The sequence below is a fragment of the Streptomyces sp. ISL-100 genome, from assembly GCF_018614615.1.
Taxonomy (GTDB): Bacteria; Actinomycetota; Actinomycetes; order Streptomycetales; family Streptomycetaceae; genus Streptomyces.
Genome location: NZ_JAGGOK010000046.1, coordinates 1 through 57,671, shown reverse-complemented (window position 1 = coordinate 57,671; position 57,671 = coordinate 1). Strand labels below are relative to the sequence as shown.

Sequence of the window (57,671 nt, the reverse complement as noted above, 5' to 3'; positions counted from 1 at the left end):
GTCGTCGCGGAGCTCGCCGCCAACGCCGTCCTCCACGGCCGCCTGCCCGGCCGCGGCTTCCGGCTCACGCTCGCCTTCAACCCGTCGGCCGACCGTCTGCGCGTCGAGGTCACCGACGCTCGCGGGGACCTCTACCCGCAGATCGCGACGGGCGCCACCGGACCCGACTCACTCCGCCCCGGCGGGCGCGGCCTGGCGCTCGTCGCCGCCCTCGCCGACCGCTGGGACACCGTCCCCTACCCACCCAGCGGCAAAACCGTCCGGGCCGAGCTCATCGACACCACGACCAGCGCGTGATCACGCCGACGGGAGAGAGGATGCCGCACCGCGCGAGGTGCATGCCTGTCCCGTCAGGCCCGCATCCCCAGCTTGAGGGCGGCTTCGCGAGCCTTCTCGTCGGCCATGGCGATGAGCTGCTTCCGCCCGCCATGGGTCTGGAAGTCCGCCTGCGACTTGGCCAGGAGGGATTCCGCCCGCTCCGTCAGCTTGTGCGCCGCTTTCAGCGCCTTGATGAGGTCCTTGGTGTACCGGTTGGACGGCAGCGCGTGGACCTCACTCGTGTGCGCACGGACACGAGTGATCAGGCGGCGCACGGTCTGCCGCTGGGCTTCCAGCTCTGCGGAACGCTGGCTCGCGCGTGAGTTCGGCGCCTGGCCGCGCCCCGAAGCCGCCTGGCTCCAGCCGGGCGTCGTCCGGCTCCATCCGGTGGTCGGGGCCGGGCGGGCGGACAGGCGATCCGCTGCATCGTTCAGTGGAGTGATGTGACCGGGTTCCAGGAGGGAGAAGAGCCCGACCCTTCTCTCGTCGGCGAACTGCCGGGCAGTGGCCGTGTAGCCGCCGAACGCGTAGAACAGCAGGTGATGGTGCGAGTCCGCCACTCCCCGCAGCTCTCGGATGGGGCCGACGCCGATCGGCTGACTGTGGTACTTCACCTGCGCTACGGCGTCGCGGGCGATCACGTCGATGCCCCCGTCCGCGCCGTCACCCGTCACCCGCGCGTCAGTGAAGCCGAGACTGCGCATGTGGTCGACGGCGGCGAGCTCGGCGTCCTGCCATGTGCGGATGGCTCTCGCGCGGAACACCTTCTCCTGTGAGCCGGCGCTGCTTTCCGCATGCGGAGGTGTGGATGCCTGGCCGGCCACCGTCCGGTGTGCTGCGGGCGTCTCCGCGGCATCGCGGTCGTCCTGCGCGGTGTGCGGAGCAGTAGCCGGGGCGTTGCCATCGCCCTGCCGGCCGGCGCCGACCAAAGCGCGTGCCACGGCTGCGGAAAGGGGCTTGAGCTCTATCGCGCCTTCGGGGCCGTCGAGTACGACTGCCTCGACGAACCGGGACTGACTCCTACTGCTCAGGACGGTGAGGGGGCGGCGCAGTTCCACCTGTTCCACCTTGAAGGTGCCCCGCCACAAGAGGAGTCGTCGACGGGTCAGTGCGCCCTGGAACCGGAGAGTGGTGAACAGCAGCTCGACCCGTTCATGTGGCGCCAGATGCGTCAATAACTGTTCAGCCTGCGGTGAGTTGCCCAACCAGCCGCTGCCGCGAACAGCAGCGGAGGTGCGAGGGTCGCTGCGGAGACTTGACACCATGCCATCTTGCATCAACTCCCGGCGCGGGGCGTAGGGCCCGACGCGGGTCACTCAATTGCCCGTTGCTGAGATCCGCTAGCGCTCCCCGACGGCTGGGGTCCTGTGCCCACACCTTGCTCCAGCGGATGCCGAACCCGACGTACTCCGCCCCGGTGGGGCGGCCTGGCGCTCGTCGCCGCCCTCGCCGACCGCTGGGACTGCGCCCCCTACCCGCCCGGCGTTAAGACCGTCCGGGACGAACTCACCACTTCGACCGACGCACGGGCCGAAGCGGGCGGGACGAAGGCGAGATGAGACACGCCTCGGAGAGATGTCACGCAAGGACCCAGCCACCCACCCGGTAGCGTGTTGACGTCGCCAACACGCCTATCTACGGTGGCTATTCTTGCGTGAGGGCTCAGGGGGGCAACAGAGCGTGCAGGTGGACGACACCGGTGATCCCGGCCGAACCGTCACGGTGGGACACCTGCTGGACGCTGCCGAAGATGCCTTTCTACAGGCCGAGTTCGACGTCGTGCGGCCGCTTCTGCAGCGTTTCCAGCGCACGTTCGGCACACCCGACGCCGACGACGCGGTACGGTACGCCGTGCTCCGCGCGGCACTGGCCGCGCGGGTCGGGAACTGGCCGGAGGCGGTCCGGCGGTGTCCCGACAGTAACCTGGATCTGGCGGCGACGGGGGTCGTGCACGCCCTTGCGGTGAGTGCCCTGCGCAGGCTGGGAGAAGAGGGCGGGCGACACACCGATTCCGGTACCGCGGCGCTCGCGATCGTGCTGTGGGCTCATCTCCTGGACGAGGATGACCCTGGCGACTTCCGTGCGTTGCTCACCGGCCGGCGCGGCGCTCCCGTGCCCGACGAGCTGTGGCAGGAGGCCCGCGGCCATCTGCTCGGGCGCATCACCGACCTGCTGCATGCCCTGGACGTCAAAAGTGGGCGGGACGTGCTCGCCGCCTGGGAGACGGCTTGGGAAGCCGAGCGTACCGACCATGTGCTTGTCCCCCAGGACGCCGGACCCGACGGCCTGATCCCGCTCGAGGATGCCGCCTGGCATCTCATGGACCACGGCCGCCGCCTCCCCCTCCTCGACGCCTACACCGCACGCCACCCCGACCCCGGCACCTGGACCGCGGACTCGCCCGACCACCACGCTTGCGCCGACGCTCTCGCCCAAGCCCTCGCGGAACGGGGCCAGGACCGGGTGCGGGCCCAGGAATGGAGCGAGGCGCTCGCGGACTTCGGCACGGCGGCGCGGCTCGGGAACACGCTCAGCGCCGCGGAGCGGGAAGCCGTACTCCGCGCGGGGAACAACGTCGGGCGGAGCCGCAACGGGTACGGCTACTCCCCCGTCACACGTATCCACGGCCTGGAGCTGGCCCACACGCTGCTGCCCGAGGACGGCTCGCTGGCCGCCGAGCTCACCGCCGAGCTGGTGCGGCAGGGCTCGAAGGTCTTCGACAGCGACCCCCGGCAGAGCAGGGACCGTTTCGCCCGGGCCCTGGCCGTGTCGCCCCAGGACCGGGACGCCAGACGCGGCCTCGACGACCATCTGAGAGCGGACCTGCGCCGAGCGCTCGACGGTTTGCAGCCTCGGTAGAGGCTGCACGCGGACGCGGTGCGGGACCTGCTGCGACGCGATCCGGACTGGGCACCAGCCCGGGAATGGCTTAGAGACCATTACGCCGGGCAGGCCGTGGCCGCCGCGTCCGACGGGCGTGCGTCAGCAGCGCGGTCCGCCGTACGCAGCATGCTCCGGTACGGCGGCGGCGAGGGCCCGTGCGGGGAGGAACGCGTCGACGGCATGCTCGTCGACCTCCTGCTCGACGCGGCCCGTCCCCGCGGAACCGAAAGCACGCGGGCCGCGATGGAACGCCGCGTCGACCTGTTGAGCGCGACCGTCGGTGTCGCAGGCCCGGACCGTGGCCACGTCAAGGAGCAACGCGACGCGGCGGTACGCGAACTCGCCGAGCACCTGCAGGCTACCGCGTCCCCGTCGGACGTCATCGAGCTGTTCCTGCGGGACCTGATGCGGACCGGCGTGAGCGCGCGCTACGACCAGACCGTGCAAGCCGCCTATCTGCACCGCGCCGCGGCACGCGAGGAGGCGGGCGACATCGGCGGGGCGCAGCGCGACCGCGTGTGCGCGGAACGGATCGGTGCCGGACTGCCGGACCAGGGCCTGCTGTTCGGCCCCGCCCGCGGCCGTCGCCGCCACCACGACTCCGGACAGGGAGCCCTCTTTTGACCGTCGACGAGCCCGATCCGGGCGCCGGGGACGCCGTAGCGCCCCCGGTTCCTTGGTTCGGCCCCACGCTCCACGAACTCGTCCCCGGCGCAGCGCCCGGCACCCGGGCCCCGGTCCTCCGTAAGCAGACGGCGCAGGCCATTGCCGCAGCCCGGCGGGATCCGGTCAGGCAGGAGCGCATCCGCCGGGCCGACCAGGCCTCCCGCGGTGCCGTCGCCGCCCTCGTGGCTGAAATGCTCACCCCGCCCCTGCACCGCCACGACACCGAGGAACTCCCGTGAACGGTCCCGTCCCGGCCGCCCCCGCCGGCCCGCCGTCCGAAGTCGACAAACTGCGGCGCCGGGTCGAGGCGCTGTGCCGCAAACGCGACGAGGTCGAGGCCCGGCTGCGCGCCCTGTTGTCCTCCCTGCTGCCGCTGGACGACCTGCTCGCCGACACGCGCCGCCGGGCCGGCGCCCTGCACGAGGCGCGATCCGCCCGCGAGGCGACCTCGGCCGCCGTCGCGCTGAGCGAGCAGATCGAGGCGGCGCATCTGATGCTGCGCGGCGAGCTCGCCCGGCACGACGTCAGACCGATGGAAGCGGTGGGCAGGGCCGTCGACGCGGCGGAGATGCGGGTCGTCGGGACGGAAAGTCATCCCTCCGCCCCGGACGGCACGGTGCTGCGGGAGAGGCTCACCGGCTTCCGCCTGGGCGCGTCCATCTTGCGCCCCGCACAGGTGGTCGTCGCCGTGCCGGGCCCCGCACCGGAGCCGGAGCCGGAGCCGATTGTGCCGGCCGAGGACGGCCCGGATCCGGCGGCGTCCGGGGCGGCACCGTCCGACGGCGGGCGGGCGCAGCCACGGCGTACCACCCGCTCCCAGCGGCGCCTGCCGCGCAAGCCCTCGGCCGGGCGGGGGCGTCGCTCCCGCCGCTCCCGTCGCGCCTGACCCGGCGAGCGCGCTCAGGCGGCGCGCCCGCCACCGTCCGCAGCACACCGGACGGGTCACGGGCACCCGACGGCCCCCGCCCGGCACCGCACGCTCGTACCGCGCCCGCACCGCACCTCCCACGTCCCACGCCTCACGACGATCAGGAAGCAACCTTCCATGCACCGCACTCTCGGCATCGACCTCGGCACGACCAACTCCGTCACGGCCTGGCTGCACGACGGCGCCCCCGCCGTGCTGCCCAACCGGCACGGCGACCAGTCCACCCCCTCGGCCCTCGGGATCGACTCCCACGGCTTCCTGCTGGTCGGACACGAGGCTCTCAACTGGCTTGCCGCGGCGCCCGGTTCCGTGATCACGGAGGTGAAGCGGCTGATCGGGCGGCGCTGGAACGACGAGCTCGTGCAACAGGCGCTCAAGGCGCGGCCCCACGATGCGCCGCCCGTCCGGGCGAGCGCCGACGGCTCGGTGGAGATCCGGCTCGGCGAGCACTACCTCTCCCCGGTGCAGGTCTCCGCCATCCTGCTGCGCCGGCTCAGGGAGGACGCCGAGAGCGCCGCGGGGGTGCAGTTCCGGCGTGCGGTGATCACGGTGCCGGCGTACTTCGCCGAGCCGCAGTACGACGCGGTGCGTGAGGCGGGGCGACTGGCCGGTCTCCACGTGGCGCGGATCGTGCCGGAACCGACCGCCGCCGCGCACGCCTTCGGCGTCAGACCAGGCGAGAACGGGACCAAGGAGTACGCCACCGTGCTCGTCTTCGACCTGGGCGGCGGCACCTTCGACGTGTCGCTGCTGACGATCGGTCCGGGTTACTTCGCGGTGGACAGGCTGGGCGGGGACAACCTCCTCGGCGGCGCCGACTTCGACGCGCTGCTCGACGGGCATCTGCGCGACCAGCTCGGCGGGCGCGACCACGACGGCGAGGCAGACGCCTTCCGGATCCGGGCCGCCGCCGAGCGTGCGAAGGTCGAACTGTCCTCACGGGACGTCTCCGAGGTGGTCCTCGCTCCGCTCGGCCGCCAGGGCGGATCCTGGTCCGGGTCGGTGCGGCGCACGGTCTTCGAAGGGCTCCTCGCCGAGCACCTGCGGCGGATGCGGGAGACGGTCGAGTCGGTGCTGAAGGAGGGCGAGGCTTTGCCCGAAGACGTCCAGCACGTCCTCCTGGTGGGGGGCTCCACCCGCATCCCGGCCGTCCGGCGCGACCTCGAAGGCCTCTTCGGCGAGGACACGGTGTCGCACACGGTGGATCCCATGATGGCCGTCGCCCACGGCGCCGCCGTGGAGGCCGGTCTCCTCGGCACCCTCGACTGCCCCGCCGAGACCTGCACCGTCGAGGGCATTCCCGTCACCGCCGACGTCTGCCCGGGCTGTGCCGCGCCGCTGCTCGGCACAGCCACCGTCGACTGCCCGGTCTGCCACGTCCCCGCCCCCGAGCGCACCGCCGCCTGCCCCGTGTGCGCCACGGAACTTGCGGGAGTGTGCGCGGCCGCTCCGGCAACCACCGTGAGCGAGTGCCCGGAGTGCGGCCGGGCCGACAACCCCGCCTCGGCAATCGCGTGCCTCGACTGTGACGCGCCGCTGGACGCCGGCGGCCTGAAGTGCCCCGGCTGCGGAATGGTCAACGCCGCCGGTCTCAGCACCTGCTCGTTCTGCGGCGGCGACTTCGGCACCGCCGTCGCCGAACAGGTCACGGCGCAGCACATCGGACTCGAACTCACGGACGGCACCGTGGAGGTCCTCTTCCCCGGCGGCACGCACTACCCGACCGAATGGCACCGGGTGGACACCCTCGCGGTGCGGGACTACAGCGGCGGATCAGTGCGGTTCAACGTCTGGGAAGGGCCACACCTGCGCTCGGCTCAGCGCAATGAGTTCTGCGGCGGTTTCGTCCACGAGCGGACCGGCGGACACCGCGGAGACGTACCGCTTACCCTTCAGGTACGGCTCGACGCCGACCGGACCATCGACCTGAAGTACCGCGTCGGCTCCGGCGAGTGGCACGGTGCCCGGCTGCGGCGCAGCATGGTCTCCGCCGCCGTCGGCCGGAAGGCGGCCGAACTCCACGCCCGCTACGCCGACTTCCTGGACACCTGGGGTCCGGAGGTCACCCGCGCCGAACGCGACGCCCTCACCGAGGCCATGGCGGATTTGGCCGCCCTCGGCAAGGGGGAGACCGTGGGCCGTTCCCTGGACGGGCTGCTGGACTCGGCCCGCGACACCCTGGAGCTGTGCACACGGGCCCGAAATGCTTCCGCCCGGGCGACGGTCGCCGCCCGGGGCGGACGCGGACTGCTGCCGCCACCGCTGCTGGAGGAACTGAGGGACGCCTCGGAGGCGGTCATGGACGCGCGCAGCGCCATGGACGCGGACGCGATGCGGGCCGCCACGGAGCGGGCCGAGGACCTCTGGACCGGGCTCGACCCGGCGGTCCGCACCTCGATCCTCACCATCCGCCTCGCCGAACAGGACTCCTACCCGGTGACCCTCCGCAAGGAGGTCCTGGCCGCCCGCGACGCCCTGCGCAGCACGGTCGACCGCGGTGACCAGGCCGCCCAGGACACCCAGTTCGTACGCCTTGGACGCCTTGCCGAACAAGGCCGCGGCCAGTTCGCGGAGGTGAGCATGCCCTCCGCCGGGAGCGTACTGCCGTCCAGGCGGTGACAGGCTTCGGTATCCGGTGCGGTGCGGGCCTGGTCGGTCCTGCACCACGCATCCCAAGGGGCCTCGGGTCACCCTGCCTCACCCGTGCAGCCCTTCCAGCCGACCACTGGAACACCGTCCCGTAGCCGCCCGGCGGCAAGACCGTCCGGGCCGAGCTCCTCGACACCATGACCAGCGCGTGATCACGCCGACCGGAGAGGGGTACGGCCTCGTCAGGCGTTCTCGTCGTGGATCCGCGCCCCCAGGTCCTCCGCCCACCCCAGCGCCCACGTCTTGAGCTCTTCGATCTGGCCGGGGGGGTGAGCCCGTACGCGGCATAGTCCTCGTCCTCGTACCAGTCCGCACCTGTGAGCCGGTCACGGAGGTCCTCAAGGCTGAACTCGTCTTGGGCACGGCGACGGCCCAGTGATTCGAGGTCGGCGGTGGAGCGGTGGCGGGAGGCGGCCTGGACGTCGATGAGGTCGCGGACGGTGCCGCGGTCGGCGAGGGCGCGGACCTTGGTGCCGATCACGTCGTCGAGGGAGAGGACGGGGCCGTAGGGGGTCTGGGCAGGCGGGGCCCAGAACGCCTCCTTGAGGACGTCGACCTCGCACTCCTCGCCGGTGTCCGGGTCGGTGACGAGGAACCGGCCGCTGAGCGGGTCGGTCTGGACATGGGTGGTCCGCCAGCCGCGCGCGGTGAGGCCGGCTGTGAGGGAGGCGACGATCTCGTCCATCGGGGCGGGGTTCTCGGTGGCGACGTCGAGGTCGCGGCTGAATCGTTCGACCAGGCCGTGGGCCTGTACGGCGTATCCGCCGGTGAGGACCAGAGGAAAGGGGGAGCCGAGGTCGAGGATGTCGGCGAGGAGACGCTCGTGGAGCGGGGTGAGCTTCACGCGGCGGTCGCGTCGGCCGGAGCAGTACGGGGCAACTCGGGGAAGGCGTCCTCCCAGACCTCGCGGATGTAGGGACTGACCAAGCGACGCAGAACGGGCCACTGCTCGGCCAGCAGCCGGTGGTGGAGGAAGGCCGCCAGGTCCTCGCGCGGCCCCTCGGCGAGGACGGTCCGGTAGAGCGTCATGCGGGACTTCGGGCGGTCCAGGCTGTAGCTCGTCCGCCCGGACCAGACGATGTGGAGCGGCAGGTCAACGGTGCCCTCGACGGGGCCGGCCAGCTCCTGCAGGCGCTCGGGCAGCCGGCTGCGGTAGCGGTCCCGCAGCACCTCGGCGCGGCGGGCGGTGGTCGTCGCATCCATGCATCCAGTATCGCTCCTAGGGGCGGCGGCATGGGCGCATCTCCTGAACGAGGACGCCCGGGCGACTTCCGCGCGCTCCTCACCGAGCGGCGCGGCGCTCCCGTGCCCGACGAGCTCTGGGAGGAGGCCCGACGCCATCTGCTCGGGCGCATCACCGACCTGCTGCACGCCCTGGACGTCCGGGCCGGCCGGGACGCCCCCGCCCCGTTGCGGACGGCGGTCCAACGGCCTGCTCACCGCCGGTAACACCAGATCGAAAACCGACGTTACGGAGTCGAATCACCCGAGCCAGGAACGAAGGGCACCTCGTGCCCACGATCATCGCCGGCCCAGCTCGACGGGGGCTGTCCGAGGAACGCACGTGCGGACTTGATCGTCGGCCACCCGAGGGCGAGGTGGCCGGTGATGCCGAGCGCGGCACCGACACCAAGGGGCACCAGTTCGCTCAGCACCAGGACCCCTCGCTTGGTCCCGTACTTGGTAACGAACTGCGGACGCAGCACCTTGTTGGCCCGGTTGATCGCGCTGCTGGGGGTCGCATATACGATGCGCCGTGCCCAAGAGGGGCCGGCATGCTCGATGACTTTGTCCAAGCCACGCACCGCTTCGCGGCCGAGGAGGACGGTCGAGACCAGGAGCTCGCGTCGCTCGAAGTCCTCAGGATGCAGGCCATGAACCTCGGCCAGCGACAGCAGGTAAAGCACTGACGCTTCGGTGAAGCCCATGACATCAGCCAGAGCCGTCGGGATCTTGGCGCCTGGCACTATCGCTGTCACGCCGGATACTCCTCCGGACTTGGCAATGCAGCGACGGTAGGAACGATCCAACCGACGGATCAGCTCCTGTGGTGTATCGCTGGGGTTTACTCGCCGCAGGCGCTCGACGTTCTGCCTCGCCGACGCCTGCTGAGCGACCAACCCCTTGTCGAGAGCCTGCTGGACCGGGCTCTTTGCGTCATCGGCCTTGCTCATTGGGATTCTGGTCCTCTCGGATCGCGAGCGCCTCGCGGGCGTCTTCGCACGGTCAAGCCTGAAGCGATTGCTGATGGTGCGGGTGGGAACGTCGATTCTGGAATGCGAGGCCATCAAGGCGATTGGGGGCGGACAGCCGCAGTCGCGCCATCACCGCATCTGCACCCACCCGTCCAGCCCCTCCAGATGCCTCGGCAACCGGCTCCCCTGCCAGCCCAGCACCAGCCGCTGCCGGGCGCGGGTGATCATGACGTAGTAAGCCATGCGCAGGGTCGCCGCCGTGGGGTCGGTGGCGGAGTCGGACTCCGCGTCGGCGATGACGGCGGTGTCGAAGTCGAGGCCCTTGGCGCTTGCGCGGTGGACGACTACGACGCCGGGGCGGGCGAGGTCGAGGTCGCGGTAGCGGCCGGAGGAGGCCGCCGAGCTGGGGCTCGTGGGCGAGGCTGGCCCGTTCCAGGCGCCGCATCAGATCGGCGGCGGTGCCCAGGGAGTTGACGATAACGCCGATGCGGTCCCCCGGGTGCCGAGCCGCCATGGTGGTGATGTCGTCGGCGAGGTCCTTGGTGCCGGAGTAGTGGCGGACCACAGGCAGGATCCCGCTGCGGAAGGGGATGTCGGGACGAGTGCCGCCGGTTCGGAAGTGTTCGGCGAGGGAGGCGATCTCGCGGGTGTTGCGGTGGTTGCCGGCGATCTCGACGCGTCCGGTGGAGCGGCCGAGGGCGTCGGTGATCTCGGTGAGGGTGGAGTTGGTCTCGGTGAGGCGCTGGCACTCGTCGGCGAACACCGTGACGGAGGCGGCGGCGAGGCGGGCCATCTTGTAGAAGCCCGGGGACATGTCCTGGCCCTCGTCGACGACGAGGTGGGGGGTGGCCGCCTCGTTCTCGCCGAGGGTGGCGGCGGCCTGGTGGGTGAGCGCCGTCCAGTCGAACCAGCCGTCCTGGGTGCGCGCTGCGCCGTATCCGAAGTGGCGCAGGACCCAGCCGTGGACGGTGGCTGCCTCGACGGGTGCGCCGGGGGCCGTGAGGCCCTGGAGGGTGTCGCGCAGGAGCTGACGCAGGAGGTTGGAGCGGGACAGCAGCAGGGTGGGGCGGCCGGTGAGGGCGAGGTGGACGGCGCGGTGCACGGCGAGCATGCTCTTGCCGCTGCCGGGCGGGCCGCTGACGACATGGTTGCCCGTCAGCGGCAGGGCGTCCAGGCAGTCGCGCTGGGCGGGGGTGAGATCGGGGTGGAGGACGGGGGCGTTCGCAGCGGTCACAGGTGTCATCCCAGGGCGGTGGCGGCCGCGTACTCGCGGCTCGCGGTGAGGACGTCGGTGAAGTAGCCGGGGACGCGGGCGGAGCCGACGACCAGGGCGCGGTCGAGGAGGGTGTTGCCGGTCTGGCAGCTCGTCTCGGGCAGCAGGGTGCATGCGTGGCAGGCCGCCCGGTTGAGGTTTCCGAAGCCCTGGCCGGTGTGCTCGGCGCACAGCGGGTCGGCGGAGCACCAGGCGGCAGCCTCCAGCATCCGGATCAGCGTCTCGGTGAAGTGCGGTGCCTCGCCCTGCCGGACCAGGCCGCCGAGAGTTCCTTCCGCGTCACCGGCGGCCGTGTAGATCAGCAGCCCGCGTTGGCCGTACTCGGGGCGGCCGTACACGCGCTCGCGCAGGCTTGCGGTGGTGTAGCCGGAGTCGAAGGAGAGCTGACGGATGAGCAGGTGGGCGAGCGTGTGCAGGAGAAGGAAACGGGGGGAGAGTTCGCTGCCGGTCGTCTCTGCGAGTTGTTCGTCGCGGAACGACGCGTCGAGGTCCGTACGGACACCGTGGACGTGGGCCCGCACGCGGGGGTCGTTCTCCCAGGTGGTCAGGCGCTGTTCGTCGAGGGTGAGGACGATGCCCTCGCCGTAGACCTCGGTCGCGGGGAGCCAGCGCAGGCGGCCGCTGGTGTCGGCGGGTACGAGGGTGCCGCCCGGCGAGTGGCGGCGGAAGCCGGTCAGCGCCCGCACCTCGCGCAGGCGGTCGACGAGGACGACGCCGTCGATGTGCGCGTCGAGGGTGGCCCAGGGCTCCTCCTTCTCGCCGTCGAGGCCGAGTCCGCCGCGGCGAATCGCGAACTCCTTGATGCATTCCGGGAGTTGGGTGGCGTCGAAGGCATACCACTCGTCGCGGCTCAGGTCGATCTTTCCGGACTTTCCGGGCTCCGGCCGGTCGGGGGGCGGCGGCGCGGGGGCGCCTGTAGCCTCCGCGACGAGCTGGTCGATGAGGCTGTCGGAGGCGTCGGTGTCCTCCTTGATCATGCCGCGGAAGGTGTCGGCCCTGGACGTGCCGAGTGCGTCGAGCAGGAGCGGCCAGTAGCCGTGGCCCAGGACCGCCTCCGCCATGTTCTGCTCCGCACGCGGGGCTTCGGCGGTCTGAGGGATGTCGAGGGCCGAGTAAACGACCGGGTAGTAGACGTTGCCGGCGGTGCGCTGCACGATGTGCACCTGCTGGCCGCAGGAAGCCCTCGCGTCCCAGTGCTGCCAGGGGTTGCGGCCCGAGCAGCGTCCGCCCTGGGGACCAAGGACGTCGAGCAGGTCGCGTTCGGCGCCGCAGGGCTTGCCGCCCTGCCTGGTCGCTCCACAGCGCACCGAGAGCGCTTCGAGTCCGGAGGCGCGGTCGGCGACGCGGAAGCTGAGCCGGCGTGCCTTCCAGGCGTGCTTCGACTCGAAGCAGGACTCCCGCAGTTCGGGCGCGAGCTTGAAGTGGGCCCAATACCACCAGTCGACGTCGTCGAGGTGTCCGTCCGGGCAGATGCGGACGAACCGCATCGGGGTGAGGCGGGGTGCGGCGGCGCAGGACGTGCAGACGGGCGGCTCGCCCGGCTTCTCGTTCTCACGCAGAAAGCGGACCATGGCCCGGCAGGAGCCACAGAACAGCCAACCGGGGAAGCGCACATAGGGGACACCCGGGCAGTCGGGCTTGTCGTAGCGGTCGTTGAGGGTGTGGGGCGCGGCGAAGAAACCCGTCACGCCGAGGCGGGCGGCGAGTCGTTCGGCGGGGACGGGGGTCTTCAGCCCCGGCCAGTTCTCGATGCCGGCGGCGACGAAGGACTCACCCTGGACGTCGAGTACCGCGCCCACGCCGAACGGCAGCACAGTCTGCGCCTGGCGGACCCGGAGTTTGCGCTTCACTTTCCTGCTCCCGTCACGGTGATCTGGCACTCGCGGTCGACGCTGCGCATGGAGTTGAGGGTCTCCCACAGGCCGTAACGCTGTTCGAAGGCCTTGAGCAGGTTGTGCTGGCCCTTGCCCTGGCTGCGGTAGTAGAGGTCCTTGCCCTCAGCGGCGGCGGTGTCGGCCTGCCGGTACCAGTCGTCCAGGAGGTAGCCGAGTTCCGCTCGTACGTCGGCGCGTACGGCGTCGGCTCCCGTGGCGCCGCGCTCGGCGGTCGCGGCACGCTCAGCGAGGGCGTCGGCGATCCGCCCTGCCTCTTCCTTGTGGTCGGTGATCCGTCCGGCCCGGTTCTCGGCGGCCAGGCCGAGCCGGTGGCGAACCAGGATGACGAGCGCGGCGTGCAGGGCGCGGCGGCGCGCGGGCAGGGACCAGGGGGTGACGCTGGCGGGTTCGACGTAGCGGTAGAGCGCCCGGTGGTAGTCCATGAAGGTCTCGTAGTGGGACCGGTCGCGCGGGCGCGTGGCGTTGAAGTAGGTGACGACGAGTCCGGGCACGTGGTGGCGGCCGACGCGGCTGGTGGCCTGGATGTACTCGGCGGTGGTCTTGGGCTGGCCCTGCATGAGCATGTACGCGAGCCGCTTCACGTCGACGCCGACGGAGAGCATGTTGGTGCACGGCAGGAACGACACCGACCGGGGGTTCGTCCAGGGCTTTTCGAGGCGGTCGAGGAGGATGGGCTGATCGGCGCGCTTCACGCTGCTGTCGAGTTGTTGTACCTGCTCGCCGATCAGCTCGCGCGTGCCCGCACCCTCGTCGAGGCCGCGGAGCTGGGCGGGGATGTCGTCGCCGGCCGCAGTGACGGTACGGCCGAGTTCCCGCAGGCTGTGGTGGTAGGCGACGAGCGTCCAGTAGTCGTCGCGGTGCTCCTCGGGGAGCTGGTGGACGCCCTGGAGCATGGCCGCCGTGGTGGCGACCGCGCCGCGGCCCGCCGTGTGGCCCTGCGCCATGACGCCGAGGTAGAGGCGGCCGGGGCGGCCGGTATCGGGGACGGCGAAGTAGCTGTCGCGGGCATCGAGTCCGGACGGCGGGAAGAGCTGGACGTCCTGGTGGTGCAGGGCGCGGACCTGTTCGGCGGAGCGCCGGATGGTGGCCGTGGCCGCGACAATCTTGGGCGGGCGGCTGTCCGGGCCGGTGCACAGCTCCAGAATGGCCGCCTCGTAGAGGCCGACCGTGGTGCCGAGTGGTCCGGTGAGCAGGTGCAGCTCGTCCTGGATGATCAGGGACGGAGGCCGGTTGCCAGTGCCGGCGCCGAAGAGGGTGCCGGAGCCGGGCTCCCAGGCGAGCCGGGCGAACTTGTCGACGGTGCCGAGGACGAAGGTGGGCGGATCCTCGTAGAGATGCTGGTCGACGACTGCGACGGGCAAAACGTCGTGGAAGGCGCAGGCATCCCGGGTGCAGTAGAAGGCGAACTCGTCCGTCTCGGCGCGGACTCCGTAGTCGGAGCGGACACTGGACCGGGTCGGCGGCAGGATGCGGGTGCCGCACCACGGGCAGCGGTCGAGAATGAAGACGTCCTCAGGGTGGCTGGCCTCGCGCTGCTCGTCGAAGGCGTCCTTGGCCGCCTGAAACTTGTTCGGGGTGGTGGTGTCGCCGACCCACAGGCCGATGGTGATGGGTTCGCCACCGAGGCCAAGTCCGGGTTCGGTGCGGCGAAGGTGCTCCAGGGCGCAGATCGTGGTGGCGGCGCGCTGGAACTGCTGGGTGGTGAGCAGACTGAGGGTGTAGCGGCTGAGCACGGTGGTCCCGCCGCCTTCGCCCCGGATCCGGCGCAGGGCGATGGTGAAGGCGGCCAGGAGCAGATACGCCTCGGTCTTGCCACCACCGGTGGGGAACCAGATCAGGTCGGTGGTCTCGCGGTCGTGGTGTCCGGGGTCGGCGACGCCGTCGAGGGCGAGGAGGAAGAAGGCGAGCTGGAATGGGCGCCAGGTGGCCTTGGGGTCGACGGGCGGGTCGAGGGCCACGGGATCCGCGCGGTGGCGCCGCTGACCAGCCTGGTCGGGGGCGGAGTGCCGCATCTGCAGCAGCATGGTGCGCTGGGCAATGCGGAAGGCGTCGAGGAGCTCGGGCCGGTCGCGGTCGCACAGGGTACGCACGCCGGCCTCGATGCGGGTGACCGCCTGGCGGACGCGGTCGAGGATCCGCTCCGCGGCTTCCCGGCCCCAGGGCGGCACCTCGACGGATCGCTGACCCACGTACCAGGCGTGGTACGAGGCGGCGAACTCGGCGAGCTCCTCGCGGAGTTGGTCCCTGCCGACGGCCGGGTCGGCCAGGTGGGAGATCGTGAGCGCGGGGGCGTCGAGCGGGCCGCCGGCTCGGATGGCGGGTACCTCGGCGCGTGGCAGGGCTTCGCAGGCGAGGAGTTCGACACCGCCGTCCTCACCCCGGTCCTCGCGGACGGCGCAGCCGTGGCCGACGGCATGGGTGACGACGTGCCGGTATTGAAGGCGCAGTTCGCGTTCCTCGGGATCACGACTGGCGAGCCGGACGCTGGGATACGGCAGCACGGCGCCATCGGCGGGGCGGACGGCGAGTCGGCACTGGAACAGCATGTCGTCCCAGTCCGGCGCCTTGTCGTCGGCACCGTCGTGGTGTTTTTCGTTGACCAGGGCCACGGTGATAAGGGTGCCCGCGCCGTAGGAGCGGCGGGTCAGCTGGATCTTCGCGCGGCCGTCGAGGACGAGCACCTCCTCCCGGTCGGGGCCGATCGTGTGTGTCTCGGGCATGAGGGGGACGCGCTTCCAGCTCCGCCCGCGCCCGGGTTCGTTCCGCTGCGTCTCGTAGCGGGCGGCGGCACAGCTGACCTCAACGTCTACAGCATCGGTGTAGAAGCTGATGCCGAGGGACGCAGGCAGCCAGCTGTTGGTCTCCGGCACGGGGTCGGGGGCCGGGTCCACGTCGGGGGCGTCCTGCTCAGCACCGGGTGCCTCGGGGTCGTCGGCGGCGAGGTCGAGCCGGCGCCGGCGGTCCGCCTGTTGCGGGTAGAGCGTGCCCATGAGGTACTGCCGGTCCGGCGGCGCGTCGAGCACCTCGTCGTCACCGCCGACGGGGCCGACGAGCTGACGGGTGAGGTAGTCGACCAGCTCCTGGCGCGGGTCCATGTGCGGAGTTCCTTCGGATCAGGGATGGGTATCGGGAGGGGACGGTCGTCGATCCGTCGGGTTCAGGGGGGCGGCGGCATCAGCCCGTGGCGGTCCAGCTGGCCACGGAACTTCCACTTGACCTTCGATTCGATTTGGCGGATGCGTTCGCGAGTGACGCCGAAGACGGCCCCGATGTCCTCCAACGTGTCGGGCTCGTCACCGTCGAGTCCAGTGCGCCGGATGACGACATGCCGCTCGCGCTCGGTGAGGTGTTCCAGGACGTGTCGCAGGCGCGCCAGGAGCTCCTTGCGGATCAGCACGAGGTCAGGTCCGGGCAGACGGTTCGGCCCGATGATCAGGTCACCGAGTGCGGTGTCGTCGCCGATGATCCGGTCCAGGGAGTCGGTGGGCCGGCTGATCCTGCGCACCTCCTCCACTTCGGCGAAGGTGAGGCCACTGACGTAGGCCACGTTGTCGACCGTCCTGGCGCGGCCTTCGCTCAGGAGCTTGCGCTCGGCGACAGCGACCTTGCTCACCTTTTCGTGGACATACGCCGGAAGCCGGATCAGAGTGCCCTCGTCGGCGACGGCCCGGGTGATGGCCTGCTTGATCCACCAGGTCGCGTAGGTCGACAGCTTGTAGCCCTTGGTGGCGTCGAACCTGCGGATCGCGCGCATCAGTCCGATGGTTCCGTGCTGGACGAGATCGTCGACGTCCAGTCCGCGTCCCTGGTAGCCCAACGCGATCTTCCACACGAGCCGTTGGTTGTGCAGGACGAGGCATTCGTAAGCGCGCCACCGCTCGCTGTCGCGGGGCAGCGCAGCGATCTCCTCCGCCGGAACATCGCGGCCGAGGCGGTCGCTGCGGCCGAGGCGGTCGGTACCACCGCGGAGGAGAACGGCGAGGCCGACTTCCTCCTCCGCCTTGAGCAGTATCTTGGCCGTGCCCCGCCGCCACCGATCCTCTTCCAGCACGGCCCGGGCCGCCCGGACGGCGTCGGCCGGTCTCTCGTCCATGACGGAAACAGCAGGGCGGGCGGACTTCTCGCCGATCGGCACCTTCGGGCGGGCGGCGCTCGGCGCCGCAACGGAAACGGGTGCCGTGGACCCGGCCTGACCGCCCGTCACCGCCCGGACGGACATGCCGGGCGGCCGGGGGCGGGTGATCGGAAAGCCAGCGGTCAGCTCACGCGCTTCAGCGGGGCTGAGCCCGTGGAGCCGCACCACGCCGTCATGGGCGAGCTTGCTGACGGCGCCGTCGGCGTCGGCGTAGCGGGCCAGCATCCGCCGGGCCTGGGCCAGGCGTCTGGCGGCCTCAGTGGCGACGAGCCGGGATTCAGGGGCGACAGCGGGTGGGGCTATTGGGGCTGTCGCCTTCACCGATGGGACCACAGCCCGCGTCTCGAAGTCGGAGACGGGCGCGGAGTGGTGGTTCGCCTGTCTTCGGCGTGAGGGCCTCACATGGATGCCGACGATGGCGAGCCCGTTGCGGAGCCTCCGCTGCTGCTCGACGGTCGTAAGCCCGAGTCGGTCCGCTTCCAGGGCGAAGGCCCGCTGACTGACGACTCCCGTACGAGAGGCACAGCGTTTCAGCCTCTCGATAACTGACGGCAACTCCGCCTCGATCGTGCGCCGTTCGGCCTCTGCCATCAATCCCCCACCCATAACGCCCCCATTCCGGCGAACAATCGCCGGTTCCGCCCGAAGGAGCCAGCCGGACATACCGGCACCCTACGACCGGCCCGTTTACACCGTCAACACACTGATCGAACTTGCTTCTTTTAGTTCGAGGGTCGATTGACAGTGTCAACAGGTAGGGTGTGCGTTGTTCGCCGAGGCCTCGCCCTATCCGGAAGGTCACCCATGCCGCAGCCCGACCGTCTCCCCGGCACGCCCGAGTTCCGCATCAAGCTGCCCAAGGACGGTGGTGAGGCGCACGGGTGTCTGCTCACCGAGTTCGGCGGCAACGGCACGCACAAGTTCCTCTTGCAGCAGGGTTCGACAGTGGCGGCCGAGGCGTGGCCCGGGCTCGGCGACCACGCACGCCGGTTCCGTGCGGATCTGCGCGCGAGCGGCCGACTCGTCGACGCACCCACCGATCCCGGCCGGCAGCAAGCACCACCGTGCTGGGTGGCGACCCGGGACATCGAGTGCAACTCCTCCTCGGCCGCCGCCGCACTGGTGTACGGCTACGACGCTTCCGGCCCGGAGTCCTGGCGCACCGCCGAGGGCCATCCGCTCGCCGACTATCTGTCCACCGGCTGGCGCGCCCCGCGAAAGGCGTGGCTGGTGCGCGGCTCCAATGTCGCGGGGCACAACCTCGTACGGCAGCTGTGGCTGCAGGAGGGGTTCGTCTCTCTCGCGGGCGCACACGTGCCCCCCTTGGAGGAGACCGATCCGACCAAGAGCGCACTGCGCCGCTTCGTCGAGGAGGGGTACGAGGGGGCGGCCTCATACAACCAGAAGCGGGGCCTGGTCGACGAACTGCACTCCTTCCTGACACAGATGCGCGTCGGCGACACGGTCGCCACTATCGGCGACGGCTGGCTGCACGTCGGGCGAATCACCGGGGAGGCTGTGCAAACCGCTTCCCCCGGCGGACTGTCCAATCTGCGGCGAACCGTGGCTTGGCGGGCGGACAGCCACGCGTACGAGGAGCTGCCGGAGGAAGTGCAGCAGAAGCTCTCCGTGCAGCATGACGTCGTCGACCTGACCGGCGTCCTGGACGCGCTGGACGGACTCACCGGACGTACGGACCCGGCAGCGGCCGGCGGCACGGGCGAGTATCCCGTCGCCGAACGGCCGACGCAACGGGAGCTGTCCCTGCCAACCATCACCGAGGCATTCGTCGCCGACCTTCTCGTCCACGACCGCGACTGGCTGGAAGAGATGCGTGAACTCCTCTTCGACGAACGCCAGTTGGTGCTCTATGGCCCGCCCGGCACCGGTAAGACGTACCTGGCGATGAAGCTGGCCGAGTACTTCGGCGGCGGCCCGGAGCAGGTCAAGATCGTGCAGTTCCACCCCTCGTACGCCTACGAGGACTTCTTCGAGGGGTTCAGGCCCGTGGAGGACCCCGAAACGAGGGAGGTGGCATTCCGGCTGACGGCGGGCCCGTTGCGGGAGCTCGCCGATCTCGCCTCCCGTGAAGGCAACCGGCACGTCCCGCACTTTCTGATCATCGACGAGATCAACCGGGCCAATCTGGCGAAGGTCTTCGGCGAGCTGTACTTCCTCCTGGAGTACCGGACCAGGTCTGTCCGTCTCACCTACTCCGGGGACGACTTCGCGCTTCCGCCGAATCTGTTCGTGATCGGCACGATGAACACCGCCGACCGGTCGATCGCCCTGGTCGACGCGGCGATGCGGCGGCGTTTCGCGTTCGTGGAACTGTCCCCGCGCACCGAGCCGACCGCCGGGCTGCTCGCACGCTGGTTGAAGCGCGAGGAGAGGGACCTGAAGCCCGCCCGCCTCCTCGACGCCCTCAACGCCCGCATCGACGACGCCGACTTCGCCATCGGCCCCTCGTATCTGATGAAGCCCGGCGTCTACCGGGACGGCGGCCTCGAACGGACCTGGCGCACGAAGATCCTGCCTCTGCTAGAGGAGCACCACTACGGCGAGGGCCTCGACGTGTCCGCCCGCTACGGCCTCGACTCGCTGCGCAAGCAGCGCCCGTGACCGTGCACGAGGTGGTGCTGCGCGAATACGGGCCCGCCCTCTCCGTCCCGCTGAGCCCCGAGGCCGGACGAGCCCTGGCCGCCTCCGGCATCCTGCAGAGCGCGACCCCGGACCCCGGCCGGGACGGGCACTGGCTGCTGCGGGCAGGCAGCCGGGTCGGCGCCGTGCGCGCGCCCGGCGGCCCAGTCGTACGGATCATGCCCAAGACCCCCGTGAGCCGGCTCTTCTTCCTCCTCGGCTTCAGCCTCGCCCCGGCACGCGCCTGGCGCGACAGCCGGGAAGGCACCGTCGACACCGGCGCGTACGAAGACGTCGTCCCCGCGCTCGCGCACGCAGTGGAGCGGCAGATCGACGCGGCGCTGCGGCAGGGGGTCCTCCAGGGCTACCGGGACGTGGAAGAGTCAGCGCTGGTCGTGCGCGGACGGCTGCGCGAGGCCGAGCAGATCCGGCGGCACTTCGGCCGTACCCCGCCCGTGGAGATCGCCTACGACGCCTACACCGCCGACACCGCCGACAACCGCATCCTGCGCGCCGCCGCTGAGCGGTTGCTGCGGCTGCCGGGCGTTCCCGGTCCCGTCCGGCGGCGCCTCGCCCATCAGCGCGTACGTCTCGCCGACGCTCTGCCGCTCATACGGGGGCAGGAACTGCCACACTGGCAGCCGTCGCGCCTGAACTCTCGCTACCAGCCCGCACTGCGGCTCGCCGAGGCCGTCCTGCGCGGCACCTCGCCGGAACACCAGCCGGCCGGAGCCGACCCACTCGCAGTGGACGGCTTCCTGCTCGACATGAACAAGCTGTTCGAGGACTTCGTGACGGTTGCTCTGCGTGAGGCACTCCGAGAGCACGCTCTGACCGCGCGCCTCCAGGCCCCCCACCATCTCGACACCGCCGGTCTCGTACGAATGCGCCCCGATCTCGTTGTCCGCACCGGCGACGGACGCACTTCGCTCGCCGTCGTGGACGCCAAGTACAAGGTCGAGAAAGCCGACGGGCTCCTCAACGCCGACCTGTACCAGGCACTGGCCTATGCCACCGTGCTCGGCCTGCCTGAGGCACACCTGGTCTACGCGGTCGGACGGCGGCCCGAGCGCTTCCATGAGGTGCGCGGAACGACGGCAGGCCCAGAAGGACGGGGAGTGCGGCTGCACCAGCACAGCCTCGACCTCACCGGCGAACCCGGACAACTCCTGTCGGCTCTGCGGGAGATCGCCGCACGGCTGGCAGGAGCCACTCCGTATCCGCGATCATGAAAGAACGTCAGGCTGAAAGGAAGAGACCTCATGCCCCGGCTCGCCTTCGCCCAGAGCTTCTGGGACGGCTACGACACCCTGGAGAAGCCGGTCCGAGCCGGAGTACGCAAGGCCATGGCGAAATTCCACGCCTTGAGCGTCGCCGAACTCAACGCGGACAAGGGACTGCACCTGGAGTCCGTCGAGAACGCCCGTGACCGGCGGATGCGCACCATTCGCATCACCGACTTCTGGCGGGGCGTCGTCCTCGCCCCCGACGACGGCAGTGATGTGTTCCTCTTGGTCAACGTCCTGCCGCATGACGATGCCTACACCTGGGCCGCGAAGCGTCTGTACAGCGCGAACTCCGCGACCCGAGCCCTGGAGGTACGTAACGCCGTCGCCCTGGACGAGTTGACACCGCTGTACGAGACGGCCGCACGCACGGCTCCTCGGCTGCTGTTCGCTGACGTCTCCGACGGCACGCTGCGCGAACTCGGCGTCGATGACCAAGTTCTGCGCGCCGCGCGTTCGCTGGTGGACAAGGCCCAACTGGATGCTTTTTCCACGCTGCTGCCGGAGGACCAGCTGGAGGTGCTGCAGTACCTCGCCGAAGGATTCAGCCCGGAAGCGGTCTACCGGGACGTCGTGGCCGTCCGTCGGCCCGCCGACGCTCCCGCCGAGCCGGTCGAGGACCTGGCCACGGTGATCGCCAACACTCCTGCACGCATCCGCCTGGTCACCGGGCCACAGGAGCTGGAAGAGATCCTCGAGAAGCCTTTCGAGGCCTGGCGGGTCTTTCTCCACCCCTCCCAGCGGCGTGTCGCCTACCGCACCTCGTACGGTGGCCCCGTCCAGGTCACGGGGGGACCCGGGACGGGCAAGACGGTGGCCGCCCTGCACCGGGTCAAGCACCTGCTCGGCCGTTCCGGCGACAGCCGCATCCTGCTCACCACGTACACGAACGCGCTCGCCGCCGGTCTGCGCGAGATGCTCTGCCTGCTCCTCGACGAGGACGAGAAACTGCTGGCGCGGGTCGACGTGACGACGGTCGACGCCTATGCGAACGGCATCGTGCGCGCGAAGTCGGCGGCCGTGCCCAAGCCCATCGGGGACCGCGAACAGCGGCAGTTGTGGGAGAAGGCCGTCAAGCAGCTCGGTCTGCCGTTCACCGCCCAGTTCCTGGCCCAGGAGTACCGGCACGTCGTACTCGGCCAGAACCTCCGCGATCTCGACGCCTATCTCGGTGCGAGCCGCCGCGGCCGCGGTACCGGCCTCGGTCCCACGCGCCGCCGAGAGATATGGAGCGGCGTGCAGCGGTTCGAACAGTTCCTGCGCGACCGCGGCGAGACCACGCACCTGCGGGTCTGCGCCCGCGCGGCGGAACTCCTCACCGACGATCCGGTCCCGTACGCCCATGTCGTCGTCGACGAAGGGCAGGACCTGCACCCGGCGCAGTGGCGTGTGTTGCGCGCTGCCGTCTCTCCCGGCCCCGACGACCTGTTCGTCACCGGCGACCCGCACCAGCGGATCTACGACTCCCGGGTGTCCCTCGCCTCCCTGGGCATCACCACGACCGGACGCAGCTTCCGGTTGCGCGTCAACTACCGCTCCACCGAGGAAATCCTCGCCTGGTCGGCGCGGCTCCTCTCGTCCGTCACCATCGACGCTCTCGAGGGCGAGGGAACGGACTCGCTGGCCGGATACCGATCCCTGCTGCATGGGCGTCGCCCCCAGGTGCAGGCGTACACGACCCGGCAGGAGGAGACCGAGGCCCTGGTGGACAGGGTCCGGGCGTTGCTCGCCGAGAGCCTGGCACCGCACGAGATCGGCGTGTGCGCACGCTTCAACCTGTCTCTGGACGCGGCCGAGGAGAAACTGAAGGCGGCCGGCATACCGGTGCTACGGGTCAAAGGGCAGGTCGCGCAGGGTACCGAGGGGGTACGGCTGGCGACCATGCACGCGATGAAGGGGCTGGAGTTCCGGGCGGTGTCCGTCATCGGTGTCAATGAGGGCACTGTTCCGTTCGCCCGCGAGATCACCCCACGTGAGGCGGATCCTCTGCAGCACGACGCCGATGTGCTCCGGGAGCGCTGCCTTCTCTTCGTCGCCTGCACCCGCGCTCGCGAAGCCCTGAGTGTGACGTGGAGCGGGGCTCCGAGCCCGTTTCTGATACGCGCCACCTGATCGGCCGCCCGGGGCGGACCGTGCGGGGCATGAGCCCGGAATGTCCCGCATCGTGGGCCGTTACTCCTCGGGTGCCAGTGCGCCCGTCGCGAGGCCGTCACGGGCCACTTCGGCAAACTGTCGGTTCAGTTCGTCGACCTTTCGCATGCCTTCCTCGAAGGCGGACAAGGCCCGGAAGGCAGCACCGTACCGACGCTGCTCGTCAATGCCCATCCGGGGGATGCGTGACCCCCGGCCGTCAAGACGGTGGGTCCCGCTGGCGCTTGTGGACCGACGGACGTTGACGGAGCTGCGCAGGAAACCCTGCAGATAGTCCGTGTCGAGCTGTTCGCTGGCCGAGACCGGTTCCGGACCGTCGTACGTGACGAGTCCGGCGCGGGCGAGGTCCGCGACGCTGGTGGTGGCGCCGTCCAGCGAGCCAGGTCCGCCACCCGCCGCAAGTTCGGGCAGAAGCGCGTCGAGTCGGCGGATCTGATCCTCCAGCTCCTTGCGCAGGGCGGCGTACTCACCGGGAAAGTCGCGGTGCCGGGAACGGAGATGGCTGCCGGGGGTCAGGTCGACGGTGTCGTCGAGGAGTTCGATCAGCGGCACGTCGGCGACCTGATCAGGGCGGGGTTCCAGGCTGCCGTCGGGGCTGTTGCCGGTCAGGTCGACCATGCGCACGGTGTGGTTCGCATCCACGCCTTCCGCGTTCTCGGGACGCCGCAGAGACCACAGGTGGACAGGCAGGGCGTGAGAGGTCGCCGTCCCCGGTGGCAGGGCGACCACTTGACGCACAATGCCCCGGCGCACGAGTTCCGACCGGATACGGCGGCCCGCCTTGCGGTAGGCCACTGAGGCAGGCATGACCATGAGGACGCGGCCGCCGGGCTCGGTGTGCGCATAGGCATGCTGGAGCCACGCGAGCTCGCCTTCGGCCTTGGAGGGAGTACCGAGTTCCCAGCGGGAGTCGAGCAGCAATTCCTCACGTCCCCACTCGGTCACACCGGCCGGCGGGTCACAGACGACCAGATCCGCCTTGAGATCCGGCCACTCGTCTGCGCGCAGGGAGTCACCTGCCACGATGCGCACGGCCGATCGGGCCAGAAGGTCGGCGCGGAGCTGCGCGAAACGGGCACTGTCGTTGTCCATCTCCTGGCCGCAGCAGCGCGTGCCTTCTCGGGAAGCGACGGACAGGAGCAGCACTCCGATTCCGCAGGCGGGATCGAAGACCGTGGCGTCGGCCGGAAGCTCGTGAGCGAAGTGGCACACGGCACGCACCACGCGCTCGGGAGTCACCTGGTCCGATCCCGCACGCCGTGCGGAGTCCATGAACCGTTCGGTCAGTCCGTTGACCAGGTCGACAGGCGCGTCGCTTCGGGCGAGCCCCCGTACACGGGTGGCGACGTCATCCGGCAGTCTCAGTCCTTGTTCACCGGACAACACCGCGGCCACCTCTGCCAGTCCCGCGACCATCTGCTCCCCGTACGCGGCCCGCATGGCCTGCCACAACTCGACTTCCGGTGACACTTCCTGACCTTTGCGCTGCCTATCCAGCCATTCCTGGACCTCGGCCAGCGCGTAGAGCGGACTGTTCGCGGCACCTCCCGCCGGCGCGGGGAAGTCGTCGTAGCGCCGACGCCAGTTGGAGACAGCGGCCCGAGTGACCCCGGCCAGCCGAGCGATCTCGGAACCGGTGACAAGCGGGCCGACCGATGAAGCGGCTTTGTCCGTCATAACTCCAGCGTACACGGGCCGCCACTCTAATTCCAGAGTTAAGCCTGTTGACGTCGTACACACATCGATGCCACTATCCTTCGTGTACCCGGTTTCGTCCGTCGGCGTCTGTGTCGAGGACGACGGCCGCCCCGACGCGGCGCTCCGCCGCAGGTGATGTAGACGGCCGGGACTCCGAGCACCTCGGGAAAATGCGGATCGGCTCTGAGCCTGTCCAGAAATTCGTCGTCAAGAGCGTCCAGCATGGCCTCCGGGGTGGGGGCCACACCGGGCAGCCGGTAAACGGTGCGTACTGCGGTGTTCGGTGCCAAGGGGTGCCTCCGTGGGGCAGGGAGTGAGAGGTCTACAGGACGAGCGGGACACGTCGATGCCTTCGTGGTCGTGGCTGGGCAGGACGAGGGCAGCTGCGGCAAGGTCACGCAGTACGGCCCCGGTTCAAGAGGATGGAGCACACCGAGGCCCCGTGGTGCGAGCCCATGTCGCGCACCACCGCCATCACGGTCACCGAAAGCGTTCGTCGCACTGCCGCCGTGCTCCTGCTCGCCGTCGACGGCACGGTGTACGCCATCGGCTGCGACCAGGGATACCGACTGATCCCCGACCACCTCAAGGACAAGCGCTTCGGTCTCTCCTTCGCCATCCGGCAGATGGATCCGACCATGATCCGCGAGGCTGTGTCGAGGTCTCTCGGGCAGGCGCGCACCGACATCTCCCTGGTTCCGGGCGGCGCCCCGGTCCCCCTGCTCGGCATCCGTGACCACTCGCGCATCGTGCGCAGCCTGGGCGGCTACCTCGACGACCTTCCGCTCACCCGGTCGCGGTACACGCGTGGAAAGGCCGTCAGTGCCCAGGGCGGATGCGGGCTGAGGATCGCCCTGGGAATCGAACCTGAGGCTCTGCTCTCCGACCTGCGGACCATCGCCAGGATCTGCCGCGAGGACATCCCGCACCAGGAGCTGAGATTCGTCGACCACATCGTGCCGGTCAGCGACCCTGTGACCCTCGACGCCCTCGAACGGGCTTTGGACGGCCGCCTCGGCCAGGCCGCCTACGGACGGATCTCCGTCGCCGTCCCCTCCGAACATCACGTGGCATACGCGGAGGCCACCACCTACATCACGCAGATCAACAGCGCCGGAGCCCTGCGATCCGACGACGTCGACCTCGGCTACGTACTCACCCGGGCCAGGCTCGCACCGCCCGGCCGACGCCTCAAGGTGCTGCGCGAGGGCACCGTGACTCTTGCCAGGGACCGCCGGGCGGGGGCCGTCGACACGCTCGCCGTCACCAGCGCGCTGACCTGGCTGGAGGCCGGCATTTCCCTCGGCTCCCGACGGTTCTTCCTGATGGACAGCGAGTGGTATGAGGTCGGGGCCGCCTATGTGGACGAGTGCCGGGCCGCCGTGGCGGCGCTGCTGCCCGGCTCACCCTCCATCTCCCTTCCCGCCTGGATGGACAGGGAGTCCGAGAACGCCTACAACAACAGAGTGGCCGACAACCGGCCGGGCTGGGTCTGTCTCGACACCAAGAACGTCACCAATCCTCTCCGCCCCAGAGATCAGGTCGAAATCTGCGACCTGCTCGTACCTGACGGCACCTTGGTCCTCGTCAAGCGCGCAGGCAGTTCCGGTCCGCTGAGTCACCTCTTCAGCCAGGCCCGGGTGGCGGTCGAACTGCTTCAGGAGTCCGCCCAGGTCCGTGCGGATTTCACTGCGAAGGTGGCCCGGCTCAGCGGGGGCAAGTGCTTGCTTCCGGAGGACTTCACACCCAAGCGGATCGTCCTCGCCGTACTCCTCAAGAATCGCGAGAAGCTGACCCTGGCGTCCATCTTCGGCTTCTCCCAGATCACCATCGCCCAGACGGCGAAGGCCCTGGCAGCGCGAGGGGTGAGTGTCCAGGTCGTTGGTATCCCTGAGGGCGGCCCAGACGCGCTTCCCCCGCCCTCATGTCACGTAGGGGTCGGGGCAGCGGCCCTTGCCTGACAACCCCGGACGCCAGTTCGCTCTCGTTTCCGGTGACACCGATGGCATTGCCTAAGCGCGCCGCCCCCTACGTGGCACCGAGGAGCGGACGAGACGTTCGGCGCCTCCGTCGCTGGTGGGCGTCACAGCCGTCATCGGTCCCCGATCAGAAACCCGTGACGGGAGCAGTCTGCCTGCTTACCGCAGACCCGAAGCCCCAGCTCTTCCCGAAGTTCGCACACTGGCGGGGCAGTCCGACCCCTTCCTTCGACCACGCCCCCGGGACGTACCTTCCCCTCTCCTATGCCCGTCTTCTGCTGAACGATGAATGCACACGAGGGAAAAGGACGGGCGCGTCATCAGCTACGAACGTGTGGGGCGCTACATCGGGAACTCGCGGTTCACGGACTTGGTGAAGCACGGCCTCGTCGGGGCAGCGGGAACGAGCTTCAAGGAGCTGCGCAACCTTCGAAACGAGCCAGACGCCTCGTGCACGCGCCACGCGGGTCCGCAACCGAAGCGCAAAGAAGAGGCCGAAGGTGAATTCCTACTCCCCCGCGCAGCAGTCGCTGTTCGACATCCCGGACTCCTGATCCGCGGCAAGCAGGGTTGAAGCCTCGCCATGCCGCCAACCACCCGATGGTTTCATGAGGTTCTCTTCCATGGGGCGATGAGTACCGCGGCCTGTTCCTGGTCGCGGTCGTGGCCGACCGGCCGGAGCCCAACACTTATATGGGAATGGGATTGCTGCCAGATCTCCCCTCTCCGCCCGCCGGGGCCTTTCCTGCGAAGCACCAGGTCGCAGTCGGACACGTTGGCGAAGGGGCAGACGTGCGTGGCACAGACGGGGACGACGGTGGCTGGCAACACGACGACCGCTGAGAACGGCAGGAGTCTGTTCGTCGGCTTCGGGGCCGTTCGCACCGCGACGACAGCGGACTCCACCACCGCCCTGACGGACGGCCTGGTCGCGCCAGACTCGAACGTGCTGCTCAACCTCTACCAGTACACCGAGCAGCCGCGTCCTGACCTTGTCGAGTTGGCCAACTGGGCTTCCCTACGGGACACCGTCGCGCCCCATGCTGACCGCTTGCTGACCTAAACGCGGCGATCGCGGCTCTGACCTGCACAGACGCCCAATCACTACATGTTGGACTTGAACATGGTACGAAGCACGGAGAAACTCCCGATCTGTCGGCTCCCTGCCCGCTTCACGCAGGTCAAGGGCGTTCCCCGGAGCCTACAACGATTCGCATATTCGGTCAGCTTTCCCTCGGTCTTTCGCCGGTCATGGCAGGCCCTCGCCCGGGCGCCCGGCGTGCCTGCCGGGGGCGAGCGGGGGCACCCTGGAGACATGGTGCGAGCCAACGACCAGGTGGAGGCGCTGCTCCAGGAGTACGCCGACCTCATCGCGATCCGGGGCGGGGAGGCATTCAAGGCGCGCGCCTACGAAAAGGCCGCCCGCGCCGTCGGGGGCTACGCGGAGGATGTCTCGAAGCTCGATGCCGAGGGGCTGCGCGAGATCCCGAACGTCGGCAAGTCCGTCGCCGACAAGATCATGGAGTACCTGCGGACCGGCCGTATGTCCGTCGTCGAGAAGGCCCGGGCGTCCGTGCCGGCCGGAGTGCGCGAGCTGACCACGATTCCGGGACTCGGGCCCCGCAAGGCCATGGTCCTGTACGAGGAGCTCGGAGTTGCCTCCGTCGACCAGCTGCTCGACGCCATTCACAAGGAACGGCTGCGCGATCTGAAGGGCTTCGGAGAGCGGACGGAAGACAACCTCCTGCACGGCATCTCGGTGCTGCAGAAGGCCGGTGAGGGCCGGATCCTCGTCAGCGCCGCCATGGACGTCGCCGAACAGCTCGTCGCCGAGCTGTCGGGCATCCCCGGCTGCGTCCGGTGCGCGTACGCGGGGTCCCTGCGCCGTATGAAGGAGACCATCGGGGACGTCGACATCCTGGTGGCGGCACGCCGGGCGGCCCCTTTCATGGACGCCCTCACCGCCCTTCCGCACACGGCCGAGGTCATCGCACACGGGGAGAAGAAGACCTCCGTGCGCACCACCACGGGGCTTCAGGTCGATCTACGGGTCCTTCCCCCGGCCTCCTGGGGCGCGGGGCTGCAGTACTTCACCGGCTCCAAGGCGCACAACATCCGCACGCGCGAAATCGCGGTGCGTCAGGGCCTCAAGCTGTCCGAGTACGGGCTCTTCGACGCCGAGAGCGGCGAGAGCATCACCTCCGAGACGGAGGAGGACATCTACGCCAGGCTCGGACTGCCCTGGATACCGCCGACGCTGCGCGAGGACCGCGGTGAGATCGCGGCCGGGCTGCGCGGCGAGCTCCCGGACCTCCTGACGGAGAAGGACATCCGCGGCGATCTGCACACCCACACCGACTTCACCGACGGGCTGGCCCCGCTGGAGGACATGGTCGCCGCCGCTGCCGACCGCGGTTACGCGTACTACGCCGTCACCGACCACGCCCCCAATCTGTACATGCAGCGCATGACCGACGAGAAGATCCTCGCCCAGCGCGAGCGGGTCCGCGCGCTCGACGGCGCGCACCACAAGATGCGGCTGCTGCACGGCACGGAACTCAACATCGGCCCGGACGGCACCCTGGACTGGCCCGACGAGTTCCTCGCGGATTTCGACATCTGTGTGGCCTCGGTCCACTCCCACTTCAACCAGAGCAAGCGGGAACTCACCCGCCGTCTCCTCCGCGCCTGCGAGAACCCGCACGTCGCCGTCATCGGCCATCCCACGACCCGCCGGATCGGCAAACGCCCGGGCATCGATGCCGACTTCGACGCGGTGTTCAAGGCCTGCGCGCGGGCGGGTACCGCTCTGGAGATCAACGCGCATCCCGAGCGGCTCGACCTGTGTGACGAGGACATCCTGCGCGCGAAACGGCACGGCGTGAAGTTCGCCGTGAACTCCGACTCACACGCCATCACGCATCTGCCGTACATGCGCTACGGGGTGGCGACGGCGCAGCGTGGCTGGCTGACGACGGAAGACGTCATCAACACGTGGCCACTGACGAAGCTCCGCCGGTTCCTGGCCAAAAAAGGCCCCTGACGAGCCGCGGCCACATCCGGCTGTCAGCCGCGGTCACTTCGAAGGTGCGTCGTTGTCGGCATGCCGAAGGCAAGAAGCAACAACCACCAAGGGCCATAGGGACTGAATGCATGTCACAAGGCGTTCAGCAACGCCAGGAACACCGTGACGGTGCGTTTCGATCAGGAACCAGCCTGCACCGAAGCCCATCAGAGCGGTCGCCACGATGGAGGGCACGAGCCGTAGTCCCCAGGGTGCGTCTCCGCCGCGATCGGCAGCCAGCACCGGCCACACCGCCAGGAGGGTGAAGCCCACCACGGCGACCGACCCGTGGTGCAGGGCCCCCCCACTGCTCGGCGCGGGGAGCAGAGTCACCACGAACGCCGCCACTCCGCCGCCGCCCAGCGCCAGAAGTCCGGCGAGTGCGGCTGGGCGCAGCCCCCAGGCGGTAAGCAGGTGGCAGACGCCCAGGGCGAGGAGCGCTCCGGTCATCACCCAGAATCCCGCAGCACCGTAGGCCCCCAGGACGCTGATCGTCTGAGTGGCGGGATCGTAGGCGGCTCCCTCCAGTAGTGCCGCGATCGTCCAGCCTCCGACCAACAGGACAGGGGCACACCCCGACGAAAGCAGGGCCCACCTGGGGACAGGTCGCATCAGCCCACCGTAAAGCGCTCGGTCATTCCTTCGCCACGCACACGCAGGCGAGTGGAATCCGAATGGGCATGTGTCGACCGCAGAGCAACCAGGTCCGCGCAGCCGCCCGGCCCCGTAGCCGCCCGCCGGTCACGTCCAGTCGTCGGGACCGGGGTCGCCGCCTTCTGCCCGTACCGCGAGACGCCCCACGTAGTGCGTCCAGCCTTCCGCGTGCGCGGCGCGGGCCTCGGGAGTGGGCAGGCCGCTGTGCACCAGGCGAAGCAGGGTGCCGTCCGGGACTGGCTCCAGAGTGATCTCCACGGTGCTGGAGCCGGGCGGCACGGGCCCGGCCTCCTCGGCCCAACCCCACGTGAAGACCAGGCGCTTGGGCGGATCGATCTCGACGAAGCGTCCGGTGGCGACGTTCTCGCCGATGACCGTGGTGCGGTACGCACCGTCGGGCTCGAAAGTGAACTCGCCGTCCGTGCCCATCCAGGACAGCCACTTCTCGCGGTCGGTGAAGAAGGAGAACACCGTCTCGGGCCGGGCGGCGATGCGCCGCTCGACCGTGACTACGTCTGTGCTCATGAGGCCGGCCCTTCCGACTCCTCTGTACGCTCGGCCGCCTCCGCCAGTTCGGCGAGGGTGTCGAGCTTGGTGACCCACATCGACTGCAAGTAGTCGGCCAGCGGGCCCATGCCCTCGCGATCCGCTTGATAGAAGCGTTTCTTGCCGTCCTGGCGCAGCGTAACCAGCCCGTGGTCCCTGAGCACCTTGAGGTGCTGGGAGACCGCGCCGAAGGTGACGTCGAACCGCTCGGCGATCTCTCCCGCGGACAGCTCTGTGTCCCAGACCAGGCGCAGGATCTCGCGCCGTCTGGGCTCGGCGACCGCCCGTACCGCATCCATGCGGAACATTTTAGCCGCCGCTTCAATTTGCCATCGGCGGGGATGTCATTTTAGTGTTGACTAAAGCGAAGATTCGAAAGGACCCCCCATGGCTGACATCGCCCTTCAAACCCGTATCGACTCCACTCCGGAGACCGTCTACCGCGCCCTCTCCACCGCCGAGGGTGTCGCCGGCTGGTTCACCACCGGCGCCGAGATCGGGGAGGGCGTCGGCGCCCTGCACCGGCTCTCCTTCCCTGACGCTCCGATGACCTGGGACTTCCGCATCGACCAGGCCGAGCCGGGCAAGCGTCTGGCACAGACCGTGGTCGCCGGACCGCCGCAGTGGGTCGGCACCGAGCTGCTCTACTCACTGGAGGCGCACCCCGAGGGCGGCACGGTGGTGCGGTTCGACCACACCGGTTTCGCCAAGATCGACGACATGTTCCGCGAGGTAACCATGGGCTGGGCGGGCATGTTCATGCGCCTGAAGGAGTACGTCGAGACCGGAACGCCCGTGCCCCACTTCACCGTCTGACACACGCCATGACGATCGACGAAACAGCGGAGCGGGTGATCCCGCTTCCGCCCGACCAGGTGGCGGGCTACGCCATGGACTGGCGCAACGACCCCGAGTGGACCCAAGGCATCCGCGTGGCGACACTGACCCGGGAAGCCGACGGGGGCGGGTTCGGTGTCGGCGCCGAGGTGACCCGCACTGCCTACTTCCTAGGCAAGCGCATCGACTACGTGCTCCGCATCTCCAAGCACGAGCCCGCGGAGCTGCTGGACATGGTGTCGGTGGCCGGCCCGATGCCGATGCACATCACCTACACGTTCGCCCCGCACCCGCGGGGCACGCTCGCGGCCATCCGGGTCCGGGGCGACGCGGGCGGCCTCTACCGCCTGGCCGCGCCCATCATGGCAAGGAAGGTCCGCTCCTCCATCGGCAAGGACCTGCGCGACCTCGAGCGCAAGCTGCCGGAGGCACCGCGATGAGCGTCGGCCTTCCTTCGACTTCGTGAGGTGTGTCATGGCATTCGACGAGGGACTGGCCGAGCGGATCCGCGAACGTCTCGGCGCGGACCCCCTGATCGCCGAGAAGCGCATGTTCGGCGGCCTGGCGTTCCTGCGTCAGGGCAACATGGCCGTGGGCGTCATCGGGGACGAACTCATGGTCCGTGTCGGACCCGAGCACACCGATGCCGCACTGGCCCGCCCCGGCGCGCGGGTCTTCGACTTCACCGGCCGCCCGATGCGCGGCTGGGTCGTCGTCGCCGCGAACGTGCTCACCAAGGACGCCGAACTCGACGCCTGGATCCGGGAAGGGCACGCCTTCGCAGCCGGCCTGCCGCCCAAGTAGGCCGATCGCAAGGCCCCCCGTAAGAGCGTTTAAATCTCCTCCTGGGGACCTTCCGCCTGTGCCTTGCTGCGCTTGGTGAGGACCCCGGCCGCCGCGAGCGCGCTGACGGCAAAGGCCAGTGCCACGGTCCACTGCTGATCGAACCGGTGCCCCGTGGCGTGGTCCAGCGAATAGCGCCCGGCTCCGGTGAGGCCGATGGCGGCCGCGGTGAAGCCGAGGAACGCGGGGTATTCGTACCCGCCCGACTGGGCGAAAAATCCGGCGGGCGCGTGTACGGCGACGGCCCCGGCCATGGCTCCGGCCGCCGCCGCGCCTGCTGCGGGCGTGGCGAGCCCGAGGGCCAGGAACACCCCGCCGCCCGCCTCTCCGAGCCCGGCCGCGACGGCGCTCTGCCGGCCGGGGCTGAAGCCCATGTGCTCCATGGCCGTCGCGGTCCCTTCCACGCCTCCGCCGCCGAACCAGCCGAGCAGCTTCTGCGTGCCGTGCGCCGCCAGCACGGCGCCGGTGCCCACGCGCAGTACGAGCAGGCCGAGGTCGCGTCGGTTGAGGTGAGCCATGGGTCTCTCCCAGCGTGAAGGGGTTCGCGTTTACGCCTCCACTTTCGTTACGAACCCCACCTTCCGCACCATTTCGACTCTCATGTTTCAGCGAAGCAGCAGCTGAAGCCCGCCGAGTATCGTCGCCCCGATCACCAACTGCTCGAAGAGGCGCTGGTTGATCCGGTCCACGCACGTACGGCCGAGGTAGGCGCCCGGCACGACGAAGAGCACGAGGGCCGCGTCCAGCAGCAGGGACCTGGCGTCGATCAGGCCGAGGCCGACACTGAACGGCACCTTCGAGGTGTTGACGATCAGGAAGAACCACGCCGACGTGCCGAGGAAGCCGAGCTTCCGGAAGCCCGCGGAGAGCAGATAGAGCGACATGACCGGTCCGCCCGCGTTGGCGACCATCGTGGTGAAGCCGCCGAGCATGCCGTACGAACGCGCCTTGATCCGGCCGCCGCGCGAGGCCGTGTCCACCACGGGCTCCGCTGCCGCTTCCGAGGGCCATGCGCCGGCGCCACAGCGTGACCCCCGCCATCAGCAGCAGGATTGCGCCGATCGATGTACGTACGGCGCCGTCGTCTGCCCACAGCATGAACACCGCGCCCGCCACCACGCCCACCGCGACTGCCGGAAAAAGCCGGAGCAGGGTCGGCCAGTGGGCGTGCCGCCGGTAGACGAGGACCGCGATCAGGTCCCCGGCGATCAGGATCGGCAGCAGTACGCCGGTCGATTCGCGCGCCGGGAGTACGGCGGCGAAGACGGCAAGGCTGACCGTATTGGCGCCGCTGACGGCGGTCTTCGAGAAGCCGACCAGGGCGGACGCGGCGGCCAGCGCTGCGAATTGGCAGAGGGTGATGGTCTCCATTCCAGGGGCCGACGCTACAGCCTTGGCCCCAAGCCGCCCTGAACCGGTCTCCCCCCCCTGCCCCTCCCCCAGGACCCTCCCCCTGGACCCCTTGCGGGGGTGACAAGGGTTTTCCCCGTATCGGGTTCATCTCGCCGTTCCCTACTGTCTGCCGCACCGGCGAATCCCGTCTCCTGACCATTGGCTGTCAGGTGCATGTAAAGGGTGGGGTGCGCCGGGGACGGCCTTGGTCAGAGGCCGTAGCGCCGGCGGCGGCGCACGGGCTCACCCCGGCCCAGGAATCGCGAACCCGTGGCCCCCACGCCACTCGCGGTTCTCGCGCCGCCCGCCCGCGCTCCGCACGTACGTCATGAAAGGGAACACCTTGAACGGTTCCAGGCGGAGACTCATATCCGTCGTGGCCGCGACCGCCACGATCGCCGGCGTCGTTGCCACCTCCACCGTGGCGTCCGCCGCCGCCACGGGCCCCTCCCCGAAGCCGGCTCCGGCTTCGCAGGCCATGACCGAGCTGCCGGCCGCGCCGGTCGAGAAGGTCATCGTCACCTACAAGTCCAAGGCCGCCGAGGCCGGTTCGAACACCGCCGCCAAGAAGGACGCGGCCGCCAAGGGCGAGGAGACCGGCGAGAGCCTGTCGTTCGAGCGCCGCCTCGCCGGCGGCGCCGCACTTGTCGACCTGGGCGGCGAGGCCTCCAAGAAGGACCTCACCGAGGTCATGGACGCCTTCCGCGCCGACTCGTCGGTCGCGTCCGTGGAGGCCGACATCCGCGCCTACGCGATGGCGGTCACCCCGAACGACACCGACTACAGCAAGCAGTGGGATCTGTTCGAGGCCACGGGCGGCATGAACGTCCCCGGCGCCTGGGACAAGACGACCGGCAGCGGCGTCACCGTCGCCGTCATCGACACCGGTTACGCCGCCCACTCGGACCTGGTCGGCAACGTCGTTTCCGGGTACGACTTCATCTCCTCCTCCGCGGACGCCCGCGACGGCAACGGCCGCGACAGCGACGCCAAGGACGAGGGCGACTGGAACGCCACCGACGGCGAGTGCGGAACCGGTTCGCGGGCCAGCAACTCCTCCTGGCACGGCACGCACGTCGCCGGCACGATCGGCGCCACGACCCACAACACCAAGGGCATCGCGGGTATCGCGTACAGCTCGAAGATCCAGCCCGTGCGCGTGCTCGGCAAGTGCGGCGGCTCCTCGGCGGACATCGCCGACGCCATCACCTGGGCGTCCGGCGGCACCGTCCCGGGCGTCGCGGCGAACGCGACCCCGGCCAAGGTCATCAACCTGAGCCTCGGCGGCGCCAGCTCCACCTGCCCGAGCGTCTACCAGAGCGCCATCAACGGAGCCGTCTCGCGCGGCACCACCGTGGTCGTCGCGGCGGGCAACAGCAACGCGAACGCCTCCGGCTTCACGCCCGCCAACTGCTCCGGCGTCATCAACGTGGCGTCCACCAGCCGTGAGGGCAACCGCTCGTTCTACTCGAACTACGGCACCATCATCGACGTCTCCGCGCCCGGCGGCGAGACCCGTCGCGCCACGGACACGCCCGGTACCGTCACCACCCCCGAGAACGGCATCCTCTCCACGCTGAACTCCGGTACCACCACCCAGTCCACCGAGAACTACAAGCCCTACCAGGGCACTTCGATGGCCGCCCCGCACATCGCCGGGCTCGCCGCCCTGCTGAAGTCGGCCAAGAGCACGCTCACCCCGGCCGAGATCGAGTCCGCGATCAAGGCCAACGCCCGTCCGCTGCCCGGCACCTGCACCGGCGGCTGCGGCTCCGGCATCGCCGACACGACGAAGACCGTGAACGCCGTCACCGGCACCACCACCCCCGGCGCCACCTTCACCAATGCCGCGAACGTAACGATCAGCGACAACACCACCGTCGCGTCCTCGATCGCCGTGACCGGCCGCACCGGCAACGCCCCCGCCGCCCTCAAGGTCGACGTGGACATCAAGCACACCTGGCGCGGTGACCTGGTCATCGACCTGATCGCCCCGGACGGCACCGTGCGCAACCTGAAGCCCTCGTCGTCCTCGGACAGCGCCGACAACGTCCTCGCGACGTACACGGTCGACGCGTCGAGCGAGGTCGCCAACGGCACCTGGAAGCTCCAGGTCCGCGACGTGGCTTCGGGTGACACCGGCTACATCGACAGCTGGAGTCTCACTTTCTGAGACGCTCGCAACACTGCATAACCGCTGGTCAGGGGCGCGTCCACGGCTTTCGCCGCGGGCGCGCCCCGCCGCACGCCCGTCCGAATGCCGGACGTCGGACCTGGACGGCAGGTGCCGACTTCGTATTCTCTGCTCGCACGGGCAGAGGGCTCGCGCGCACCGGAAGGTGGTGGTGGGTTCGTGACGTCGGCCGTGTACCGCGCCGCGCCGGTCGGGCGCACGGAGCTCCTCGCGCGGCTCGAACGGGTCCTGCACACCCGCGGCCGCGCCCTGCTCACCGGCCCCGCCGGGGTCGGCAAGACCGAACTCGCCCTCGCCGCCGCCGCCCGCGCCGAGTCCCGCGGCGAAACCGTCATCTGGCTCGCCACACTCCCCGCCGACCGCGACATACCCGGCGCGGCCGCCGCCGCCCTCGTCGCCTCCGTGGCCGCGTCCATGTCCTGGCCCGCACCCGGGACGACCCACGGCGGACCCGATGGACCGGGCGGCTCCGGCAGCCCGGGAACGTACGACATCCTCGAAGGGCTGCCGGGCCCGCAGCGCGCCGCCGTCGCCATACTGTGCCGCGAGGCGCTCATCCCCGACGGCGGCTGGGACCCCATCGCCCTGCGGCTGGGCCTCACCCAGATCCTGCGGGTCCTTGCCGCGCGCGGCCCCGTCCTGCTGGCCGTCGACGGCGTACAGCGCATCGACGACACCAGCGCCGACCTGCTGCGTTTCGCCCTGCATCTGGCGCCGTCCGCGCTGCGGGTGATCGCCGTCGAGACCCCCGCTGCGTACGGCTGCGACGTGCCTCCTCGCGGTGGTATGCCGAGTGGTACGCCGCGACCGGACCCGGCGGGCCCGGAGCCGCTGTGGGTGCCCTCCGAGGCCGACGTCCTGTTCGTACCGCCACTGCAGGCCGACGAGATCGCCGAACTCCTCATCCATCACCGGCTGCCGTCCCGGATGGCCGGCCGCATCCACAAGGCCAGCGGCGGCAATCCGCGTCTCGCGCTCGCCGTCGGCCGTTCCCTCGCCGACGCGCGGACCCCGGTGCACCACGCCGAGGCGCTGTCGCTGTCCGGGCGAGCCCGCGACCTCGCCCGCCAGCTCCTGGGCGCCGCGTCCCCCGACGTACGCTCCACGCTTCTGCTGGCGGCGCTCGCGCTGCGCCCGACGGCCTCGCTGATACGCCGCGCCGGCCGCCCCACCGCCGAGACCGATCTCGCCGCCGCCGAGCGGGCGAACCTGGTCTCCCTCGACGAGGACGGGACGGTCGGCTTCACGGCCGGCCTGCTGCTGTCGACGCTCGTGCACGACGCCTGCTGGACCGAGCGCAGCGCCGGTCACGCGGCGCTCGCGCGCGTCGTGGACGATCCCGTCGAGGCGGTACGCCACCGGGCGCTGGCCACCGACATCCCCGACGGGAAGCTGGCCACCGAGGTCGCCGCGTCCGCCGAGATCGCGCGACGCCGCGGCAACAGCGCCCTGGCCGCCGAACTCGCCCTGCTCGCCGCCGAGTCCACCCCTGTCCAGCAAGGCGCCAAGCGCATCGCCCGGCTCGTCGACGCCGCCGAGGAGGCGGCCCGCGCCGCCCGCGCCGACCTGGCGATGCGCGCGGCGACCGACCTGCTGGCCCGGGACGCCGCCCCGGCCGACCGCGTCCGCGCGCGGCTCGCGGTGCTGGACACCGCGGGCCAGGGGCTGTGCAACCTCGACGAGCTCTACGTTCACGCCATGGAGGACTCCGAGGGAGACGCGGCGCTGCGCGCGGCCGTCCAGCTCCGGCTCGCGGTGAAGTACGTCCTGGCCGACGGCGATCCCGTACGCTCGCGGGCCGCCGCCGTCGAGTCCGCCGCGCTCGCCGGCTCGGTGGGCGACCGCAGGACCGCGACCAGGGCGCTGACCGTACAGGCGCGCATGGACCGGGTCCTCGGCTCGCCGGACGCGGAGCGGGTACTGGCCGAGGCGCGCGCCCTGGAGGTGTTCGAGCGTCCGCTCGGCATCCGTAACGCCGCCCAGATACTGACGATCCGCCACGCGATGTTCGATGGCCGGCTCACCGACGCCCGCGACCAGCTCAACGCCCTGCTGCCGCTGGTCGAGCGCCGCGGCCCGGTGGAGGACTCCATCGAACTGCTCAGTACGCTCGCGGAGATCGAGGCCCGGCAGGGGCCGTGCGCTTCTGCGCTCGCGCACGCCGGCCGTTCGCTCGCGCTGACGCTGGAGGCCGGTCTCTCACCGGGGCCCGCCTGGTACGCCCTGGCCCTCGCGGAGACCGCGGGCGGCAGCTTCGCGCGCGCCTCGAGCTACGCCCGGCGCAGCGTCCGGGCCTCCGAGGAAGAGGGGGACCACGTCTTTCTCTCCCGCAGCCTGTACGCGCTGGGCCGCGTCCAGCTCATCAACGGCGACGTGGCTTCGGCCCTGGAGAGCCTGCGCCGGGTCCAGGCCGACGAGCGCGCCCAGTCGACGGTCGACCCGTCCATGCTCCGCTGGCACGAGGAACTGGCCGAGGCTCTGCTGGCGAACGACGCCCCGGAGGAGGCAGCGGCCCTGCTCGACGACGTGCGGCCGGTCGCCGAACGCCTCGGCCGTACGACGGTGCTCCTCGGCTGCGACCGGGCGTACGCGCTGTACCTGGCGGCGAGCGGGAAGCAGGCCGAGGCCGCGGATCTGCTGGCCCGCACGGCGGAGAGTTTCGCCGTGGCGGGCCTGCCGCTGGAGCGCGGCCGGGCGCTGATCGCGCTCGCCCGCGTGGAGCGCCGCCGCCGCAGGCGCTCCGCCGCCCAGAGCGCCCTGCACGCCGCGGCCGCGGTCTTCGAACGGGCGAGCGCGCTCCCCTGGCTCGGCCTGACCACGGAGACCTCCTCCCGTACGGCCGAACCTGCCCCGGCCGGCGGCGACACCCTCGCGTCTCTCACGGACGCGGAACTGCGCCTCGCCCTGCTGGTCGGCCAGGGCGCCAGCAACCAGGAGGCGGCGGCGAAGCTGTACCTGAGCGTGAAGACGGTCGAGGCCCGGCTGACCCGCATCTACCAGAAGCTGGACGTCCGCTCGCGCGCCCAGCTCGCGACCGCCCTGACCGCCTGGCCCGGCCACCGGCCTGCGCAGGCGGCCACGGAGAACCCCGCAGCCGGCTGATCGGGACGCTCGCGGCCCGCGAAGATGCGCGGCACCGCAACCGGGGAGCATCCTTGGCTATGTGACCTGGTACGGCGCGGCCGGGCCCGCACCGCCGCGAAAAAGCGGCACCACGGCGGGAAAGACGGGAAAGACGGGAAATCCGAACAGCAACGGCCGGGTTCCGGACGAACTGGCCCTGGTGCTCGCCCAAGCCGCGGTAAACGCGATCGAGTCTGCCGGCGGGTACGCCGGCGGCATCTATTTGCGCTCCCGGACGCCGGGGCTGCTGCGGATGGCCGTACTCGCCGGGCTGCCAGGACCGCTGTTCCGCCCCTGGTGGCGCATGCACGTGAACCGCCCGTTCCCGGTCGCGGAGGCCCACCGCTCGGGCCAAGCCGTCCACCTCGCCGACGCCGAGGAGGCCATGCGCCGGTTTCCGCAGCTCATGGCCGGTCTGCCGTTCCCGTTCGGTTCGCTGTACGTGCCCGTGGCCGAGGGCGCCGAGAAGTTCGGGGTGCTGGTGGTGCTGCGCGCGGCCACGCCGGGGGTCCCCGTCGATCACACCGACCGCCGCCGGCTGCACCACGCCGCGGACCGGCTCGCCGCCGCCCTCGCCGAGATGAGCGCGGACGGTGCCGGCGTCGAGTGGGACGGCGAGCCGGTGTGCGTCCAGCTGCCCTCGGTCACCACACCGCCCGTACGCATCGGCCGCTTCGACTGGGACCTCGACGGCGGCGCCGTGAGCGCCGACGACGAGATGTGCGCCATCCTCGGTACCTCCCCCGCGGCCTTTCCCGGCACCATCGACGCGCTGTCGGCACGGCTGGCGCCGGAGGACGCGTACGGCCTGTGGACCGTGGCCCGCCAGGCGGTGAAGTCGGGCGGTTGCGCGGCGCGCAGGATGCGGCTGCGAGGCCCGGACGGACGTACGCACCTGCTCGAAATCTCGGCCCGCGCGCAGCCGCCCGGTGACGGCCCGGGGGGTCACCTGACCGCTTTCGTGCTGGACTTCGGCACCGGGCCGATCGTCGCGGAGGCGACCGACCGGCTGCCGCGGCCCATTCTTTCGCTCGACCGGCTCGGGCGGATCACCTACATGAACCACAGCGCGGAGACGCTGCTCGGGCAGGCACGTTCCCACCTGGTCGGCAAGGTCCTGTGGGAAGCCCTGCCGTGGTTCTGGCACCCGGCGTACGAGGAGCATTTCCGGGCCGCACTGCTCTCCCACGAAGCTGTCCATTTCACGGCTCGCCGCCCGCAGGGCCGGGAGGAATGGCTGGCGGTCTCGCTCTACCCCGGCCACGACGGTCTGACGGCCACGCTCGCCGACGCGGAAGAGGTGGCGTACGCACCGGCGTCCGTCACCAAGCCGGGCGCGGGACTCGGCTCCCCGGCCGACCGTGCTTCGGCGCTGTACCGCCCGGTCGCCCTGGCCATCGCGCTGACGGAGGCCGTCACCGCGCGCCAGGTGTCCGCCGTGGTCACGGACGAACTGCTGCCTGCCTTCGGCGGCCGCCAGCTGGCGATCTACCTGCTCAACGAGAGGCATCTCTACCTGGCCTGGGAGACCGGTTTCCCGCAGGGCTTCCTCGACCGTTTCGACGGCGTGGCGCTCGACGCCAGGCTGCCCGGCGTCGAGACGCTCACCTCGGGCCGCCCCCTGTTCTTCGAGTCCATGGAGCATCTGGCCGCCGCCTACCCCGGCATCCCGATGGACGCGCATGTCGGCGCCAGGGCCTTCCTGCCACTGATCGCCTCGGGACGCCCCGTCGGTTCCTGCATCCTCGGCTTCGACCAGCCACGCGGCTTCAGCCCCGAAGAGCGCACGGTCCTCACCGCCCTGGCCGGACTCATCGCGCAGGCGCTCCAGCGGGCGCAGCGTTACGACACCGAAGCCGCCCTCGCCCGCGGCCTGCAGAACGCGCTGCTGCCGCACCGGCTGCCCGTGGTCGAGAACGTCGACACCGTGGCCCGCTACCTGCCAGGCACCCAGGGCATGGATGTCGGGGGCGACTGGTACGACGTCGTCGACACAGGGCGGGGGATGGCCCTGGTGGTGGGCGACGTACAGGGACACGGCGTCGCGGCGGCCGCCACGATGGGCCAGCTGCGCAGCGCCGTACGCGCCTTCGCTCTCGCCGGACAGGACCCGCAGGAGGTGATGCGCGACACCAACCGCCTGCTCATCGACATCGATCCGGGCCAGTTCGCCAGCTGCTGCTACATCGTTCTCGATCCGGCGTCCGGCTCCGCGCACGGGGTGCGGGCCGGGCACCCGCAGCCGCTGCTGCGCCACCCCGACGGCAGGACGGAGGTCCTGGACCTCGACGGCGGAGTCGTACTCGGCGTCGACCACGAGGCGTCGTACCCCGTCACCGAGCTGTGGCTTTCGCCGGGCGCGGTCCTGGCGCTGTTCACCGACGGCCTGGTCGAGCAGCCGGGCATCGACATCGACCAGGGCATCGAGCGGCTGCGCGCCACACTCGCCGACACCGGTTCCTCCTCTCTCGCCGAGACGGCGGACCGCCTGATCCGCGAGGCCAGACAGGCCGCCGACCGGCCCGACGACATTGCGCTTCTGCTCGCCGCCCGCTGGGCGGAACCGACAAGGCAGGTGCCATGAGCGCGGTAAACACAGTGGGGGACGCCGACTTCCGCGGCCCCCTCGACGTCTCCAGAGCGGCCACGGCCGTGCTGGATGCCGACGACGTGGTCGTCGGCTGGAGTCCGGCGGCGCAGAGGCTGCTGGGATACCCGGCGCAGGAGGTAATCGGGCGTCCTGTGGGCAACTTTTTGGTCGACGGTACGGAAGGGGAAGGGACGGACGGCGACGGGGACGGCGACCGGGACGGTACGGACGCGAGTAGCACGGCCTCGGACCTGCCGGGCACGGCGCTGCCGGGCGCGCCCCAACCCTGCCAGGTGCTGCGTATGCGTCACCGGGACGGCCGCGTCGTCCGCGTGGCCACGGCCATGCTCGCGCTGTCCCCCGCGGGCACCGGTCCCGCCCGGCTGCTCGCGGTGGCCGACGCCGAGGAGACGGAGCAGTGGGAGGCGCTGCAGGCGATGCTGCGGGGCCTGGCCACGCAGTCGCCCGTTGGCCTGGTGATCTACGACACGGATCTGCGCGTGGTGTGGGCGAATGTCGCGCTCTTCCGGGAGATGGGGACCTCGGAGTACGCCGGGCTGGGCCCGGACGAGATGGTGGCCGACGGCGAGATCCTGTCCGACCGGTACCCGCCGACTCTCGAGGAGACGATGCGGCAGGTCATGGCCACGGGCGAGCCTGTCATCGAGCTCCATTACCGCGGCCGCCCGCCCGTGGACCCGGAGCGCGACCACGTCTGGTCGTGTTCCTACTACTGGCTGAGGGACGCCGCCGGAGCCTCGCTTGGGGTGTGCGAGGAGACGATGGACGTCACCGACCGCTACCTCGCGCAGCAGCGGCTGGATCTCCTGGTGCGGGCCGGCGGGCAGGTGGGCACGACCCTGAACATGGCCCGCACGGCGCAGGAACTCTCGGCGGTCACCGTCCCGCAGTTCGCGGACGAGGTCACGGTCGACCTCCTGGAGGCCGTGCTGGAAGGCGACCAGCCCGCGAGGGGAACCGAGTCTGCGGGCGACATGATCCGCGTGTGGGGACCGGGATACGACGCGAGCCCCCGGGACCCCCCCGCCGGACGGCGGAGGATCGAGTACCCCTCGGACTCCCCCCAGGCACGCAGCCTGTCCTCCGGCCGGTCGGTGCAGGAACGCCCGGGTCACACGGAAGGCGCCGACGGGCAGCCGGCGCCGCGCGCGCGGCTGGTGGTGCCGCTGCGCGCCGAAGGCGCCACGCTGGGCGTGGTCACGTTCGCGTGGGACGGCCGCCGCGACCCGTTCGACGCGGGGGAGCTGGCCGTGGCGGACGAACTCGTCGCACGTACCGCCGTGAGCATCGACAACGCCCGCCGCTACACCCGCGAGCGCACCGCGGCCCTCATGCTTCAGCACAGCCTGCTGCCCCAGCATCTCCCGCAGCTGACCGCCGTCGAACTGGCCCACCGCTATCTGCCCGCGGACAACAAGGCCGGTGTCGGCGGCGACTGGTTCGACGTCATCGCCCTGTCGGGCACGCGGGTGGGCCTGGTCGTGGGAGACGTGGTCGGTCACGGTCTGCGCGCCGCGGCCACCATGGGGCGCCTGCGCACGAGCGTACGGGCGTTCGCCCGGCTGGATTTCGCACCCGACGAACTCCTCGCCCGCCTGGACGACCTGGTCACGCAGGCGGCCAACGAGGGGGCCATCTGCGTCGACGGCCAGGAGATGCCCTACGACGAAGCGCTGGGCGTGACCTGCCTGTACGCCGTGTACGACCCGGTGTCGGGCCTGTGCCGCATGGCCAGGGCCGGCCACCCGCCCCCCGCCGTCGTCGACCCCGCGACCGGTTCCGTCACCTTCCCCGACCTGCCGGCGGGCCCGCCGCTCGGTCTCGGCGGCCTGCCCTTCGAGACGACGGAACTGAAACTGCCGGAAGGCAGCACCCTCGCCCTGTTCACCGACGGCCTCGTCCAGAGCCGCGAGCGGGACCTCGACGACCAGCTCGACGCGCTCTGCTCCGTCCTCACCGAACACCGGCAGCCGCTGGACGAGCTGTGCGACCGGACGATCGCGACGCTGCTGCCGGGCTCCGTGGACGACGACGTAGCGCTGCTTCTTCTCCGTACGCACATGCTCGACCGCCACCAGGTGGCCGTCTGGGACCTGACCCCCGATCCGCAGACTGTCGGCTTCGCCCGCGCCGTCGCCACCAAGAAGATCGGCGAGTGGGGACTGGAGGAGCTCTCGTTCACCACCGAACTGGTGGTCAGCGAACTCGTCACCAACGCCATGCGCCACGCCGCCGTCGGCCCGATCCAGCTGAGGCTCATCCGCGACCAGACCCTGATCTGCGAGGTCTCCGACACGGGTCACACCTCACCGCATCTGCGCCACGCCGGCAGCGACGACGAAGGAGGCCGGGGCCTGTTCCTCGTCGCGCAGATGACTCAGCAGTGGGGCACGCGCTACACATCGACCGGGAAAACCATCTGGGCCGAGCAGCCGCTCGTACTGGACGAGGGCGCCTTCGGGTTCTGATCCGTCCGGATGCCCGCCACTTGGCAACCGGGAAAACCGAAAAGGCCGTATCGGAATTCTCCGACACGGCCTTCGACCCGCGTAAACGCTGGTCGGGACGACAGGATTTGAACCTGCGACCCCTTGACCCCCAGTCAAGTGCGCTACCAAGCTGCGCCACGTCCCGATGCCCGCCTGACCTGGGGTTTCCCCTGGCTGAGCGCGCAACAGAACAATACCTCACTCTGTGAGTGGTCCCGACTGCCGCCGGTGTCCAACGCCTGTTCCGGGCGGGTCAGGTGGGCGCGTACCGGAACGGGACACAATGGGCAGGTGGACGAAATGGAGCAGGACAGGAGGGACCGCGACCCCGAGGGGCGGGCGCGCAACGCGCGGCCGCGCGACGGGCTCGGCCGACCGCTGCCGTACGGGGCCGAGGGCGTGGCCCGGCAGCCCGAGGGCGTGGAGCGCACCGGGGACGAGACGGTGCGCGAGGCGCAGCGGCTGCTCGACGCCGGTATGCCGTTCCACGCGCACGAGGTCTTCGAGGACGCCTGGAAGTCGGGCCCCGAAGCCGAACGCGCCCTCTGGCGCGGCCTCGCCCAGCTCGCCGTCGGTCTCACGCACGCGGCGCGGGGCAACAGGAACGGCGGTGTGACGCTGCTGCGGCGCGGGGCGGCCGGAATCGAGACGTACGGCGATTCGCGCCCGTACGGTCTCGGCATCACCGGACTCACCGCGTGGGCGCGGGAGCTGGCCGAGCGTGTCGAGCGGGAGGCGGAGCCCGTATCGGCTGCCGGGAACGCTCCGCGCCTGCGCGGGCGGGCCGAGGCGGGCGGACCCGATGCGGGCAGACCCGATGCGGCAGACTCACGCCCGTGAGAAAGATCTATGTCATAGGCATCGGCGCGGGCGACCCGGACCATCTGACGATCCAGGCCGTCAAAGCGCTCAACAGGGTGGACGTCTTCTTCCTCCTCGACAAGGGCGAGGAGAAGTCGGACCTGATCCGGCTGCGGCACGAGATCCTCGACCGGCACATCGCGAACGAGCGGGAGTACCGGCTGGTCGAGGGCCGCGACCCGGACCGTGACCGCAGGGCCGGTGGCGCCGACTACTCCCCCGCGGTCGGCGACTGGCGCAGCCGCCGGGCCGACATCTTCGAGCGGATGATTACCGACGAGCTGGGCGAGGACCGGACCGGCGCGTTCCTGGTGTGGGGCGATCCTGCGCTGTACGACAGCACGCTCGGCATCCTGGAGGAAATCCTGGAGCGCGGGACGGTGACCTTCGATTACGAGGTCGTGCCGGGCGTGAGCAGCGTGTCCGCGCTGGTCGCCCGCCACCGTACCGGTCTGAACCAAATCTCGAAGCCCGTCCAGATCACGACGGGCCGGCGGCTCGCGGAGGGCTGGCCCGAGGGCACGGACGACGTGGTCGTCATGCTCGACGCACACCAGGTCTTCCAGCGGTACGCCGAGGAGGACCCGTACATCTACTGGGGCGCCTACATCGGCACGGCGGACGAGATCCTCGTCTCCGGCAGGCTCTCCGAGGTCTCGGACCGGATCCTGCGGCTGCGCGCCGAGGCCCGCGCCCGCAAGGGCTGGATCATGGACACGTATCTGCTGCGCCGGGAATCGCATCAGGACCCGCGCCGGGACTGAGGCACCCCAGCCGCTCCAGCTCCGCGAGGGCCCCGGCCACGTCCGCGACCGTACGCACCCCGGGCGGCGCGGGCGGGCGGCGTACGACGACGACCGGCAGGCCGAGCTCGCGGGCCGCGGTGAGCTTCGCTGCGGTGGCCGGGCCGCCGCTGTCCTTGGTGACGAGGACGTCGGCGGCGTACGTACGCAGCAGCTCCCTCTCGCCCTCGACGGTGTACGGGCCCCGGTCCAGCAGGAGCTCCGTGTGGAGCGGCAGCGGCGGCTCCGGGGCCTCTACGGAACGTACGAGGAAGTGCAGCCCGTCCAGACCCGCGAAGGCGGCGAGGCCGAGCCTGCCGGTGGTGAGGAAGACCCGGCGGCCGAGCCCCGCAAGCAGCGCCGCCGCGTGGTCCAGGCCGTCGGCGTAATACCAGCGGTCGCCGGGGCCGGGCTGCCAGCCGGGACGGCGCAGGGCGACCAGCGGGATGCCCGCCGCGGCCGCCGCTGCGGCCGCGTTCGCACTGATCACGGCGGCGAAAGGGTGCGTGGCGTCGATCACAGCGGCGACCTCGTGCCGGCTCAGCCAGGCCGCCATCGGCCCCGGACCGCCGAAGCCTCCGACGCGAATCTCACCATCAGGCATCCTTGGTTGTGTTACCCGTCCTGCGAGCGAGGTCGTCACGCGCAGGAGGGGGACCGGGGCCAGTGTCCGCGCTAGCTGCCTGGCTTCCGTCGTACCGCCGAGTATCAGTACATGGCCAGTGCCGGTGATCATGCCGTCACGCTACCCGAGGGGCCCCGACCGGGCCGTTTCGGAAAAGTGGCTCAGGTCACTCTATTCAAGGCGTAACGAAATGGCGCGAGCGTGCGATGAACCCACAGGTGTCGTCGCGCTGCCCCGTACGTCATGCGACCTCGCCCAGTCATATTTTTTGCTACGAGAGGCTCCTCGTGTCGGTCAGTCCGTCCCGCCCGTTCCCACAGGAGATTGCGGAATCCCCTTCCCTGGTCGCGCTCATTGAGCGTGGCAAGGAGCAGGGTCACATCAACGGCGACGACGTACGCCACGCCTTCGAGGCGGACAGCATTCCCGCGGACCAGCTCAAGCGAGTGCTGCGAAGCCTCAACCAGGTCCTCGACGAAGAGGGCGTGACGCTCATGGTCACGGCGCCCAAGGCTCCGGCCAAGGCGCCCGTCAAGCGTGCGCGCAAGACCGTCGCGAGGGACGAGGAGAAGCGCCCGGCGACCAAGAAGGCCGCCGTGAAGAAACCCGTCAAGAAGACCGCTTCGGCGACGTCGCAGGCGGCTCCCGCGTCAATATCGGTAATGGGCTCCGACGCTGACGCCGAGGCCCCGGCCCCGGCGAAGCGCGCGGCGAAGAAGACGACCGCGAAGAAGACCGCCGCCAAGAAGGCCGCGGCCTCTCCCGAGGAGCCGCAGGGCGACGCCTGGGCCGACGAGTCGGGCTCCGCCGACGACGCGGACGAGAAGCCGACGAAGCAGCCGCAGCAGGGTGACGGTTACGTCCTGTCCGACGAGGACGAGGACGACGCGCCCGCGCAGCAGGTCATGGTCGCCGGCGCCACCGCCGACCCGGTCAAGGACTACCTGAAGCTGATCGGCAAGGTGCCGCTGCTCAACGCCGAACAGGAGGTGGAGCTCGCCAAGCGCATCGAGGCGGGGCTCTTCTCCGAGCACAAGCTGGAGGACGAGGACGAGCAGGACCCGGTCTTCCGCCGTGAGCTGGAGATCCTCGTCGAGGACGGCCGCCGCGCCAAGAACCACCTCCTGGAGGCCAACCTCCGTCTCGTGGTCTCGCTGGCCAAGCGCTACACCGGCCGCGGCATGCTCTTCCTGGACCTGATCCAGGAGGGCAACGTCGGTCTGATCCGCGCGGTCGAGAAGTTCGACTACACCAAGGGCTTCAAGTTCTCGACGTACGCCACGTGGTGGATCCGGCAGGCGATCACCCGCGCGATGGCCGACCAGGCCCGCACCATCCGTATCCCGGTGCACATGGTCGAGGTCATCAACAAGCTGGCCCGCGTCCAGCGCCAGATGCTCCAGGACCTGGGCCGCGAGCCCACCCCGGAGGAGCTGGCCAAGGAACTCGACATGACCCCCGAGAAGGTCATCGAGGTCCAGAAGTACGGCCGCGAGCCCATCTCGCTGCACACCCCGCTGGGTGAGGAGGGCGACAGTGAGTTCGGTGACCTCATCGAGGACTCCGAGGCGGTCGTCCCGGCCGACGCGGTCTCCTTCACCTTCCTGCAGGAGCAGCTGCACTCGGTGCTCGACACCCTGTCCGAGCGCGAGGCGGGTGTGGTCTCGATGCGCTTCGGTCTGGCCGACGGTCAGCCGAAGACGCTGGACGAGATCGGCAAGGTCTACGGCGTGACGCGTGAGCGCATTCGTCAGATCGAGTCGAAGACGATGTCGAAGCTGCGCCACCCGTCGCGCTCGCAGGTGCTGCGCGACTACCTCGACTAAGAGGTCCTGGACGCCGCATTCGGCGCCCCGGGCGACCCTGAGGTCGCACGGGGCGCCGCGTCGCGTTCTCCCCCGTTCGTGCCCATCGAGTCGTCGTGCAGATTCTGTACGCGGGTCACGAAGTAGAAGCATTCGAAGAGACGTTGGTTGATCAGGGGATCAGGAACGCGTCCGCCGCCACCGCCGCCGCCAGGCCCGCCACCAGCAGCCAGGTACCCAGGCGCGTGCGCCCGCGCCGGCTGAGCTCGATCACGCCCCCGCAGAGGATCAGCGCCAGCCCGTACACCCCGACGACCAGAACCGACGACCGGCTCGCCAGCCGCACCGCGAGCACCGCCGCCACGGCCACCATCAGGACCGACGCCGCGGCGATCCGTACTCGCCTGGCCTGACGTGGCGTGAGGCCGCCGATCCGGGTGGGCTGCTGCTGCGAGGGACTGTCGGTCACTGTCTGTTCCTGGTCAGAGGCGCTCATGAGTTCGGATCGTAATCGCTCGCACGGGGCGCCGCTGCGCCGCCCCACAACCCGTCCGGACGCCCCGGCAGACCCGTGCGATAGGTTTTGCCTCTCCTTGACCACGATCGACTTCACCAGCGGAGACTGAGACCTCAATGGAAGACATCGTCAACGGACTTGGCCGCTCCGCCGCCTATGGGGCCCTGGGTGTAGTGCTGCTGACGCTCGGCATATTCCTGGTGGACGCGCTGACGCCGGGCAAGCTCGGCCGGCAGATCTGGCAGGAGCGCAACCGCAATGCGGCGCTTCTGCTGAGCTCGGCGCTGCTGGGTATCGGCGGGATCGTGTTCACCTCTATCTGGACGACGTACACCGACTTCGGCAAGGGGCTGGCGTCGACGGCCGCGTTCGGGGTGCTGGGGCTCGTGATGATGGCGGTGGCATTCTTGGTCGTCGACCTGGTGACGCCGGGGAAACTGGGCGAAACGCTGGTCCAGGAGGAGCCGCACCCGGCGGTTTGGGTGACCGCTTCGTGCAACCTCGCGGTGGCGGCGATCGTTTCGGCGTCCATCGCCTGACGGACCCCGCACAGCCCACTCGTACGCACACCGAAGGCCGCTCCCGCCACCGCGGGAGCGGCCTTCTCGCGTACACAGGGCCTATTCATCACCCGTTCGGTTACTCCTTGCGCACAGTCATGAGCCGAGTGTGCAAAATTGGCGAGTCTAAACCCACCGGGAAGGCCCGTGCAGAGGGTTACGCGAATATGCCGCCGCACTGATCCGATCTGGCTAAGCTCGCTCGAAGCGCGCCGAGTTGATATGAAATCAGGCACTTGTTCGCAGGTGTCTGATAGTTCGAATACATCCCCGAATCGACCGCCAGAGGGTTTACATGGTTCGCGTTGAATCGCCTCCGACTGACCGAGAATCCTCCTTCTTCCGCGCGCTCCTGCCACCGGTTCTCCTGATGGCCGCGGCCACCGCCGCCGCCTTCGTCGTCGTACCGGTCGCCGCCCGGATACCAGTCGTCTGGTTCGGCGCCCTGGCGACGGTGGTGGTGACCTCGGTCGCCGCCGAAGTCGTCCGTCGCGGCCGGGCCATGCGGGCGCTGCGCGCGGAGTACGGGCAACGCCTGGCCGTCCTCGACCAGCGCGTCGCCGGACACGACCGGCAGACCCTGCGGACCAGCAACGAGCTGCTGCCGGCCGCCATCCGCCGTCTCCGGGCGGGCCATTCGCCCAACGAGGTGATGCGGGACATCGTGGACGCGGATCCGGCGTACCGCGGTCTGCCCGATCCGCAACGCGCCCTGGTCCGCACCGTCCTGGACATCATCGACAACGAGGAGGCGATGCGCGACTCCGCGCAGCGCGCCTTCGTCAACATCGCGCGCCGCGTGCAGGCCATCGTCCACCAGCAGTCCACCGAGCTGCGGAACATGGAGGAGGACCACGGGCGCAACCCCGACGTCTTCGACGACCTGCTGCGCATCGACCACGGCACCTCGCTGATCGGCCGGCTCGCCGACTCCATCGCCGTACTCGGCGGCGGCCGTCCCGGACGTCAATGGCCCGAGCCCGTACAGCTGTACAGCGTCCTGCGCGGCGCGATGTCCCGGATCCTGGAGTACCCGCGCATCGATCTGCACTCGATCGCCCAGGTCGCCATCATCGGTACGGCCGTCGAACCGCTCATCCACGCCTGCGCGGAACTCCTCGACAACGCCACCCGCTACTCGCCCCCGCAGACCCGGGTGCACGTCACCGCGGTGGAGGTGCAGAGCGGCATCGCGATCGAGATCGAGGACGGCGGCGTCAGCCTCAGCGAGGAGGCCCGCAGCCGGGCCGAGAACATGCTGGCCCGGGCGCAGGCGGGAATGGACCTCAACGACCTCGGTGAGACACCCCGGCTCGGCATGGCCGTGGTCGGCCGTCTCTCGCAGATGTACGACCTCAAGGTCTCGCTGCGGCAGTCCGCGTACGGCGGTGTCCGCGCGGTGCTCATCGTGCCGCGTGGCGTGATCACCACCGGCCGCGCCCCCGGTCTCGCCCACGGCATCGGCATCACCTCGGTCCCCAAGCAGGGCCCGTCCGGTCTGTCGAGCGCGGAAGAGGCGCGCGTCCCCAGGCGGAAGAAGCCCCGGAAGACCCCCGGGCCGCAGCGGACCGTGCCCGCGTCGTTCTCCATGGAGGACGACGTCCCGGAGGTGACCGAATGGACGGAGACGGGCCTTCCGCAGCGCCGCAGCCGGGGCCGTGCGCCGCTCTTCTCCCATGTGGTACCGCCCGAGGACCAGCCCGCCCCACCGCCCAACGGCCACGCCAACGGCAAGGCCAAGGAGCCGGGAATCTGGCTCGAAGCGTTCACCAACGGGTACAAGGGGACGACTCCCGACCCGTCGGCCGATGACGAACCTGACGAAGCGTTGGACAAGGGAGATCTCAAGTGATCCAGCAACGGGCGAATTTCGACTGGATGCTCAAGGAGCTGCAGGACGGGGTGCCGGGGGTCCAGCAGATCGTGGTCCTGTCCGCGGACGGACTGCGCATCGCCCGGCACGGCGGCGACCCGGACGCCGCCGACCGGATCGCCGCGGCCTGCGCGGGACTTCAGAGTCTCGCCGCGGCCGTCGCCGCCGAAATCGTGTACAGCGACGGCACGATGAACCTTGTCGTCATCGAAGTCGACGGTGGCTTCTTCTACATGATGGCGGCCGGGGCCGGGGCCTATCTGGCGGTGCTCACCGACGAGACGGTGGACGCCGGCCTGGTGGGATCCCGCATGCGGGACATGGTCGTCCGGATCGGAGCCCACCTGACCAGTCCTCCGCGCCATAACGGACACGCCGTATGAGTCCGCCCCAACGAGAACGGCGACAACGCGAGACGGGAGACGCGGAACGGTTGTACGTGCTCACCGGCGACCCCGACGGTGCGGCGCGGGCTCCACTCGATCTGGTCACCATGGTCATTTCCCGTACGGAACCGACACCAACGGTCCAGCCCGAGCAGGCCGCCATTCTGCGGCTGTGCCGGGCGCCGTTGTCGGTGGCCGAGATCTCGGCGTATCTCAGTCTTCCCTTCAGCGTGGTGACCGCGTTGGTCACCGATCTCCTCGCCATCGAACTGGTCGAGTCGCGGGCGCCCATCGTCCGCACCACGCTGCCGGACCGGTCCCTCCTCGAAGCGGTGATGCATGGACTTCAGAAACTCTGACACGGTCACCGGCCCGCGCAGCGAGGACATCCTCCCCGCCACCGCCACATCGGCGGTGAAGATCGTGATCGTGGGCGGGTTCGGGGTCGGCAAGACCACGATGGTCGGCTCGGTGAGCGAAATCCGTCCGCTGACCACCGAGGAGACGATGACCCAGGCCGGGGTCGGCGTCGACGACAATCTGGAGGGCAAGACCGCCACCACCGTCGCGATGGACTTCGGCCGGATCAGCATCAGCGACGAACTGATCCTCTACCTCTTCGGAACACCGGGCCAGGAACGCTTCTGGTTCCTGTGGAACGGCCTCTTCGAGGGCGCCCTGGGAGCGGTGGTGCTGATCGACACCCGCCGCCTCGAGGTCAGTTTCGACGTGATCGGCCGCCTGGAGGAGCGTGGTGTGCCGTTCGTGGTCGCCATCAACACGTTCCCCGACGCCCCCCGGCACCCCGTCGATGCCCTCCGCACCGCCCTCGACCTGCCGCCCGAAGTGCCGATAGTGGACTGCGACGCGCGGGGGCGCGGGTCCTGCCGCGATGTCCTCCTGACGCTGATGCGCTATCTGCACTCCTTGTCCCTGTAACTGCCGGGCCCTGTACGGGTCCCCTTCAACTGCCGGCCCGCCTGATCGCCCGATCCCTGGAGTGACCGTGACAACCCCCTTCCACCAGCTGCCCGGAGCGGACGACGGCGCTCTTCCGCCCCCGGGATGCCCGGCCCACGCCATCACCGGTACGGGCCCGGGCGGGCTGCGCCGGCTGTACGGGCCGGAGCACGAGAACGACCCGATGGCCGTGTACGAGAAGCTGCGCGCCGAGCACGGCCCAGTGGCGCCGGTGCTGCTGACCGGCGACGTACCGGCCTGGCTGGTCCTCGGCCACACCGAGAACCTGCACATGACCCGCACCCCGTCGCAGTTCTCCCGCGACTCTCGCCGCTGGCGCCTGACCGCCGACGGCACCGTCCCCCCCGACCATCCGCTGGCCCCCGTCTTCACGTGGCAGCCCATCTGCGTCTTCGCGGACGGCGCGGAACACGAGCGGCTGCGCGGCGCGGTCACCGACAGCATCGGGCGCATCGACCACCGGGGCGTACGCCGCCACATCAACCGGTACAGCAACCGGCTCGTCAACGACTTCTGCCAGGACAGCAAGGCCGATCTGGTGAGCCGGTTCGCCGAGCACCTTCCGATGATGGTGATGTGCCAGATCCTGGGCATGGCCGAGGAGTACAACGAGCGGATGGTGCAGTCCGCCCGCGACATGATCAAGGGCACGGCGACGGCGAACGCGAGCAACGCCTATGTGATGGGAGTACTGAGCAAACATGTGGCCAGGCGCCGGGTAGCGCCCGAGCCGGACTTCACCACCTGGCTCGTCGAGCACCCGGCGGGGCTCACCGACGACGAGGTCAGCCAGCATCTGCGGCTGGTGCTGATCGCGGCGTACGAGACGACCGCGAATCTGATCGCCAACGTACTGCGCATGGTGCTCACCGATCCGCGCTTCCGCGCCCAGCTCAGCGGCGGCCACATGACGCTGCCCGAGGCGGTCGAGCAGACCCTGTGGGACGAGCCGCCGTTCACCACGATCTTCGGCCGCTGGGCTGCCGGTGACACCGAGTTCGGCGGCCAGCAGATCAAGAGGGGAGACGCCCTGATCGTCGGCATCGCCGCCGCCAACGTCGACCCGGTGGTACGGCCCGACCCGGACGCCTCGATGCAGGGCAACCGCGCCCACCTCGCCTTCAGCGGCGGGCCGCACGAGTGCCCGGGGCAGGACATCGGGCGCGCCATCGCGGACACCGGTATCGACGCGCTGCTGAAGCGCCTTCCCGACCTTGAACTCTCGGTCGAGGAGGACGAATTGGAGTACAGCAGTGCGCTCATGTCCAGGCATCTGATCGCGCTCCCGGTGAAGTTCGCCGCGCGTCCGCCGGAGCATGACGCCACCGGTCTCACGCCCACGGCGTCGCGCACGGTCCCGCAGCCGGGCTGGCAGGTGGACTCGCCGACCGGGGCGGGTGCTCCGCAGCCCGCTCCGGCGGCGGGCCGCGCGCCGGAATCCGTGCCCGCATCGCCGTCCGCGACGGTGCAGACGCCGGTCATGATTCCGGCTCAGCGCAGGCCGGTGGCGCCGAAGCGGATGTGGCAGGCGGTCACACGCTGGTGGCGCGGCTACTGACCGCCAGCTGGTCCCACCACCAGGAGATCGTCGGGAGGGGAAGCGGCTCGAAGCTGTCATCGGCCGGACGCTGCTTCCACCACCCCTCGTCCGGTTTGCCCTCCGGCTCCGAGGGCACACGGTAACGGGGGCAGACTGAGGCCCAGTCGAGGTGTCCCCGGATGAACTGGCCGAGCCCCTGTACGTACCGGCGCAGTCCGCCGCCCGCATCCCTCAGCACCTGGTCGCGCAGCCGGAGGAAGAGCACCATGACGCGGTCCCGCATCGCCACGGCCTCCTGGAGTGCGTGGTGCGGCTCGCAGCCGAGTTCCTGGCACAGGACGTCGATCAGATTGAGGTCGTCGTCGGCCCGCAGCAGCTCCTTGTTGCGGGAGTAGAGGTCGTTGTCCCAGCTGACCAGGGTCCAGGTGATCTCGGTGAGGGCCCGCACGCGCGGGTCCTCCAGGTCGTTGTCGGGTACGGAGTAACCGGCGACGATCTCGATCATCGCGGTCGAGGGGGCCATTCCTATGGCCCTCATCCACAGCGTCACGTAGTCATTGAGCGAGGGCAGTTGCGGACTGCGGCGCCAGGCCGCCTCCCACACCAGCCCCGAGGTGTAGACGCGCATGGCGTCGGTCCAGCGGCGGATCTGCTGCCGGGACGCGTACCGCTCCAGCTCGAGCCGGAGTAAGCGCAGCGCCGCCGCGTGCGGCGAGTTGTCGGGCTGGTGGGCGGTCGGGGCCTCTATGGCGCGGATGATCCGGGCCGTCTCCTGGGCGAGCGAGTCAGCGGTGGCGTAGGCCTCGTCGCACACGCCGTCGTCGAGCGAGAAGAGCACGGCGTGGAACTTGGCCATCAGGGCGAGCGGTTCGAGCTGCCCGTACGACATCGTCGCTGCCGTAAGACCGCCGAAGTCGCAGAGGGCCAGCCGGCTGCGCTGATGATCGTCCGCGTCGAGCCTTTGCTGGAGCATCCAGCGCACCGTCATGTCATTGAGCGCTTCGGCCGACGGGTGGACGATGGACGGCACCGGGCAGTAGAAGGGCACGCTAGGCAATTGCTGGCCCAGTCGACGTGGCGAGATTACGGTCATGTTCGGCCTCCCCTTAGGTGCCCCGCGTACGCTGGGGCGTATATGCCCATGTCCAACCATCAATAACAATGCAACTGGCCGTTTCCTGAACCAAGTTGATCGGCAGTTGCCCAAAGTTGCAGAAGTCCGCTATCACCGCTGTGCCGGGGGTTCTCACGGCTTATGACGGTGACTGATGCATCAGTCAGTAGCTCATCACTGAGCACGATCTCTTGCGGCGTATACGTTCACCGGATTTGAGCGTTGCGTTCTTCTCATCACACCGGTACGGTGGCCGACCATGCAGCCAGAACCCGGAAGCCAAGTGGGCGACTCCGGCGGTGAGGTCGCCGAGCGGGTGCGTCAGGTGATCGGCTCCGCCGGCGTGAGCCAGCGCGAGTTCGCCCGGCGGATCGTCATGGATCCATCAAAACTGTCGCGTTCGCTCAGCGGTGTCCGGCGGTTCACCGTGGCCGAATTGGCTCGTATCGCCGATACCGCCGATGTGGACGCGGGCTGGCTGCTCGGGTCCCGTACCGAGGCCTCCGTGAAGCCTTCCGCCGTACGCCGAGACCGCGCCGCGGCCGCGGCGGCGCCCGAGGGCGGCAGGCCGCTGCAGATCGTGCGGGAGACCGTGCGGCTGATCGCGGAGCGCGGTTTCCATGCCGTACGGGTCGCCGACATCGCCGAGGCCTGCGCCACCAGCACCGCCGCCATCCACTACCACTTCCCCGGCCGGGACGACCTGCTGGAAGCCGCCGTGCGCTGGTGCATGGACGAGGACACCGCCCGCCGCGCGGCCAGGATCGCCGAGGCGGGCGACACCGGTGACGCCGGGGACGAGCTCCGGCAGCTGATCGAGCTCCAGACGCCCTACACCGAGCAGCAGCGGCGGCAGTGGAGCGTCTGGCTCGACCTGTGGGCAGAGGCGGCCCGCTCCACGGCCGTGGGCCGGCTCCATGTCGCGTACTACCGGCAGTGGCGCGCGACGGTCGCCGATGTCCTGCGGCGCGGCGTCGGCCAGGGCGTCTTCCGACCCGACACGGACCCGGACGCCGCCGCGCTGCGGCTGACCGCGCTGATCGACGGCCTGGCCACCCAGGTGCTCGCCGCGGCGCCGGTCGCGGAACCGGCTACCGGCACGAGTCCCGAGGACATGCAGGCGGCGTTGCTCGCGTACGTGGACGCCACATTGTCCGTACCGCCGCCCGCCAAGAGCTGAACTCCGTACATCCATCCCCCCACCAGTTGACCCACTCCTACAGGAGAGGCTCCCGCATGCCCATGAACGAGGAAGTCATCATCACCTGCGCCCTCACCGGCGCCGCTGACACCGTCCGCAAGAGTCCCCACGTGCCGGTCTCCCCCGCGCAGATAGCCCGCTCGGCCGTCGAGGCCGCAGAGGCCGGCGCCGCCGTCGTGCACATCCACGTCCGCGACCCGAAGACCGGCGAACCGTCCCGCGACCCTCGGCTCTACCGCGAGGTCGTCGAGCGGATCAAGGAGACCGGCACCGACGTCGTCATCAACCTCACCGCCGGCATGGGCGGCGACCTGGTCATCGACCCCGACGAGCCGCTCAGGCACCTCCCCGGCACCGACCTGGTGAGCGGCCTCGACAGACTGCCGCACGTCGAGGACCTGCTGCCCGACATCTGCACGCTCGACTGCGGCTCGCTCAACTTCGGCGACGGCAGCAACCTGTACGTCTCCACCCCCGACATGCTGCGTACGGGCGCCAAGCGCATCCAGGAACTCGGCGTACGCCCCGAGCTGGAGATCTTCGACACCGGGCAGCTGTGGTTCTCGAAGCAGCTGCTCGCCGAGGGACTGCTCGACGACCCGACCGTCTTCCAGCTGTGCATGGGCATCCCGTGGGGCGCCCCCGCCGACCCCGGCGTCCTTCAGTCGATGGTCAACATGCTGCCGGAGAACGCCCAGTGGGCGAGCTTCGCACTCGGCCGGATGCAGATGCCGTGGGTCGCCCAGTCGATCCTGCTCGGCGGGCACGTACGCGTCGGCCTGGAGGACAACCTCTACCTCGGCAAGGGCAACAAGGCCACCAACGCCCAGCTGGTGGAGCGCGCCGTGACGATCACCGAGTCGCTCGGAGCGCGCGTCGCGACGCCGGACAAGGCCCGCCAGAAGCTCGGCCTCAAGCCCCGCGCGTAAGCAGTACGAGAGGACCCCGACACATGACTACCACCACATCCCCCGCCC

The 57,671-nt window shown here is 70.2% G+C and carries 46 protein-coding genes, 1 tRNA gene and 3 pseudogenes (1 of these 50 running past the window's edge); 32 read left to right on the top strand and 18 right to left on the bottom strand.

The genetic code is table 11. From position 1 onward, the window contains the following. Positions 1-297, top strand: the 3' portion of a protein-coding gene (locus J7E89_RS20745; RefSeq protein WP_214975692.1) for an ATP-binding protein. The gene continues 156 nt to the left of window position 1, outside the view; only the last 297 of its 453 coding nucleotides appear in the window; its start codon lies beyond the left edge, outside the window; it ends in the stop codon at positions 295-297. Positions 298-350: 53 nt separating this feature from the next. Here J7E89_RS20745 and J7E89_RS20740 read toward each other — a convergent pair whose 3' ends face one another. Then, positions 351-1,493, bottom strand: coding sequence for a restriction endonuclease (locus tag J7E89_RS20740; protein WP_214975690.1), 1,143 nt, complete (start codon positions 1,491-1,493; stop codon positions 351-353). Positions 1,494-1,998: 505 nt separating this feature from the next. Here J7E89_RS20740 and J7E89_RS20735 point away from each other — a divergent pair. The 5 genes from J7E89_RS20735 (at position 1,999) to J7E89_RS20715 (ending at position 7,414) form a co-directional block, all read left to right on the top strand. After that, a complete protein-coding gene (locus J7E89_RS20735; protein WP_214975688.1) occupies positions 1,999-3,177 on the top strand; it encodes a hypothetical protein in 1,179 nt (392 codons plus the stop codon). Between the two features lie 96 nt (positions 3,178-3,273). Continuing rightward, entirely contained in the window at positions 3,274-3,825 is a 552-nt protein-coding gene (locus tag J7E89_RS20730) for a hypothetical protein (protein WP_214975686.1), read from the top strand. Further along, entirely contained in the window at positions 3,822-4,106 is a 285-nt protein-coding gene (locus J7E89_RS20725) for a hypothetical protein (RefSeq protein ID WP_214975684.1), read from the top strand. The genes J7E89_RS20730 and J7E89_RS20725 overlap by 4 nt, the downstream gene beginning before the upstream one ends. Beyond that, positions 4,103-4,753, top strand: a complete 651-nt coding sequence (locus J7E89_RS20720) for a nucleotide exchange factor GrpE (RefSeq protein ID WP_214975682.1) — start codon at positions 4,103-4,105, stop codon at positions 4,751-4,753. The genes J7E89_RS20725 and J7E89_RS20720 overlap by 4 nt, the downstream gene beginning before the upstream one ends. Positions 4,754-4,912: 159 nt before the next feature. After that, positions 4,913-7,414: an Hsp70 family protein gene (locus tag J7E89_RS20715; RefSeq protein WP_214975680.1), complete on the top strand. Its 2,502-nt coding sequence runs from the start codon at positions 4,913-4,915 to the stop codon at positions 7,412-7,414. Positions 7,415-7,626: 212 nt separating this feature from the next. Here the strand turns inward: J7E89_RS20715 and J7E89_RS20710 are convergent. Further along, positions 7,627-8,288: pseudogene (locus J7E89_RS20710) on the bottom strand (nucleotidyl transferase AbiEii/AbiGii toxin family protein). Continuing rightward, positions 8,285-8,647 (bottom strand): hypothetical protein, encoded by a 363-nt coding sequence (locus J7E89_RS20705; RefSeq protein ID WP_214975678.1) that lies wholly within the window; start codon positions 8,645-8,647, stop codon positions 8,285-8,287. Before J7E89_RS20705 ends, J7E89_RS20710 begins: the two are co-directional and overlap by 4 nt. A gap of 30 nt (positions 8,648-8,677) precedes the next feature. On the opposite strand from J7E89_RS20705, the gene J7E89_RS20700 reads away from it, so the two are divergent. Beyond that, complete coding sequence (locus J7E89_RS20700; protein ID WP_214975676.1) at positions 8,678-8,893, top strand: hypothetical protein; 216 nt, start codon at positions 8,678-8,680, stop codon at positions 8,891-8,893. Between the two features lie 20 nt (positions 8,894-8,913). On the opposite strand, the gene J7E89_RS20695 is transcribed toward J7E89_RS20700, so the two are convergent. The 5 genes from J7E89_RS20695 to J7E89_RS20675 form a co-directional block, all read right to left on the bottom strand. Then, positions 8,914-9,618 (bottom strand): YcjF family protein, encoded by a 705-nt coding sequence (locus J7E89_RS20695; RefSeq protein ID WP_214975674.1) that lies wholly within the window; start codon positions 9,616-9,618, stop codon positions 8,914-8,916. A gap of 52 nt (positions 9,619-9,670) precedes the next feature. After that, positions 9,671-10,873, bottom strand: a complete 1,203-nt coding sequence (locus J7E89_RS20690) for an AAA family ATPase (RefSeq protein WP_308315545.1) — start codon at positions 10,871-10,873, stop codon at positions 9,671-9,673. A gap of 5 nt (positions 10,874-10,878) precedes the next feature. Beyond that, complete coding sequence (drmB, locus tag J7E89_RS20685) at positions 10,879-12,762, bottom strand: DUF1998 domain-containing protein (protein ID WP_214975672.1); 1,884 nt, start codon at positions 12,760-12,762, stop codon at positions 10,879-10,881. Beyond that, positions 12,759-15,902 (bottom strand): helicase-related protein, encoded by a 3,144-nt coding sequence (locus J7E89_RS20680; protein WP_214975670.1) that lies wholly within the window; start codon positions 15,900-15,902, stop codon positions 12,759-12,761. The genes drmB and J7E89_RS20680 overlap by 4 nt, the downstream gene beginning before the upstream one ends. A gap of 62 nt (positions 15,903-15,964) precedes the next feature. Next, on the bottom strand, positions 15,965-17,533 hold the full coding sequence (locus J7E89_RS20675; protein WP_214975668.1) for an RNA polymerase sigma factor RpoD/SigA: 1,569 nt from the start codon (positions 17,531-17,533) through the stop codon (positions 15,965-15,967). A gap of 213 nt (positions 17,534-17,746) precedes the next feature. Between J7E89_RS20675 and J7E89_RS20670 the strand changes: the two genes are divergently transcribed. The 3 genes from J7E89_RS20670 to J7E89_RS20660 are packed head-to-tail and all read left to right on the top strand — an operon-like array spanning position 17,747 to position 22,980. Then, positions 17,747-19,564 carry a DUF4357 domain-containing protein gene (locus J7E89_RS20670; protein WP_214975666.1) on the top strand — a complete coding sequence of 606 codons (1,818 nt, stop codon included), beginning with the start codon at positions 17,747-17,749 and terminating at the stop codon, positions 19,562-19,564. After that, positions 19,561-20,814, top strand: coding sequence for an McrC family protein (locus tag J7E89_RS20665; RefSeq protein ID WP_374196844.1), 1,254 nt, complete (start codon positions 19,561-19,563; stop codon positions 20,812-20,814). Before J7E89_RS20670 ends, J7E89_RS20665 begins: the two co-directional genes overlap by 4 nt. Positions 20,815-20,844: 30 nt before the next feature. Next, positions 20,845-22,980: a UvrD-helicase domain-containing protein gene (locus J7E89_RS20660; RefSeq protein ID WP_214975664.1), complete on the top strand. Its 2,136-nt coding sequence runs from the start codon at positions 20,845-20,847 to the stop codon at positions 22,978-22,980. Between the two features lie 60 nt (positions 22,981-23,040). Here J7E89_RS20660 and J7E89_RS20655 read toward each other — a convergent pair whose 3' ends face one another. Next, on the bottom strand, positions 23,041-24,696 hold the full coding sequence (locus J7E89_RS20655) for an N-6 DNA methylase (RefSeq protein ID WP_214975662.1): 1,656 nt from the start codon (positions 24,694-24,696) through the stop codon (positions 23,041-23,043). A gap of 443 nt (positions 24,697-25,139) precedes the next feature. Between J7E89_RS20655 and J7E89_RS20650 the strand changes: the two genes are divergently transcribed. From J7E89_RS20650 to polX, 3 genes are all read left to right on the top strand, one after another. Further along, entirely contained in the window at positions 25,140-26,678 is a 1,539-nt protein-coding gene (locus J7E89_RS20650) for a TIGR04141 family sporadically distributed protein (protein WP_214975660.1), read from the top strand. An 814-nt stretch (positions 26,679-27,492) separates the two neighbouring features. After that, positions 27,493-27,759 (top strand): hypothetical protein, encoded by a 267-nt coding sequence (locus J7E89_RS20645; protein ID WP_214975658.1) that lies wholly within the window; start codon positions 27,493-27,495, stop codon positions 27,757-27,759. Positions 27,760-28,011: 252 nt separating this feature from the next. Further along, on the top strand, positions 28,012-29,739 hold the full coding sequence (polX, locus tag J7E89_RS20640) for a DNA polymerase/3'-5' exonuclease PolX (RefSeq protein WP_214975656.1): 1,728 nt from the start codon (positions 28,012-28,014) through the stop codon (positions 29,737-29,739). A 33-nt stretch (positions 29,740-29,772) separates the two neighbouring features. Here the strand turns inward: polX and J7E89_RS20635 are convergent, their stop codons facing one another. From J7E89_RS20635 to J7E89_RS20625, 3 genes are all read right to left on the bottom strand, one after another. After that, complete coding sequence (locus J7E89_RS20635) at positions 29,773-30,372, bottom strand: DUF998 domain-containing protein (RefSeq protein ID WP_214975654.1); 600 nt, start codon at positions 30,370-30,372, stop codon at positions 29,773-29,775. 129 nt (positions 30,373-30,501) lie between these two features. Continuing rightward, the gene (locus J7E89_RS20630) at positions 30,502-30,939 is read right to left on the bottom strand and encodes an SRPBCC domain-containing protein (protein WP_214975646.1); all 438 of its coding nucleotides are present in this window, start codon (positions 30,937-30,939) and stop codon (positions 30,502-30,504) included. Further along, on the bottom strand, positions 30,936-31,259 hold the full coding sequence (locus J7E89_RS20625; RefSeq protein WP_214975644.1) for a helix-turn-helix transcriptional regulator: 324 nt from the start codon (positions 31,257-31,259) through the stop codon (positions 30,936-30,938). The genes J7E89_RS20630 and J7E89_RS20625 overlap by 4 nt, the downstream gene beginning before the upstream one ends. 88 nt (positions 31,260-31,347) lie before the next feature. Here J7E89_RS20625 and J7E89_RS20620 point away from each other — a divergent pair, with 88 nt between their 5' ends. The 3 genes from J7E89_RS20620 to J7E89_RS20610 are packed head-to-tail and all read left to right on the top strand — an operon-like array spanning position 31,348 to position 32,601. Beyond that, the gene (locus J7E89_RS20620) at positions 31,348-31,776 is read left to right on the top strand and encodes an SRPBCC domain-containing protein (protein ID WP_214975642.1); all 429 of its coding nucleotides are present in this window, start codon (positions 31,348-31,350) and stop codon (positions 31,774-31,776) included. Positions 31,777-31,784: 8 nt separating this feature from the next. Beyond that, positions 31,785-32,237 (top strand): SRPBCC family protein, encoded by a 453-nt coding sequence (locus tag J7E89_RS20615; RefSeq protein ID WP_214975640.1) that lies wholly within the window; start codon positions 31,785-31,787, stop codon positions 32,235-32,237. A gap of 34 nt (positions 32,238-32,271) precedes the next feature. Continuing rightward, positions 32,272-32,601, top strand: a complete 330-nt coding sequence (locus J7E89_RS20610; RefSeq protein ID WP_214975638.1) for a TfoX/Sxy family protein — start codon at positions 32,272-32,274, stop codon at positions 32,599-32,601. 29 nt (positions 32,602-32,630) lie between these two features. On the opposite strand, the gene J7E89_RS20605 is transcribed toward J7E89_RS20610, so the two are convergent. Both J7E89_RS20605 and J7E89_RS20600 read right to left on the bottom strand, forming a co-directional pair. Next, positions 32,631-33,158: a DoxX family protein gene (locus tag J7E89_RS20605; protein WP_214975637.1), complete on the bottom strand. Its 528-nt coding sequence runs from the start codon at positions 33,156-33,158 to the stop codon at positions 32,631-32,633. Between the two features lie 87 nt (positions 33,159-33,245). Then, a pseudogene (locus tag J7E89_RS20600) lies at positions 33,246-34,011 on the bottom strand (sulfite exporter TauE/SafE family protein). 397 nt (positions 34,012-34,408) lie between these two features. Here J7E89_RS20600 and J7E89_RS20595 point away from each other — a divergent pair. From J7E89_RS20595 to J7E89_RS20580, 4 genes are all read left to right on the top strand, one after another. Next, positions 34,409-36,205, top strand: coding sequence for a S8 family serine peptidase (locus J7E89_RS20595; RefSeq protein ID WP_308315544.1), 1,797 nt, complete (start codon positions 34,409-34,411; stop codon positions 36,203-36,205). A 180-nt stretch (positions 36,206-36,385) separates the two neighbouring features. Further along, complete coding sequence (locus J7E89_RS20590; RefSeq protein ID WP_308315543.1) at positions 36,386-39,328, top strand: AAA family ATPase; 2,943 nt, start codon at positions 36,386-36,388, stop codon at positions 39,326-39,328. Between the two features lie 61 nt (positions 39,329-39,389). Continuing rightward, complete coding sequence (locus tag J7E89_RS20585; RefSeq protein WP_214975631.1) at positions 39,390-41,933, top strand: SpoIIE family protein phosphatase; 2,544 nt, start codon at positions 39,390-39,392, stop codon at positions 41,931-41,933. Then, the gene (locus tag J7E89_RS20580; RefSeq protein ID WP_214975629.1) at positions 41,930-44,428 is read left to right on the top strand and encodes a SpoIIE family protein phosphatase; all 2,499 of its coding nucleotides are present in this window, start codon (positions 41,930-41,932) and stop codon (positions 44,426-44,428) included. The genes J7E89_RS20585 and J7E89_RS20580 overlap by 4 nt, the downstream gene beginning before the upstream one ends. A gap of 89 nt (positions 44,429-44,517) precedes the next feature. On the opposite strand, the gene J7E89_RS20575 is transcribed toward J7E89_RS20580, so the two are convergent. Next, positions 44,518-44,594 (bottom strand) — tRNA-Pro (locus J7E89_RS20575). A gap of 155 nt (positions 44,595-44,749) precedes the next feature. Between J7E89_RS20575 and J7E89_RS20570 the strand changes: the two genes are divergently transcribed. Both J7E89_RS20570 and cobF read left to right on the top strand, forming a co-directional pair. Next, entirely contained in the window at positions 44,750-45,289 is a 540-nt protein-coding gene (locus J7E89_RS20570; protein WP_214975778.1) for a DUF309 domain-containing protein, read from the top strand. After that, entirely contained in the window at positions 45,286-46,074 is a 789-nt protein-coding gene (gene cobF, locus J7E89_RS20565) for a precorrin-6A synthase (deacetylating) (protein WP_214975627.1), read from the top strand. The genes J7E89_RS20570 and cobF overlap by 4 nt, the downstream gene beginning before the upstream one ends. Here cobF and J7E89_RS20560 read toward each other — a convergent pair. Next, positions 46,019-46,828, bottom strand: coding sequence for a cobalt-precorrin-6A reductase (locus J7E89_RS20560; protein ID WP_214975625.1), 810 nt, complete (start codon positions 46,826-46,828; stop codon positions 46,019-46,021). The two genes, cobF and J7E89_RS20560, sit on opposite strands and share 56 nt — an antisense overlap. Positions 46,829-46,923: 95 nt before the next feature. On the opposite strand from J7E89_RS20560, the pseudogene J7E89_RS42415 reads away from it, so the two are divergent. Both J7E89_RS42415 and J7E89_RS20555 read left to right on the top strand, forming a co-directional pair. Next, positions 46,924-47,223: pseudogene (locus J7E89_RS42415) on the top strand (RNA polymerase sigma factor region1.1 domain-containing protein); the annotation flags it as partial. Beyond that, entirely contained in the window at positions 47,212-48,543 is a 1,332-nt protein-coding gene (locus J7E89_RS20555) for an RNA polymerase sigma factor (protein ID WP_374196846.1), read from the top strand. The pseudogene J7E89_RS42415 and the gene J7E89_RS20555, both read left to right, overlap by 12 nt. Before the next feature lie 151 nt (positions 48,544-48,694). Here the strand turns inward: J7E89_RS20555 and J7E89_RS20550 are convergent, their stop codons facing one another. After that, positions 48,695-49,018, bottom strand: coding sequence for a hypothetical protein (locus J7E89_RS20550; RefSeq protein WP_251060842.1), 324 nt, complete (start codon positions 49,016-49,018; stop codon positions 48,695-48,697). 137 nt (positions 49,019-49,155) lie between these two features. Here J7E89_RS20550 and J7E89_RS20545 point away from each other — a divergent pair, with 137 nt between their 5' ends. The 6 genes from J7E89_RS20545 to J7E89_RS20520 all read left to right on the top strand — a co-directional run bounded on the left by J7E89_RS20545 (position 49,156) and on the right by J7E89_RS20520 (position 54,397). After that, entirely contained in the window at positions 49,156-49,578 is a 423-nt protein-coding gene (locus J7E89_RS20545) for a DUF350 domain-containing protein (RefSeq protein ID WP_214975621.1), read from the top strand. Positions 49,579-49,894: 316 nt separating this feature from the next. After that, the gene (locus tag J7E89_RS20540; protein ID WP_214975619.1) at positions 49,895-51,451 is read left to right on the top strand and encodes a sensor histidine kinase KdpD; all 1,557 of its coding nucleotides are present in this window, start codon (positions 49,895-49,897) and stop codon (positions 51,449-51,451) included. Then, the gene (locus J7E89_RS20535) at positions 51,448-51,855 is read left to right on the top strand and encodes a roadblock/LC7 domain-containing protein (RefSeq protein ID WP_214975617.1); all 408 of its coding nucleotides are present in this window, start codon (positions 51,448-51,450) and stop codon (positions 51,853-51,855) included. Before J7E89_RS20540 ends, J7E89_RS20535 begins: the two co-directional genes overlap by 4 nt. Further along, positions 51,852-52,217 carry a DUF742 domain-containing protein gene (locus J7E89_RS20530; protein WP_214975615.1) on the top strand — a complete coding sequence of 122 codons (366 nt, stop codon included), beginning with the start codon at positions 51,852-51,854 and terminating at the stop codon, positions 52,215-52,217. The genes J7E89_RS20535 and J7E89_RS20530 overlap by 4 nt, the downstream gene beginning before the upstream one ends. After that, positions 52,198-52,797, top strand: a complete 600-nt coding sequence (locus tag J7E89_RS20525) for an ATP/GTP-binding protein (protein ID WP_214975613.1) — start codon at positions 52,198-52,200, stop codon at positions 52,795-52,797. The genes J7E89_RS20530 and J7E89_RS20525 overlap by 20 nt, the downstream gene beginning before the upstream one ends. 67 nt (positions 52,798-52,864) lie before the next feature. Then, positions 52,865-54,397: a cytochrome P450 gene (locus J7E89_RS20520; RefSeq protein WP_214975610.1), complete on the top strand. Its 1,533-nt coding sequence runs from the start codon at positions 52,865-52,867 to the stop codon at positions 54,395-54,397. Here J7E89_RS20520 and J7E89_RS20515 read toward each other — a convergent pair. Continuing rightward, positions 54,372-55,472 carry a terpene synthase family protein gene (locus J7E89_RS20515; protein ID WP_214975608.1) on the bottom strand — a complete coding sequence of 367 codons (1,101 nt, stop codon included), beginning with the start codon at positions 55,470-55,472 and terminating at the stop codon, positions 54,372-54,374. The two genes, J7E89_RS20520 and J7E89_RS20515, sit on opposite strands and share 26 nt — an antisense overlap. Positions 55,473-55,752: 280 nt before the next feature. Here J7E89_RS20515 and J7E89_RS20510 point away from each other — a divergent pair, with 280 nt between their 5' ends. Both J7E89_RS20510 and J7E89_RS20505 read left to right on the top strand, forming a co-directional pair. Next, on the top strand, positions 55,753-56,673 hold the full coding sequence (locus J7E89_RS20510; protein ID WP_214975606.1) for a TetR/AcrR family transcriptional regulator: 921 nt from the start codon (positions 55,753-55,755) through the stop codon (positions 56,671-56,673). A gap of 56 nt (positions 56,674-56,729) precedes the next feature. After that, a complete protein-coding gene (locus tag J7E89_RS20505; protein WP_214975604.1) occupies positions 56,730-57,623 on the top strand; it encodes a 3-keto-5-aminohexanoate cleavage protein in 894 nt (297 codons plus the stop codon). Positions 57,624-57,671 lie beyond the last annotated feature (48 nt).

Coding starts and splice junctions, on each gene's coding strand:
- J7E89_RS20625 (WP_214975644.1), bottom strand. CDS start 31,259: ATGGATGCGGTACGGGCGGTCGCCGAGCCCAGACGGCGCGAGATCCTG.
- J7E89_RS20635 (WP_214975654.1), bottom strand. CDS start 30,372: ATGCGACCTGTCCCCAGGTGGGCCCTGCTTTCGTCGGGGTGTGCCCCT.
- J7E89_RS20505 (WP_214975604.1), top strand. CDS start 56,730: ATGCCCATGAACGAGGAAGTCATCATCACCTGCGCCCTCACCGGCGCC.
- J7E89_RS20580 (WP_214975629.1), top strand. CDS start 41,930: ATGAGCGCGGTAAACACAGTGGGGGACGCCGACTTCCGCGGCCCCCTC.
- polX (WP_214975656.1), top strand. CDS start 28,012: ATGGTGCGAGCCAACGACCAGGTGGAGGCGCTGCTCCAGGAGTACGCC.
- J7E89_RS20695 (WP_214975674.1), bottom strand. CDS start 9,618: ATGAGCAAGGCCGATGACGCAAAGAGCCCGGTCCAGCAGGCTCTCGAC.
- J7E89_RS20510 (WP_214975606.1), top strand. CDS start 55,753: ATGCAGCCAGAACCCGGAAGCCAAGTGGGCGACTCCGGCGGTGAGGTC.
- J7E89_RS20525 (WP_214975613.1), top strand. CDS start 52,198: ATGGACTTCAGAAACTCTGACACGGTCACCGGCCCGCGCAGCGAGGAC.
- J7E89_RS20610 (WP_214975638.1), top strand. CDS start 32,272: ATGGCATTCGACGAGGGACTGGCCGAGCGGATCCGCGAACGTCTCGGC.
- J7E89_RS20555 (WP_374196846.1), top strand. CDS start 47,212: ATGGTCACGGCGCCCAAGGCTCCGGCCAAGGCGCCCGTCAAGCGTGCG.
- J7E89_RS20670 (WP_214975666.1), top strand. CDS start 17,747: ATGCCGCAGCCCGACCGTCTCCCCGGCACGCCCGAGTTCCGCATCAAG.
- J7E89_RS20550 (WP_251060842.1), bottom strand. CDS start 49,018: ATGAGCGCCTCTGACCAGGAACAGACAGTGACCGACAGTCCCTCGCAG.
- J7E89_RS20675 (WP_214975668.1), bottom strand. CDS start 17,533: ATGGCAGAGGCCGAACGGCGCACGATCGAGGCGGAGTTGCCGTCAGTT.
- J7E89_RS20615 (WP_214975640.1), top strand. CDS start 31,785: ATGACGATCGACGAAACAGCGGAGCGGGTGATCCCGCTTCCGCCCGAC.
- J7E89_RS20530 (WP_214975615.1), top strand. CDS start 51,852: ATGAGTCCGCCCCAACGAGAACGGCGACAACGCGAGACGGGAGACGCG.
- J7E89_RS20680 (WP_214975670.1), bottom strand. CDS start 15,902: ATGGACCCGCGCCAGGAGCTGGTCGACTACCTCACCCGTCAGCTCGTC.
- J7E89_RS20515 (WP_214975608.1), bottom strand. CDS start 55,472: ATGACCGTAATCTCGCCACGTCGACTGGGCCAGCAATTGCCTAGCGTG.
- J7E89_RS20620 (WP_214975642.1), top strand. CDS start 31,348: ATGGCTGACATCGCCCTTCAAACCCGTATCGACTCCACTCCGGAGACC.
- J7E89_RS20655 (WP_214975662.1), bottom strand. CDS start 24,696: ATGACGGACAAAGCCGCTTCATCGGTCGGCCCGCTTGTCACCGGTTCC.
- J7E89_RS20660 (WP_214975664.1), top strand. CDS start 20,845: ATGCCCCGGCTCGCCTTCGCCCAGAGCTTCTGGGACGGCTACGACACC.
- J7E89_RS20545 (WP_214975621.1), top strand. CDS start 49,156: ATGGAAGACATCGTCAACGGACTTGGCCGCTCCGCCGCCTATGGGGCC.
- J7E89_RS20540 (WP_214975619.1), top strand. CDS start 49,895: ATGGTTCGCGTTGAATCGCCTCCGACTGACCGAGAATCCTCCTTCTTC.
- J7E89_RS20650 (WP_214975660.1), top strand. CDS start 25,140: ATGGAGCACACCGAGGCCCCGTGGTGCGAGCCCATGTCGCGCACCACC.
- J7E89_RS20715 (WP_214975680.1), top strand. CDS start 4,913: ATGCACCGCACTCTCGGCATCGACCTCGGCACGACCAACTCCGTCACG.
- J7E89_RS20570 (WP_214975778.1), top strand. CDS start 44,750: ATGGAGCAGGACAGGAGGGACCGCGACCCCGAGGGGCGGGCGCGCAAC.
- J7E89_RS20605 (WP_214975637.1), bottom strand. CDS start 33,158: ATGGCTCACCTCAACCGACGCGACCTCGGCCTGCTCGTACTGCGCGTG.
- J7E89_RS20700 (WP_214975676.1), top strand. CDS start 8,678: ATGGGCGCATCTCCTGAACGAGGACGCCCGGGCGACTTCCGCGCGCTC.
- J7E89_RS20560 (WP_214975625.1), bottom strand. CDS start 46,828: ATGATCACCGGCACTGGCCATGTACTGATACTCGGCGGTACGACGGAA.
- J7E89_RS20630 (WP_214975646.1), bottom strand. CDS start 30,939: ATGAGCACAGACGTAGTCACGGTCGAGCGGCGCATCGCCGCCCGGCCC.
- J7E89_RS20705 (WP_214975678.1), bottom strand. CDS start 8,647: ATGGATGCGACGACCACCGCCCGCCGCGCCGAGGTGCTGCGGGACCGC.